General features: G+C 50.0%; 54 protein-coding genes (1 of these 54 running past the window's edge). 42 read left to right on the top strand and 12 right to left on the bottom strand.

The window, feature by feature from the left end; genetic code table 11:
* The 6 genes from INF30_RS09110 to INF30_RS09085 all read left to right on the top strand — a co-directional run.
* Nucleotides 1-323: the 3' end of an ABC transporter permease gene (locus INF30_RS09110; protein WP_076779461.1), read on the top strand. Its footprint begins 745 nt before the window's first position; the window shows 323 of its 1,068 coding nt (coding positions 746-1,068); the start codon falls outside the window, past its left edge; the stop codon is at nucleotides 321-323.
* Between the two features lie 2 nt (nucleotides 324-325).
* Nucleotides 326-1,357, top strand: coding sequence for an ABC transporter permease subunit (locus INF30_RS09105; RefSeq protein WP_226394971.1), 1,032 nt, complete (start codon nucleotides 326-328; stop codon nucleotides 1,355-1,357).
* A 188-nt stretch (nucleotides 1,358-1,545) separates the two neighbouring features.
* Entirely contained in the window at nucleotides 1,546-3,042 is a 1,497-nt protein-coding gene (gene araA, locus INF30_RS09100; protein WP_226394970.1) for an L-arabinose isomerase, read from the top strand.
* A gap of 27 nt (nucleotides 3,043-3,069) precedes the next feature.
* Nucleotides 3,070-3,774, top strand: a complete 705-nt coding sequence (locus INF30_RS09095; protein ID WP_076779457.1) for an L-ribulose-5-phosphate 4-epimerase — start codon at nucleotides 3,070-3,072, stop codon at nucleotides 3,772-3,774.
* A gap of 37 nt (nucleotides 3,775-3,811) precedes the next feature.
* Complete coding sequence (locus INF30_RS09090; RefSeq protein WP_226394969.1) at nucleotides 3,812-4,900, top strand: GntR family transcriptional regulator; 1,089 nt, start codon at nucleotides 3,812-3,814, stop codon at nucleotides 4,898-4,900.
* Nucleotides 4,901-4,938: 38 nt separating this feature from the next.
* Nucleotides 4,939-6,546 (top strand): xylulokinase, encoded by a 1,608-nt coding sequence (locus INF30_RS09085; protein WP_226394968.1) that lies wholly within the window; start codon nucleotides 4,939-4,941, stop codon nucleotides 6,544-6,546.
* 54 nt (nucleotides 6,547-6,600) lie between these two features.
* On the opposite strand, the gene INF30_RS09080 is transcribed toward INF30_RS09085, so the two are convergent.
* Nucleotides 6,601-7,386: an HAD family hydrolase gene (locus tag INF30_RS09080; RefSeq protein ID WP_226394967.1), complete on the bottom strand. Its 786-nt coding sequence runs from the start codon at nucleotides 7,384-7,386 to the stop codon at nucleotides 6,601-6,603.
* Nucleotides 7,387-7,576: 190 nt separating this feature from the next.
* Here INF30_RS09080 and rpiB point away from each other — a divergent pair, with 190 nt between their 5' ends.
* Both rpiB and INF30_RS09070 read left to right on the top strand, forming a co-directional pair.
* Nucleotides 7,577-8,023, top strand: coding sequence for a ribose 5-phosphate isomerase B (gene rpiB, locus INF30_RS09075; RefSeq protein WP_226394966.1), 447 nt, complete (start codon nucleotides 7,577-7,579; stop codon nucleotides 8,021-8,023).
* A gap of 89 nt (nucleotides 8,024-8,112) precedes the next feature.
* Complete coding sequence (locus tag INF30_RS09070; protein ID WP_076779447.1) at nucleotides 8,113-8,553, top strand: RpiB/LacA/LacB family sugar-phosphate isomerase; 441 nt, start codon at nucleotides 8,113-8,115, stop codon at nucleotides 8,551-8,553.
* A gap of 82 nt (nucleotides 8,554-8,635) precedes the next feature.
* On the opposite strand, the gene INF30_RS09065 is transcribed toward INF30_RS09070, so the two are convergent.
* Nucleotides 8,636-9,484 (bottom strand): putative manganese transporter, encoded by an 849-nt coding sequence (locus INF30_RS09065; protein ID WP_226394965.1) that lies wholly within the window; start codon nucleotides 9,482-9,484, stop codon nucleotides 8,636-8,638.
* Nucleotides 9,485-9,687: 203 nt separating this feature from the next.
* Nucleotides 9,688-9,849: a rubredoxin gene (gene rd, locus INF30_RS09060; protein WP_076779443.1), complete on the bottom strand. Its 162-nt coding sequence runs from the start codon at nucleotides 9,847-9,849 to the stop codon at nucleotides 9,688-9,690.
* Nucleotides 9,850-10,055: 206 nt separating this feature from the next.
* Between rd and INF30_RS09055 the strand changes: the two genes are divergently transcribed.
* From INF30_RS09055 to INF30_RS09040, 4 genes are all read left to right on the top strand, one after another.
* The gene (locus INF30_RS09055) at nucleotides 10,056-11,087 is read left to right on the top strand and encodes a CobW family GTP-binding protein (protein ID WP_226394964.1); all 1,032 of its coding nucleotides are present in this window, start codon (nucleotides 10,056-10,058) and stop codon (nucleotides 11,085-11,087) included.
* Nucleotides 11,088-11,108: 21 nt separating this feature from the next.
* The gene (locus tag INF30_RS09050) at nucleotides 11,109-12,068 is read left to right on the top strand and encodes a TIGR03943 family putative permease subunit (RefSeq protein ID WP_226394963.1); all 960 of its coding nucleotides are present in this window, start codon (nucleotides 11,109-11,111) and stop codon (nucleotides 12,066-12,068) included.
* Between the two features lie 19 nt (nucleotides 12,069-12,087).
* Entirely contained in the window at nucleotides 12,088-12,873 is a 786-nt protein-coding gene (locus INF30_RS09045) for a ZIP family metal transporter (RefSeq protein ID WP_226394962.1), read from the top strand.
* 145 nt (nucleotides 12,874-13,018) lie between these two features.
* Nucleotides 13,019-15,484 carry a cation-translocating P-type ATPase gene (locus INF30_RS09040; RefSeq protein WP_226394961.1) on the top strand — a complete coding sequence of 822 codons (2,466 nt, stop codon included), beginning with the start codon at nucleotides 13,019-13,021 and terminating at the stop codon, nucleotides 15,482-15,484.
* A gap of 82 nt (nucleotides 15,485-15,566) precedes the next feature.
* Here the strand turns inward: INF30_RS09040 and INF30_RS09035 are convergent, their stop codons facing one another.
* From INF30_RS09035 to INF30_RS09015, 5 genes are all read right to left on the bottom strand, one after another.
* Nucleotides 15,567-16,388 (bottom strand): Cof-type HAD-IIB family hydrolase, encoded by an 822-nt coding sequence (locus tag INF30_RS09035; protein WP_076779440.1) that lies wholly within the window; start codon nucleotides 16,386-16,388, stop codon nucleotides 15,567-15,569.
* Between the two features lie 25 nt (nucleotides 16,389-16,413).
* A complete protein-coding gene (locus tag INF30_RS09030; RefSeq protein ID WP_076779439.1) occupies nucleotides 16,414-17,784 on the bottom strand; it encodes a UDP-N-acetylmuramoyl-tripeptide--D-alanyl-D-alanine ligase in 1,371 nt (456 codons plus the stop codon).
* Between the two features lie 9 nt (nucleotides 17,785-17,793).
* Nucleotides 17,794-18,855: a D-alanine--D-alanine ligase family protein gene (locus tag INF30_RS09025; RefSeq protein ID WP_226394960.1), complete on the bottom strand. Its 1,062-nt coding sequence runs from the start codon at nucleotides 18,853-18,855 to the stop codon at nucleotides 17,794-17,796.
* A 29-nt stretch (nucleotides 18,856-18,884) separates the two neighbouring features.
* Complete coding sequence (locus tag INF30_RS09020; protein WP_226394959.1) at nucleotides 18,885-20,336, bottom strand: nicotinate phosphoribosyltransferase; 1,452 nt, start codon at nucleotides 20,334-20,336, stop codon at nucleotides 18,885-18,887.
* 95 nt (nucleotides 20,337-20,431) lie between these two features.
* A complete protein-coding gene (locus INF30_RS09015) occupies nucleotides 20,432-21,166 on the bottom strand; it encodes a lysophospholipid acyltransferase family protein (protein WP_226394958.1) in 735 nt (244 codons plus the stop codon).
* Between the two features lie 120 nt (nucleotides 21,167-21,286).
* Between INF30_RS09015 and INF30_RS09010 the strand changes: the two genes are divergently transcribed.
* From INF30_RS09010 to INF30_RS08955, 12 genes are all read left to right on the top strand, one after another.
* Nucleotides 21,287-21,697 carry a protease complex subunit PrcB family protein gene (locus tag INF30_RS09010; RefSeq protein ID WP_226394957.1) on the top strand — a complete coding sequence of 137 codons (411 nt, stop codon included), beginning with the start codon at nucleotides 21,287-21,289 and terminating at the stop codon, nucleotides 21,695-21,697.
* 12 nt (nucleotides 21,698-21,709) lie between these two features.
* Nucleotides 21,710-23,269, top strand: coding sequence for a DUF3794 and LysM peptidoglycan-binding domain-containing protein (locus tag INF30_RS09005; protein ID WP_076779430.1), 1,560 nt, complete (start codon nucleotides 21,710-21,712; stop codon nucleotides 23,267-23,269).
* A 32-nt stretch (nucleotides 23,270-23,301) separates the two neighbouring features.
* Nucleotides 23,302-24,177: a 4-(cytidine 5'-diphospho)-2-C-methyl-D-erythritol kinase gene (gene ispE / locus INF30_RS09000; protein WP_076779428.1), complete on the top strand. Its 876-nt coding sequence runs from the start codon at nucleotides 23,302-23,304 to the stop codon at nucleotides 24,175-24,177.
* On the top strand, nucleotides 24,178-24,855 hold the full coding sequence (locus tag INF30_RS08995; protein WP_226394956.1) for a GntR family transcriptional regulator: 678 nt from the start codon (nucleotides 24,178-24,180) through the stop codon (nucleotides 24,853-24,855).
* 88 nt (nucleotides 24,856-24,943) lie between these two features.
* Nucleotides 24,944-25,594, top strand: coding sequence for a stage II sporulation protein R (spoIIR, locus tag INF30_RS08990; RefSeq protein WP_226394955.1), 651 nt, complete (start codon nucleotides 24,944-24,946; stop codon nucleotides 25,592-25,594).
* A 40-nt stretch (nucleotides 25,595-25,634) separates the two neighbouring features.
* Nucleotides 25,635-26,822 (top strand): cation diffusion facilitator family transporter, encoded by a 1,188-nt coding sequence (locus INF30_RS08985; RefSeq protein ID WP_226394954.1) that lies wholly within the window; start codon nucleotides 25,635-25,637, stop codon nucleotides 26,820-26,822.
* 1 nt (nucleotide 26,823) lies between these two features.
* Nucleotides 26,824-27,540 (top strand): acyl-[acyl-carrier-protein] thioesterase, encoded by a 717-nt coding sequence (locus INF30_RS08980; protein ID WP_226394953.1) that lies wholly within the window; start codon nucleotides 26,824-26,826, stop codon nucleotides 27,538-27,540.
* A complete protein-coding gene (locus INF30_RS08975) occupies nucleotides 27,534-28,364 on the top strand; it encodes a CvfB family protein (RefSeq protein ID WP_226394952.1) in 831 nt (276 codons plus the stop codon). Before INF30_RS08980 ends, INF30_RS08975 begins: the two co-directional genes overlap by 7 nt.
* Nucleotides 28,365-28,437: 73 nt before the next feature.
* Nucleotides 28,438-28,671 (top strand): polya polymerase, encoded by a 234-nt coding sequence (locus INF30_RS08970; RefSeq protein ID WP_076779419.1) that lies wholly within the window; start codon nucleotides 28,438-28,440, stop codon nucleotides 28,669-28,671.
* 183 nt (nucleotides 28,672-28,854) lie between these two features.
* Nucleotides 28,855-32,331: a DNA polymerase III subunit alpha gene (locus tag INF30_RS08965; protein WP_226394951.1), complete on the top strand. Its 3,477-nt coding sequence runs from the start codon at nucleotides 28,855-28,857 to the stop codon at nucleotides 32,329-32,331.
* A gap of 74 nt (nucleotides 32,332-32,405) precedes the next feature.
* Nucleotides 32,406-33,386, top strand: coding sequence for a 6-phosphofructokinase (gene pfkA / locus INF30_RS08960; protein ID WP_076779416.1), 981 nt, complete (start codon nucleotides 32,406-32,408; stop codon nucleotides 33,384-33,386).
* Entirely contained in the window at nucleotides 33,387-33,863 is a 477-nt protein-coding gene (locus INF30_RS08955) for a DUF1934 domain-containing protein (protein WP_226394950.1), read from the top strand. It abuts the gene before it with no gap.
* Nucleotides 33,864-33,957: 94 nt separating this feature from the next.
* On the opposite strand, the gene INF30_RS08950 is transcribed toward INF30_RS08955, so the two are convergent.
* Nucleotides 33,958-34,401 carry a hypothetical protein gene (locus INF30_RS08950; RefSeq protein WP_076779412.1) on the bottom strand — a complete coding sequence of 148 codons (444 nt, stop codon included), beginning with the start codon at nucleotides 34,399-34,401 and terminating at the stop codon, nucleotides 33,958-33,960.
* Nucleotides 34,402-34,645: 244 nt separating this feature from the next.
* Between INF30_RS08950 and tig the strand changes: the two genes are divergently transcribed.
* The 9 genes from tig to guaA all read left to right on the top strand — a co-directional run bounded on the left by tig (nucleotide 34,646) and on the right by guaA (nucleotide 45,734).
* Complete coding sequence (gene tig, locus INF30_RS08945; protein WP_226394949.1) at nucleotides 34,646-35,701, top strand: trigger factor; 1,056 nt, start codon at nucleotides 34,646-34,648, stop codon at nucleotides 35,699-35,701.
* A 178-nt stretch (nucleotides 35,702-35,879) separates the two neighbouring features.
* Nucleotides 35,880-36,716 (top strand): hypothetical protein, encoded by an 837-nt coding sequence (locus INF30_RS08940; protein WP_226394948.1) that lies wholly within the window; start codon nucleotides 35,880-35,882, stop codon nucleotides 36,714-36,716.
* Nucleotides 36,717-36,874: 158 nt separating this feature from the next.
* Nucleotides 36,875-37,138 (top strand): sporulation transcriptional regulator SpoIIID, encoded by a 264-nt coding sequence (gene spoIIID / locus INF30_RS08935; protein WP_076781063.1) that lies wholly within the window; start codon nucleotides 36,875-36,877, stop codon nucleotides 37,136-37,138.
* 207 nt (nucleotides 37,139-37,345) lie between these two features.
* On the top strand, nucleotides 37,346-38,584 hold the full coding sequence (locus INF30_RS08930; protein ID WP_226394947.1) for an ammonium transporter: 1,239 nt from the start codon (nucleotides 37,346-37,348) through the stop codon (nucleotides 38,582-38,584).
* Nucleotides 38,585-38,624: 40 nt separating this feature from the next.
* The gene (locus tag INF30_RS08925; RefSeq protein ID WP_076779407.1) at nucleotides 38,625-38,984 is read left to right on the top strand and encodes a P-II family nitrogen regulator; all 360 of its coding nucleotides are present in this window, start codon (nucleotides 38,625-38,627) and stop codon (nucleotides 38,982-38,984) included.
* A gap of 116 nt (nucleotides 38,985-39,100) precedes the next feature.
* Nucleotides 39,101-40,258 carry an SLC13 family permease gene (locus INF30_RS08920; protein WP_226394946.1) on the top strand — a complete coding sequence of 386 codons (1,158 nt, stop codon included), beginning with the start codon at nucleotides 39,101-39,103 and terminating at the stop codon, nucleotides 40,256-40,258.
* 96 nt (nucleotides 40,259-40,354) lie between these two features.
* The gene (locus INF30_RS08915; protein ID WP_226394945.1) at nucleotides 40,355-42,730 is read left to right on the top strand and encodes a glycoside hydrolase family 2 protein; all 2,376 of its coding nucleotides are present in this window, start codon (nucleotides 40,355-40,357) and stop codon (nucleotides 42,728-42,730) included.
* A 12-nt stretch (nucleotides 42,731-42,742) separates the two neighbouring features.
* Nucleotides 42,743-44,101, top strand: coding sequence for an MATE family efflux transporter (locus INF30_RS08910; RefSeq protein WP_408639753.1), 1,359 nt, complete (start codon nucleotides 42,743-42,745; stop codon nucleotides 44,099-44,101).
* An 88-nt stretch (nucleotides 44,102-44,189) separates the two neighbouring features.
* Entirely contained in the window at nucleotides 44,190-45,734 is a 1,545-nt protein-coding gene (guaA, locus tag INF30_RS08905) for a glutamine-hydrolyzing GMP synthase (RefSeq protein ID WP_226394943.1), read from the top strand.
* Between the two features lie 92 nt (nucleotides 45,735-45,826).
* On the opposite strand, the gene INF30_RS08900 is transcribed toward guaA, so the two are convergent.
* The 3 genes from INF30_RS08900 to INF30_RS08890 all read right to left on the bottom strand — a co-directional run bounded on the left by INF30_RS08900 (nucleotide 45,827) and on the right by INF30_RS08890 (nucleotide 47,853).
* The gene (locus INF30_RS08900) at nucleotides 45,827-46,432 is read right to left on the bottom strand and encodes a DUF2971 domain-containing protein (protein ID WP_226394942.1); all 606 of its coding nucleotides are present in this window, start codon (nucleotides 46,430-46,432) and stop codon (nucleotides 45,827-45,829) included.
* Between the two features lie 82 nt (nucleotides 46,433-46,514).
* Nucleotides 46,515-47,396: a hypothetical protein gene (locus tag INF30_RS08895; RefSeq protein ID WP_226394941.1), complete on the bottom strand. Its 882-nt coding sequence runs from the start codon at nucleotides 47,394-47,396 to the stop codon at nucleotides 46,515-46,517.
* A 25-nt stretch (nucleotides 47,397-47,421) separates the two neighbouring features.
* Nucleotides 47,422-47,853, bottom strand: a complete 432-nt coding sequence (locus INF30_RS08890) for a helix-turn-helix domain-containing protein (protein WP_226394940.1) — start codon at nucleotides 47,851-47,853, stop codon at nucleotides 47,422-47,424.
* A gap of 188 nt (nucleotides 47,854-48,041) precedes the next feature.
* Here INF30_RS08890 and INF30_RS08885 point away from each other — a divergent pair, with 188 nt between their 5' ends.
* The 9 genes from INF30_RS08885 to INF30_RS08845 all read left to right on the top strand — a co-directional run bounded on the left by INF30_RS08885 (nucleotide 48,042) and on the right by INF30_RS08845 (nucleotide 56,523).
* Complete coding sequence (locus INF30_RS08885; protein WP_024720800.1) at nucleotides 48,042-48,230, top strand: hypothetical protein; 189 nt, start codon at nucleotides 48,042-48,044, stop codon at nucleotides 48,228-48,230.
* Nucleotides 48,231-48,261: 31 nt separating this feature from the next.
* On the top strand, nucleotides 48,262-49,347 hold the full coding sequence (locus INF30_RS08880) for a site-specific integrase (RefSeq protein WP_226394939.1): 1,086 nt from the start codon (nucleotides 48,262-48,264) through the stop codon (nucleotides 49,345-49,347).
* Nucleotides 49,340-49,705 carry a plasmid mobilization protein gene (locus INF30_RS08875; RefSeq protein ID WP_226394938.1) on the top strand — a complete coding sequence of 122 codons (366 nt, stop codon included), beginning with the start codon at nucleotides 49,340-49,342 and terminating at the stop codon, nucleotides 49,703-49,705. Before INF30_RS08880 ends, INF30_RS08875 begins: the two co-directional genes overlap by 8 nt.
* Before the next feature lie 393 nt (nucleotides 49,706-50,098).
* Nucleotides 50,099-51,094 (top strand): AAA family ATPase, encoded by a 996-nt coding sequence (locus INF30_RS08870; protein ID WP_264176895.1) that lies wholly within the window; start codon nucleotides 50,099-50,101, stop codon nucleotides 51,092-51,094.
* A 71-nt stretch (nucleotides 51,095-51,165) separates the two neighbouring features.
* Nucleotides 51,166-51,399 carry a complexin-2 gene (locus INF30_RS08865; RefSeq protein WP_441053375.1) on the top strand — a complete coding sequence of 78 codons (234 nt, stop codon included), beginning with the start codon at nucleotides 51,166-51,168 and terminating at the stop codon, nucleotides 51,397-51,399.
* 266 nt (nucleotides 51,400-51,665) lie between these two features.
* Entirely contained in the window at nucleotides 51,666-52,958 is a 1,293-nt protein-coding gene (locus INF30_RS08860; protein ID WP_226395021.1) for a plasmid recombination protein, read from the top strand.
* A 190-nt stretch (nucleotides 52,959-53,148) separates the two neighbouring features.
* The gene (locus INF30_RS08855) at nucleotides 53,149-53,607 is read left to right on the top strand and encodes a hypothetical protein (protein WP_226394936.1); all 459 of its coding nucleotides are present in this window, start codon (nucleotides 53,149-53,151) and stop codon (nucleotides 53,605-53,607) included.
* 494 nt (nucleotides 53,608-54,101) lie between these two features.
* The gene (locus tag INF30_RS08850; protein WP_226394935.1) at nucleotides 54,102-56,240 is read left to right on the top strand and encodes a histidinol phosphatase; all 2,139 of its coding nucleotides are present in this window, start codon (nucleotides 54,102-54,104) and stop codon (nucleotides 56,238-56,240) included.
* On the top strand, nucleotides 56,215-56,523 hold the full coding sequence (locus tag INF30_RS08845; RefSeq protein WP_226394934.1) for a hypothetical protein: 309 nt from the start codon (nucleotides 56,215-56,217) through the stop codon (nucleotides 56,521-56,523). The genes INF30_RS08850 and INF30_RS08845 overlap by 26 nt, the downstream gene beginning before the upstream one ends.
* Nucleotides 56,524-57,671 lie beyond the last annotated feature (1,148 nt).

The raw sequence follows: 57,671 nt of genomic DNA, 5'->3' as shown, positions 1-57,671 counted from the left end.
CTTCCAGCCGTATCTACTCAGCGGACGCCAACAACATCGGACTGAACCTAGAGATGGATGCCATCCTTGCGGTAGCCCTCGGCGGCAACGTGCTTGGCGGCGGTAAATTCAGCCTGATGGGATCTGTGATCGGCGCCTACACGATCCAGGCCCTGACAACCGTGCTCTACGGAATGAACGTGTCTTCCGATCAGCTCCCGGTATACAAGGCCATCGTGGTTGTCATCATCGTTGTTCTGCAGAGCCCTGTATTCCAGAAAGCGCTGGCCAGCAGAAAAGCAAAAAGTCAGGCCGCAAAGCCTGCTGCGGAAGGAGGTAACTAGGAATGGGAAATAAGAATAAGACGGCTATGCCGAAAAAGAAAATCAGTGCAACTGGCTTCCTTCTTATCATCACGATTGCTCTTTTCGTTGTGATGTATGCAGCTGGTATGGTTGTTTTCTCAGACAAGGGATTTGCGAAACCGCAGATGTTCTTTAACCTTTTCGTATCCAATGCAGGGCTTCTGGTCATCGCCCTTGGGCAGACTATCGTCATGATTACCGGTGGGATCGATATCTCCGTTGGTTCCGTGACAGCACTTGTATGTATGGTTTCTGCATTTGAGATGGAGAATATGGGCATGAGCGCTTATGTGGCAGTGGCCTCTGCACTGGCCATCGGTCTTGCATACGGCGTGATACAGGGATTTCTCGTATCCTATCTGGAGATCCAGCCATTCATCGTCACCCTGGCCGGCATGTTCTTTGGCCGCGGTATGACAGCTGTTATCAGTACAGAGATGATCTCCATCAAGAACGAGCTGTTCCTGGCCTGGGCAAACTTTAAGATCAACCTTCCTATTGGTTCCTACAGCAAGAGAGGAAAGTTTATCCCGGCTTACATCTATCCCACGGTCGTGATCGCGATCCTCATACTCATCATCATCATCCTTGTGATGAAGTACTCCAAGTTCGGACGTTCTGTGTACGCTATCGGAGGAAATTCGCAGAGTGCCCTGATGATGGGTCTGAATGTAAAAAAGACAAAATTCAAAGCCTACATCCTGGACGGATTTCTGGCAGGCCTTGGCGGTTTCCTGTTCTGTCTGAACAGCTGTGCCGGATTTGTGGAGCAGGCCAAAGGTCTTGAGATGGATGCTATCTCCTCAGCCGTAATCGGAGGCACGCTGCTCAGCGGCGGCGTGGGCGTTCCTTTCGGAACACTGTTCGGCGTGCTGATCAAAGGTACGATCCAGTCTCTGATCACAACGCAGGGTACGTTGTCCAGCTGGTGGGTGCGCATTGTGCTTTCCGCACTGCTTTGCTTCTTCATCATCCTGCAGGCGATTCTCGGAAATATTAAAAAGAAAAAATAGGCAGGATATTAAAAGAGTTTTGAGATATTGCAGCTATGGGAGATCCTGTAGCTGCAATCTTCTTTTTCGGCGATTTTCCTGGAGTTTTCTGACCTTGGAAAAGAAATGAAAAAACGAGTTGTAAATACAACTAATGTGATATATAGTATAGTTATAAGTACAAATTTGGAAAAAGGAGGGTACATTTTATGGAACAAAAACAATACAAGTTCTGGTTCTGCACAGGGTCACAGGATCTGTATGGGGATGAATGCCTGGCTCATGTGGCAGAGCATTCACAGAAGATGGTGGAGGTACTGAACGCGTCGGGAAATCTCCCCTATGAGATCGTGTGGAAGCCAACGCTGATCACAAACGAGCTGATCCGGAAGACATTTAACGAGGCGAACATGGACGACACCTGCGCGGGCGTGATCACATGGATGCACACATTCTCACCTGCGAAATCCTGGATACTGGGACTGCAGGAGTTCAGGAAACCGCTGCTCCACTTCCATACCCAGTTCAACCGGGAGATCCCCTACGACACCATTGACATGGACTTTATGAACGAGAACCAGGCAGCCCACGGAGACCGGGAGTACGGACATATTTTCAGCCGCCTGAAAAAAGTGCGCAAGGTGGTCATGGGATACTGGGAGGACGAGGATGTCCAGAAGCGGATCGGCTCCTGGATGCGCACCGCGGTGGGCGTGCTGGAGAGCAGCCATGTGCGGGTTATGCGGATCGCGGACAACATGCGCAACGTAGCTGTGACAGAGGGCGACAAGGTGGAGGCCCAGATCCGGTTCGGATGGGAAGTGGACGCCTACCCTGTTAATGAGATCGCTGAGGCTGTGGCGGCAGTGTCCCAGGCAGATATTGACACACTGGTGGAAGAGTACTACGATAAATATGAAATCCTGCTGGAAGGAAGAGACGAGAAAGAATTCCGTGAGCACGTGGCTGTGCAGGCAGGCATTGAGATCGGATTTGAGAGATTTCTCAAGGAAAAGAACTATCAGGCTATCGTGACCCACTTCGGAGACCTTGGCTCTCTGAAACAGCTTCCGGGACTTGCCATCCAGAGACTGATGGAAAAAGGATACGGATTCGGCGGAGAGGGCGACTGGAAGACAGCGGCCATGGTGCGCATTATGAAGATTATGACTCAGGGCATGAAGGACGCAAAGGGAACTTCCTTCATGGAGGACTACACCTACAATCTCGTGCCGGGTAAGGAGGGCATCCTGCAGGCCCACATGCTGGAGGTGTGCCCAAGTATCGCGGAGGGCCCCATCGGCATCAAGTGCCAGCCCCTCTCCATGGGTGACAGGGAGGATCCGGCCCGGCTTGTATTTACATCCAAGACAGGCCCGGCTGTAGCCACATCCCTGATCGACCTGGGAGACAGATTCCGCCTGATCATCAACGATGTGAACTGCAAGAAGACGGAGAAACCCATGCCCAAACTCCCGGTAGCCACCGCTTTCTGGACACCGGAGCCCAACCTGCAGACCGGAGCCGAAGCCTGGATCCTGGCGGGAGGCGCCCACCATACTGCGTTCTCCTACGACCTGACTGCAGAGCAGATGGGCGACTGGGCTGCCTATATGGGAATCGAGGCCGTCTATATCGATAAAGATACGACTATCCGCCAGTTCCAGAACGAGCTGAACTGGAACGAGCTGGTATACAGAAAGTAGATCACAGATCAGTGAGGAGGAAGAGACATGTTAGAGGAACTGAAAAAAGAAGTGTATGAGGCCAATATGCTGCTGCCGAAGTACAACCTTGTGACCTTCACATGGGGAAATGTCAGCGGCATTGACCGGGAGAAGGGGCTGTTTGTCATCAAGCCCAGCGGCGTGGACTACGACAAGCTGACGCCGGAAGACATGGTTGTGGTGGACCTGGAGGGAAACAAAGTGGAAGGAAAGTACAACCCCTCCTCTGACACAGCCACCCATGTGGTCCTGTACAACCGTTTCAAAGACATCGGCGGGATCGTGCACACCCACTCTCCCTGGGCTACAAGCTGGGCGCAGGCAGGGCGGGACATCCCCTGCTACGGCACGACCCACGCGGACTATATCTACGGCGAGGTGCCCTGCGTCCGCAACCTGACAAAGGATGAGATCGAGGAGGCCTACGAGAAGAACACAGGCGTCCTGATCGCCGATGAGTTTGAGATCCGCCAGAAAGATTACAAAGCAGTGCCGGCGGTACTCTGCAAGAATCACGGCCCCTTTACCTGGGGAAAAGACGCCCACGAGGCCGTGCACAACGCAGTCGTTCTTGAGGAGGTGGCCAAGATGGCTGCCAGGTGTGAGATGATCAATCCGGACAACAAGCCGGCGCCTCAGGAGCTACAGGACAAACATTACTACAGAAAACACGGCGCTAACGCATACTACGGCCAGAAGACAGAAGACTAGTTCCGCGAAGGCCCGCAAGAAAGGCGGTTTGACAAAAATGAGGCAGAAGTCCAAATACATGGAAATATATGACCGGCTGAAGGGAGAGATCTGCCGGGGCGTGCTGGCTTCCGGCGAGAAGATCTACTCCGAAAATGAACTGATGCAGATGTTTTTGGTGAGCCGCCAGACGGTCAGGCAGGCTGTGTCCAGGCTGGAGGCGGAAGGCCTGGTGGTGCGCAGACGGGGCAGCGGGACCTATGTCAGTGAGAAAGGCGGGCAGGACGGCCCGGCGGTGCGAAGCAGGCAGATCGCAGTGGTGACAACCTACATCGATGAGTATATCTTTCCCAAGATTATAAAATCCATCGAAGAGACAGTCAGCGAGAAGGACTACACGCTCCAGGTGGCGTTTACTCATAATTCTGTGGAGATGGAACGCCGGATCCTGCGGAAGCTGTCGGATGAAAATATTGTCAGCGGGCTGATCATCGAGTCTACCAAAAGCGCCCTTCCTAACCCCAATACAGGACTGTACAGGGAGCTGATGGCAAAAGGGATCCCGGTCCTGTTCCTCAATTCCTACTATCCGGACCTTCAGGCGCCCCATGTGTCCATGGATGACCGGCAGGCCGGGAGGGCAGCGGCACAGTTCCTGATCAGGAAGGGGCATAAAAAGATCGGAGCTGTCTTTAAAGCGGATGACGGCCAGGGACATCTGCGGTACCAGGGGTATATGGAAGCGCTCCTGGAAGCAGGCATCGAGGTCAGGGAGGAAAACATCCTGTGGATTGCCACCGGCGATGTGGAGGAGATGGAGCGCGACCAGTCCCGGTATCTCGCCAGGCTGAAAGGGGTCACGGCCTGCGTTTGCTACAACGACACAGTGGCTTCCAAACTGATGGACATCTGTCTGCAAAGCGGGATCAGGATTCCCGATGATCTGTCTGTGATGGGCATCGACGATGCGGATATCTCCAGGGACCTTTCCGTGCCGCTGACCACGGTCCACAATCCCCTGCACAGGCTGGGAAGGCTGAGCGGAGAGCTGATCCTGAAGATGATTCAGGGGGAGCCCGTGCCGGAGGTCAATGAGATGGAGGGGGCCATTGTTGAGAGGGAATCTGTAAAACCATATGGAGCATAGAATGAAGAGTAGCCGCAAGTGCGGCTAAGGAGGAGAAAATGAGTATAAATGCAGAGAATGTAAAGCGGATGATTGAAGAGGGACGTGCAGTTGTCGGCATCGAGCTTGGTTCTACAAGGATCAAGACCGTGATGATCGATGAAGAGCATATCCCGGTCGCTTCGGGAAGCTACGCCTGGGAGAACAGGCTGGACGGGCATATCTGGACCTACTCTCTGGAGGACATCTGGAAAGGGCTCCAGGGAAGCTACCAGGATATGGTGAAGAATGTAAAGGAAACCTACGGCGTGGATGTCAAAAAAATCGCGGCCGTCGGGTTCAGCGCCATGATGCACGGATACATGGCTTTTGACAAAGAAGACAAGCTCCTTGTTCCGTTCCGGACATGGAGAAACACGATCACAGGGCAGGCGGCGGAAGAGCTGACAGAGCTGTTCCAGTACAATATCCCTGAGAGATGGAGCATTGCCCACCTGTATCAGGCTATACTGAACAAGGAAGAGCACGTGAAGGATGTGGCGTACTTCACCACCCTGGCCGGCTATATCCACTGGCGCATGACAGGCAGGAAGGTGCTGGGGATCGGAGACGCGTCAGGTATGTTCCCCATTGACATCCAGACAAAAGACTTTGATGAGCGCATGATCGGACAGTTTGACCAGCTGGTGGCAGACAGAGGCTATGGCTGGAAGCTGCGCCAGATCATGCCCAAGGTGCTGCTTGCCGGTGAGGACGCAGGCACAATGACAGAGGAGGGGGCTGCCCTTCTGGACCCGTCAGGCATGCTGCAGGCGGGGGCAGTCGTGTGTCCGCCGGAAGGCGACGCAGGGACCGGCATGGCTGCCACAAACAGCGTGGCGGTGCGCACCGGCAACGTATCAGCAGGAACATCGGTATTTGCCATGATCGTCCTGGAAAAAGAACTGTCTAAAGTGCACAGGGAGATCGATATGGTGACAACCCCCACAGGAAGCCTTGTGGCTATGGCCCACGCCAACAACTGTACTTCAGATCTGAATGCCTGGGTTTCTCTTTTCAGAGAGTACGGAGAGGCCATGGGCGTGAAGGCGGATATGGATGAGATCTTCGCTACCCTGTACAACAGGGCGCTGGAGGGCGACGCGGACTGCGGCGGACTTCTGTCCTACGGATTTTATTCAGGGGAGAGCATCGTTCCTGTGGACGAGGGAAGACCTCTGTTTGTGCGCACACCGGACAGTAGATTTAATCTGGCAAACTTTATGCGGACCCACCTCTATGCGGCGCTGGGCACACTGAAGATCGGCATGGATATCCTGGTGAAAGAGGAGAAGATCCAGATTGACAAGATCCTCGGACACGGCGGACTGTTTAAGACGCCCGGAGTGGGACAGCGCATCATGGCAGCAGCCATGCAGGCTCCGGTCTCTGTCATGGAGACGGCAGGTGAAGGAGGAGCCTGGGGCATCGCACTGCTGGCTTCCTATGCCGTACACAAAGAAGAGGGCGAGACGCTGGAGGCTTATCTGAACAGCAGAGTATTCGGCGGAGATGAGGGCGTAAAGATGGAGCCGGATGCAGGCGATATGGCCGGCTTTGAGACTTTCATCGAGCGGTTTAAAGAGGGCCTTTCTGTAGAGCAGGAGGCTGTCAGAAAACTGGTATAAGACAAAAAAATGGCATTGGAGCACACATCTCCAATGCCATTTTCATTTTTTCTCCTAGATCACTGTGGAAGAGATCAGCTCGCTCAGCACATCTGACACGGAATCGGTTGTGTAGTCTGCGTAGAAAGAGATGCCGGGAGCGGCGCCGGACATGGCGTAGCTGGTTCCGGCAAGCTGCAGCATCTCCACGTCGTTGTACTGGTCCCCGAAGGCCATACATTCTTCCGGCAGAATGTGCAGGTGATCCAGCAGGGTCTGCAGGGCCGTGCCCTTGTTTGCGTCCGGAGCAATGAAGTCCACCCATATATTACCTGAGGTGACCACCTTGATCTCACTGGAAAACAGTTTCTGGAAGTAGGTCAGACAGTCCTTGGTGCCGTTAAAATTGCAGACAGCGATTTTCAGAAAGGGCTCCCGGACCTCGTCCATGCTGTCCACAAATTGCATGTTGTTCTTCATCACATGGAGCATGTGATCCCGGAACACCTCATTTACAGAGTCACTGTAGCAGACCTGCTCTCCTGAGACGATGCATTCACATCCGCTGCAGCTGTGTATGGCATCGATGATCCGGTTGCCCAGTTCCCGGGGGATCAGGCCTTTGGACAGTGTCTTTCCATCGTGAATGCAGAGCGAACCGTTCTCCGCTATATAGGAGATTTCGTCTTGCACCGGCGCAAAAAGTCTCTGCAGATTGGGGTATTGGCGCCCGCTGGCGGCCACAAAATGGATGCCCATTTCTTTTAATGCCCGGATCTGGTCGAATATAAGGGGATCCAGCTCCTGCGCTCCGTTCTGCAGCAGAGTTCCGTCCAGGTCGCTGGCAATCAGTTTTATCATATTTTGTCCTCCATATAAGTAAAATAGTAAGCTGTAGTCAAAAAGGATCTTTCCCATTATAGTACGAAACAGGAAAATGTGCAAAATAAAATGGTCAGGTATGAATGTGGAGAATAGACATTGCCTTTCAAAGGGGAAGAGCTTATAATATAGCCAAAGCGAATTTTGAGCAGAGAAGGAGACCAGACATATGAGAATAGGAATAGGAAATGACCATTCGGCGGTGGAGATGAAACGGGAAGTCATGAAATTCCTGCAGGACCTTGGCTATGAAGTGATCAATTACGGGACAGATTCCACGGAGAGCTGTGACTATCCGGTCTACGGCGAGAAAGTGGGACAGGCTGTTGCGTCAAAAGAAGTGGATCTTGGCATATTGATCTGCGGCACAGGCGTGGGCATCTCCCTGGCAGCCAACAAAGTAAAGGGGATCCGGGCCGTAGTGTGCAGTGAACCGTACTCAGCCCGCCTGTCCAGACAGCACAACAATACCAACATCCTTGCGCTGGGAGCCAGGGTAGTGGGGATTGAGCTGGCAAAAATGATTATTGAGGAGTGGCTGAACGCAGAATTTGAGGGAGGCAGACATCAGAGACGGGTCGATATGATCATGGATATCGAAAATAAAGAAAGATAGAAACGTAAGAAAACGAAAGTGGACAAAAGAATATCGAAATGATAAAATAAAGAAAAATGAAACAAAACAGGGATAAGGAGGAAGAAGAAATGAAAATTGCAATTGGATGTGATCCCAACGCCCAGGAAGCCAAGGAAGAGATCATCAAGTACATTGAGGCAAAGGGGTACGGGGAAGTGACGGACTTTGGAAGCGATGACCCCATCTACGCCAATGTTGCCATCAAAGTCGGCGAGGCTGTGGCTTCCAAGGAGTACGACAGAGGGATCCTGATCTGCGGTACAGGTATCGGGGTGTCTATCGCGGCCAACAAAGTAAAAGGAGCCTACGCGGCCCTTGTGTCAGACGTATATTCCGCTCAGAGGGCAAGACTCAGCAACGATGCCAATATCGCCTGCATGGGCGCGTTCACGACAGGAAACAAGGTGCGAGAGCTTATGGTGGACGCCTTCCTTGGAAACGAGTTCGTTCCGGGCTGCTCTTCTCAGCCAAAAGTGGACGCTTTTGTGAAATACGACCAGGAAAGATAAGACAAAAAAGCTGTAAAAAAAGCGATGCGGATCTGTTCGGCATCGCTTTTTTGTATACAAATCTATGCGCCGGTTTTTTGCATTAAAACCCGGCCAGATGCAGCAGCACGCCGGCGATGACTGCGCAGGCGTACAGAAGGCCGGTGAATTTGACACATTCCTTTTTGTCCGGGTTGACTTTGAAAAGGACAATGAGCCCCACACCCGCATTGGTGCACAGGCCGGCAATGACAGAGGCAAAGGAGAGCGCGCCGCCAAGGTAGAGCTCTGTCAGTAGCACGGAGGCTGCGCAGTTGGGAATAAATCCCAGGAGAGCTGCCAGGAAAGGCTGCAGGATGCTTCCATTTAAAAGGAAGGTGGACACAGAATCAAGTCCCACAGCTTCGATGACACCGTTCAGGATAAGGGTGCAGAGGAAAATGTAGGCAAACAGCCGGACCGTGTGGTTCAGCGCCGGGCGCAGGATCCCGTGATGGTTGTGGCAGCCGCAGTGGTGGCAGAGATCCTCGATCTCCTTCTTGGTGGAGATCAGCCTGGCAAAGAACAGGTCAGCCAGGTATCCGGCCGCGATGGCGATGATGAGCTTCGCAGCCAGGAGGGAGAAGATGGCGGTCCCGTTACCCGGGTGGCCGACGAGGATCAGCACAGCCTCGTCGGAGGTGGCCAGGAAGACGGCCAGCAGTGTGCCTACGGAGATCACCCCGCCAGAGTACAGGTTGGCGGCCATGACAGAAAACCCGCACTGGGGGATACAGCCAAAGACAGCCCCCACAACAGGGCCGGCTTTTTCAATTTTTGTCAGAGTCCGGCGGATCCACGCGCTGGAGTAGTGCTCCAGCCCTTCCAGGAGAAGGAAGGCCGCAAACAGGAAGGGGAGCATGCGCAGGCTGTCCTCCACTGTGTGTAAGAAAATATGTTCCAGTAGTTCCATGTTCAGATCTTCTTTCTTTATACAAAATGAAAACGATTATCAGGTTATCTTGAAAATAGTACCAAGTTCCAGGCAGAATGTCAAATAAAATGTGTATGAAAATAAAAGAATAAAGAGAAATATGCATAAGCAGGAGCCCTGCGCGGCAGAGCTCCTGCTTGGAAATATCTCGATCATATTTCAGACAAGACGGTGTGAGGGAATTAGCCTTCCACAACAAACATATCTTTGCCTACTCCGCAGATGGGGCATACCCAGTCTTCCGGGAGATCTTCAAATGCTGTGCCCGGTGCGATGCCGCTGTCAGGATCGCCGATTTCCGGATCGTAAACATAACCGCAAGGTTCACATACATATTTCTGCATAGTTTTTTCCTCCTGTTAGCATTCATTGTAATGTCTGATACCATTACAAGGCTATTATAAAATGTACAGACAGTTTCTGCAAGGCATTGATGAAAGAATCTTGCGGATGCCTCCTTGAAATTTGTTCCAAGCTGTGACAAAATAGGTTCTGGACACTGCAACAGATGTCCTGAAGACTAAATATAAACAGAACAGGAGTGGATAAAATGACAAAGATAGATATTATCTCAGGCTTTCTGGGAGCCGGCAAGACGACGCTCATCCAGAAGCTGTTGAAAGAGGCTTTTAAGGGAGAGCAGGTCGTGCTCATTGAGAACGAGTTCGGTGAGATCGGCATCGACGGAGGCTTCCTCAAGGAGGCCGGAGTAGAGATCCGGGAAATGAATTCCGGATGTATCTGCTGCTCCCTTGTGGGGGACTTTGGCGCTTCTTTGAAAGAGGTCATTGACACCTACCATCCGGACAGGATCCTCATTGAGCCATCCGGAGTCGGAAAGCTCTCCGACGTCAAGAAAGCGGTTGAGGGCGTGAAGACAGATGCGGATGTGGTGCTGAACAGCGCCACCACAGTGGTGGATGTAAAGAAATGCAAAATGTACCTGAAGAACTTTGGCGAGTTCTATAGAAACCAGGTGGAGTCGGCTGGAGCTATCATCCTGAGCCGTACAGACATTGCGGACGATGCCAAGGTGGAGCAGGCTGTGGAACAGATCCGGGCTCTCAACGCGGAGGCGCCCATCATCACGACGCCGGAAGACCAGATCGACGGCGCCAAGCTCCTGGAGATCATGGAGCAGCACGCCCCGTCTCTGGAGGAGGAGCTTATGGAGGAGACCAGGTGTGAGGTGTGCGGCGGCCACCATGCGCCAGGCGAGGAGCACCATCACCACCATGATCACGAACACGAGCATGGCCACCACCATGACCATGGTCATCATCATCACCACCATGCGGATGAAGTGTTCGGCAGCTGGGGTATGGAGACTGTGAAAAAATACAATGCCCAGGATCTGAAGGTGCGCCTTGATGCTCTTGGAGATGCGGACACCTACGGCATGGTACTCCGTGCCAAGGGAATGGTGGAAGGCGACAAGGGAACCTGGATCTACTTTGACATGGTGCCCGGCGAGGTGGAACTTCGGGAAGGACAGCCGGATTACACAGGACGCATCTGCGTGATCGGCTCCAAGCTGAAAGAAGAGGCGCTGAAAGATCTGTTTGCAGGTGCGGCAGAATAGAAAGGGCAGGTGACAGAACATATGCAGATGGTAGACAATGCCAGAGTAGTGGTGTACCTTATGGCAGGTTTCCTGGAGAGCGGAAAGACCAGCTTTCTCCGGTATACGCTGGGGCAGGAGTATTTTGAGATCGACGGGAACACCCTGCTGATCCTCTGCGAGGAGGGTGAGGAGGAGTACGGCGAGGAACTGCTGAAGCGGACAAACACCACCCTCCTTACCGTGGATGACCCGGAGGAGATGACGCTGGAGTGGCTGCAGGAGGCGGACAGGAAGTACCGCCCGGAGAGGGTCATCATCGAGTGCAACGGCATGTGTCCGGTGAGTAAGATCGAGGATATGGACGTGCCGGCAGGATGGGGACTGGTCCAGAAACTGGTGACAGTGGACGCTTCTACATTCGGAACGTACATTGCGAACATGAAGCCTCTTTTTATGGAGATGGTGAGAAATGCGGAGCTTGTCATGTTCAACCGCTGTACCAGGGACATGCCCCTTGCGTCCTACCGGAGAAATGTGAAGGTAGTCAACCAGAGCGCCCAGATCATCTTCGAGGGTGAGGACGGGGAGATCGACAATATCTTTGAAGACGCCATGCCCTACGATCTGGATGCCCCCGTGGTGCAGATCGACGATATGGACTACGGGATCTGGTATGTGGATATGATGGACCACCCGGAGAGATATTTAAAGAAAACAGTGGAGTACAAAGCGAAAGTGCTCAAACCGAGAGGATTTGCGGCAAAGGAATTCGTGGCGGGCAGGATGGCCATGACGTGCTGCGCGGATGACACCACATTCCTGGGATATATATGCCGCAGCCCCTACGCGCCCAAACTTACGCCCGGCCAGTGGGTAAAAGTCCGTGGGACCGTAGGCTATGAATACACCCGCGCCTACGGAAGAAAAGGCCCGGTGATCAAGGCGGAGTATGTGGAGGAGGCTCAGGCGCCCCAGGACGAGATGGTCTATTTCAACTAGACAATGTAAGGAGAAGAATATGAGTAATATATTGATCGGTATCCTGATACCGTTTTTTGGCACCACACTTGGGGCTGCCTGCGTCTTTCTGCTGCGGGGAGAGAAGATGCCGCCCCACATCCAGAAAGGGCTCCTGGGGTTTGCCTCCGGCGTTATGGTGGCCGCCTCGGTGTGGTCCCTCCTCATCCCGGCCATGGATATGTCCGCAGACATGGGGAAGCTGGCATTTGCCCCTGCGGCGGCAGGGGTGGCTGTGGGGATGCTTTTTTTGCTCCTTCTGGATAAGAGGGTGCCTCACCAGCACATGGACCACAAAGAGCCGGAGGGGCCTAAGAGCAGCTGGCAGCGCTCTACCATGCTGGTGATGGCAGTGACCCTCCACAATATCCCGGAGGGAATGGCTGTGGGTGTGGTGTTTGCCGGTCTTCTGGCGGACAATGCCCAGATCTCTCTCATGGGAGCCTTTGCCCTCTCCATCGGGATCGCCATCCAGAATTTTCCGGAGGGAGCCATTATCTCCCTGCCGCTGAAGAGCGAGGGCGGAGTCAGCAGAGGCAGGGCGTTCCTGTACGGCACGCTGTCCGGTATCGTGGAGCCGGCTGCCGCTCTTGTCACCATCCTTCTGTCGGGGCTTCTCACCCCGGTGCTGCCCTTCCTTTTGTCCTTTGCGGCGGGGGCCATGCTGTATGTGGTGGTGGAAGAGCTCATTCCGGAGGCCAACGAAGGAGAGCACAGCAATATCGGAACACTGGGGTTTGCGGCGGGATTTATCCTTATGATGATCCTGGACGTGGCTCTGGGCTGATCTGCAGAAAGAAAACAGAACGCGGGGCGGGGCATCTGGAGACGGAGCCCCGCCCTGCGTTTTTAAGATTTTTTTAGAGAACCTTTATAGAAATCTTAAGGTGACGGGTATATAATAGGGGGATATAAAGGAGACGTAAATGTACATGACGAGAAAAAAAAGAAAAACAAAAGCAAAGGTACAGGAGCAGAGTGAGCGGAGGAGCCGACGCATACAGACGACCCGCTATGATCCGGATCCGCAGGAGGGGCTTACCTCTCAGCAGGTACAGGAGCACCGGATGCACGGGTGGACCAATATCTCGGTAGATCCTCCGGCAAAGACGACAAAAGAGATCATACACGAGAATGTGTTTACCTACTTCAACCTGATTTTTATCGTGCTGGGCATCCTGCTCTGCCTGGTGGGATCCTTTCGGAATCTGACCTTTCTGCCGGTAGTCATCATCAACACCCTTATCGGTATCGTGCAGGAAGTGCGTTCCAAGAATGTCCTGGAAAAGATGAGCATGCTGAATGCGCCTCACGCCAGGGTGGTGCGGGACGGCAAAATAAAAAAGGTCAATTCGGAGGAGCTGGTGCTGGATGACATTGTCATTTTCGGCGCAGGAAACCAGATCTGTGCGGATGCTGTCGTCTCTTCCGGGGAGGTGCAGGTCAATGAGTCCCTGCTGACAGGAGAGTCTGATGAGATCACCAAGCGAAGGGGGGACAAGCTCATGTCCGGCAGTTTCGTGGTGTCCGGGGAATGCCGGGCCCGGCTGGACAAGGTGGGGGAGGATTCCTACATCTCCCGGCTGACCATAGAGGCCAAGGCCATGGACGACCAGGAACAGTCGGAGATGATCCGGTCTTTGGACAAGCTGGTCAAATGGGTGGGTATCATCATCATTCCCATCGGACTGATCCTGTTTTCCCAGAGCTTCTTTTTCAACCATGAAGGATTTGCCCAGAGCGTCACCTCCATGGTGGCAGCAGTCATCGGCATGATCCCTGAGGGGCTGTACCTGCTTGCCAGTGTTGCTCTGGCAGTGAGCGCCATGCGGCTTGCCAGCCAGAAGGTGCTGCTCCACGATATGAAGAGCATCGAGACGCTGGCCAGGGTCAATGTGCTCTGTGTGGATAAGACGGGAACGATCACGGAAAATACCATGACAGTGAACCGGGTGGAGCCCACCTTGGATTACCGGGAGAAAGAGGAGGAGTATCCCCCTCTTGAGAAAATGCTGGGAGACTTTGCGGCGGCCATGAGCGAGGACAATATCACAATGGCTGCCCTGAAAGAGTATTTCCAGGAGAACACCGGGAAAAAGCCGGTGAGCCTCACCTCTTTTTCGTCGGCGGTAAAATACAGCAGCGTCACCTACAAAGACGGGGCCTATGTGCTGGGTGCGCCTGAGATGGTGCTGCGGGATGACTACGTGCTCTACGAGGCGGAGATCGAGCAGTTTACCAGGAAGGGATACCGAGTTCTCGTCTTTGGAAAATATGCGGGGGAGATCGACGGCAAACCCCTCACAGAGAAGGTTACGCCGCTGGGCTACGTGATGCTGTCCAACCCCATCCGGCAGAATGCGCCGGAGACTTTTGCCTACTTCGCAGAGCAGGGCGTGGACATCAAGGTGATCTCCGGGGACAACCCGGTCACTGTGTCGGAAGTGGCTTCCCAGGCCGGCATAGCGGGGGCAGAGAACTATGTGGACGCCGGCACGCTGAAGACGGACCAGGATGTGGCGGCAGCCATGAAAAAGTACACGGTCTTCGGGCGGGTGACGCCCAATCAGAAGCGGCAGTTTGTGAATGTGCTGAAAAGCCAGGGCAACACGGTAGCCATGACAGGGGACGGTGTCAACGACATTCTGGCCCTGAAGGATGCGGACTGCAGCATCGCCATGGCGTCGGGAAGCGAGGCCGCCTCCCAGGCAGCCCAGGTCGTGCTGCTGGAGTCAGATTTCTCCTGCATGCCCTCGGTGGTGCTGGAAGGGCGCAGGGTGGTCAACAACATTCAGCGGTCAGCCAGCCTGTTCCTTGTGAAAAATATATTTTCTCTCCTTCTGTCCGTGTTCTCGGCGGTGTTTATGATCACTTACCCGCTGGAGCCCTCCCAGATCTCGCTGATCAGTATGTTCACCATCGGTGTGCCGGCCTTCTTCCTGGCGCTGGAGCCCAATAAGAACCGGATACAGGGACATTTCCTGCCCAATGTATTTCTGAAGGCCCTGCCCGGCGGACTGACAGATGTGCTGATCGTGGGAGCATTGGTGATCTTCGGACAGACCTTTGAGGTGGGACAGAAGGACATTGCCACGGCGGCTACCATCCTGCTTGCCATTGTGGGATTTATGGTGCTGTGGAAGATCAGCCAGCCTATGAACCCCATCCGGATCGCTGTTCTGGTGGGCTGCGGCATTGCGCTTGTGTTCTCCAGCATCTACCTGGGAGATTTGTTTGCCATCACAGCCATGTCCACTAAGTGCATCATGCTCTTCATCGTCTTTTCCATAGCGGCGGAGCCCGTGTTCCGCTACCTGAGCTTTCTTGTGGAGGCCATCGGAAAATTCGGGAAGCGGCTGTTCCAGTGGCATGAGAAAAATAAAGGAAAGACAGCTTAGACATAAAAAAAGAGTTCCACAGTGGAACTCTTTTTGCTTTGTGAAAAGTCCTGCATGCAGGACGCGCAGGCGGGAATGAACCTCAGCTGCGCCGCATAAATGTATTGATCACATGCAGAACGCCGTCCTCATCGTTGGACTTTGTGATGTAGTCCGCGCTGTCCAGCACAGGAGGCTGGGCGTTGGCCATGGCGACTCCCAGGCCGGCGGTCTCGATCATGGTGATGTCATTGTAACCGTCCCCGCAGCAGATCATCTGCTCTGTGGACAGGCCGATGCTGCCAAGAAGCTTCACCAGCGCGTGGGCTTTGTCCACACCTCTTGGCATGATCTCCAGGAAGAAGGGGTCGGAACAGTAGATGCTCAGATAGGACCGGAAATGCTGTGCCATGGCATCTTTCATCCGGCTGATCACCTCCGGCTCCCCGGTGGCCAGAAGTTTGTTGGCCTGCGGGGGAATGGCAGACAGGAAATCCGAACGCTCCAGGACAGGCATGTGGTTGATCCTGGATTCTAACTGTGTATAGCGGTTGGGATGTATCCCGGAGATGATGTGGTCTTCCGTGTAGGTCAGGATGTCCGCGCCGTCCCGGGCAAAGGCGGAGGCCAGGCGGAAGACATCCGGAAGCGCATCCTTTGGCAGACAGCGGTTGTACATCACCTCCCCGCTGCGGCAGTCTGTGATGCGGGCTCCGTTGAAGGAGAGGATGTAGCTGCCGTAGTCAGAAAGATGCAGCTGTCGGGCCAGGGGAACTACGCCTCTTGTGGGGCGCCCGCTTGCCAGGACTACTTTTTTCCCCATCTTCTGTATGTCGATCAGCGCCTCCAGCGTGGCCGGCGTGATCTCCTTTTTTGAGTTGGTCAGTGTGCCGTCCAGATCAAGGACGAGAACCTGATAATCCATGGTCTGTTCTCCTTTGTGGAATCTCCTACAGCTCCTGCAGCGCCTGTACGATCCCGCTGAAGCCAAGGCTGTTGGAGGCTTTTACAAGGACATTGTCCCCCTCCTTTATCAGTTCCCCGAGATGAGGGATGAGATCGTCCTTTGTGGCGAACCAGTGCGTCTCTATCCGGGAACCGGCATCCTCTATGCCCCGGATGATCTCTTTTGCCAGTTCGTCCACGGCGATCACCATGTCTGTCCCGGATGCGGCCAGGTAAGTGCCTACCTCATAGTGGAGCTCTTTCTCGTTATGACCCAGCTCGCCCATTTTTCCAAGGACAGCCACTCTGCGGCCGATCCCAAGACCCAGCACGTCGATGGCAGCCTTCATGGAAACCGGGTTGGCGTTGTAGCAGTCGTCCAGGATAATGACTTTGTCTGTCTGGATGATGTTGTTCCTGCCCGGCAGGAAGGGAAGGTGCTCAATGCCGTATTTGATCTGTTCGCTGCTAAGACCCAGCACGTATCCCACTGCCGCCCCTGCAAGAGCGTTGGATACCATGTGGGATCCGGGGGTGGGGACCAGACAGGAAAACTGTCCGCCGGGTGTGTGGATAATGCAGGAAGAGCCCTTCAGGCCCTGGGACTGTATGTCTGTGGCATACACATCGCAGTCCGGCGATGTGCCGTAGAAGAGGGGGGTTACGCCCTTCACAGGTCCGACGGTGGACAGGAGAGGGTCATCTCCGTTGAGGACGATGGAGCCGCCCGGCTTCATGTCCTGGAACATCTGTGTCTTTTCCTGCATGATGCCCTCCTGGGTCTTGAGGAATTCCAGGTGGGCCACACCGATGTTGGTGATCACGCACACATCAGGCTGGGCCACGGTGGAGAGTTTGCGCATCTCACCGAAATGGTTGATGCCCATCTCCAGGACAGACACCTCATTTTCCTCCTTCAGGTCAAAGACAGTCAGGGGAAGGCCGGACTCGCTGTTCAGGTTCCCCTGGGTCTTGTGTACATTGAACTTCTGCGCCAGGACGGATGCGATCATCTCCTTTGTGCTGGTCTTTCCCACACTGCCGGAGATGCCCACTACTTTGAGGTCAAAAGAGTCCCGGTACAGCTTTGCAATGTCCAGAAGGGCCTGGGCGGTGGACTCTACCCGGATATAGGGGAAGGGGACTTCGCCCAGATCCTGCTCAGACACGGCGCACAGAGCGCCTGCGTCCATGACAGAGGGGATGAAAGAATGTCCGTCCACCCGCTCTCCTTTGATGGCTACAAACACATCCTCCGGGCCGGCTTTCCGGCTGTCGATGACCACGTGGGCGGCCTCCCGGGAGAGGAGGCTGTCGCTGCCGTGGTATGTGCCGCGGCAGGCCCTGGTTATATTTTCTATTGTGAGATTTTTCATGTTTCTCTCCTATCTGTATCTGGCGTCCATAGATTTTTCAATGATCTGCTCACAGAACTCGCCGTATTCGTATCCGGCTGCCTTTGCCGCTTTGGGCAGGAGGCTGGCGTTTGTCATGCCGGGCAGTGAATTGACTTCCAGGCAGTAGAAACGGCCTGTGTGATTGTCCACGATGAAATCTGCTCTGCAGTATACGTTCAGGCGGAGAGCCTCTGCGGCCAGCACGCCGGTCTTCTGTATGGCCTCTGTGGTCTCTTTGTCCACGGAGGTAGCGGGGCAGATCTCGGAAGCACCGCCGCTCTGGTACTTGTGCACATAGTCAAACACGCCTCCGTCGGGAATGATCTCCACAAGGGGAAGTGCCTTGCCGTCAAAAATGCCGCAGGCATATTCCCGGCCATCGATGAAGGGCTCAATGACTACTTCGTCCTCCTTTTCAAAAGACAGACGCATGGCCTCCCGGAATTCCTCCTCCGTGTGGGCAAAGTGCACGCCGATGCTGGATCCCCCGGAGCAGGGTTTGACTACCAGGGGAAGGGGGATCTGGAGCGCTTCCAGGGAAATGTCCTTATCCCTGCGGGAAATGTGTGTGCCGTAGGGAGTGGGGACGCCGGCAGAGTGGAAGAGATCTTTCGTGACGCCCTTATCCATGGAGAGCGCGCATCCCAGTGAGTCGGGACCTGTGTAGCGGATCCCCAGAGTGTCAAAAGCAGCCTGCAGCTTGCCGTTCTCACCCAGTCCTCCGTGAAGGGCCAGGAAGGTGATGTCGGCCAGACTGCACAGTTCCAGCACGTGGGGGCCCAGGTAGCTGGGGGAGTCCCCGGGCCGGGATGCCCAGAGGGCGTCGAGGTCCGGCTCGGACACCTGGATGCCAGTGGCGATCTCAAGGCCGCCTCCCGGCAGGGTGAACACATCCTCCAGGTTCTCGGGCGCATCCTCAAGTCCGAGGAAGGCATCCAGAAGGTAGGCGTTATGTCCTCGCTCCAGGAGCGCACGGCAGATACTTCCGCCTGAGCTCAGGGAGACGTCCCGCTCGTTGCTGTAGCCGCCTGCCAGTACAATAATATTCATAACAATAAGTCCTCCTTAACTATATCCGATTAATCCATATCCATCTGATCAAGCAGAGATTTTTTCACCTCATAGAGGCTCTCAGACAGATCCACGTAGACCTGGTGGGGGTAGAAGAGACGCTTTGTCTCCTCCCACAGAGTCTTCTTCTCCTGCTTGCAGTACTCCGCGATCTCCATGACAGAGGGTGACTGGTAGACACACTCTCCGTTCCGGAACACAGGCACAAGGATCTCACGCATGGTGTAGGTGCCGCCCGGAAGCCGGGTCTTTTTCCATGTCTCAATGGGATCAAAGAGAAGCAGATCCTGGTCTGTGTCATAGGTCTCATCCACAAAGCAGATCAGGTCGGCTCTTACTTTTCCTGTGGTCTTGTCGTAGATCCGGTAAATGGTCTTGTTGCCCGGGTTGGTGATCTTCTCTGTGTTCTCGGAGATCTTGATCTTGGGCACAAACTGACCGGACTCATCCTGGATGGCCGCCAGTTTGTAAACGCCGCCAAAAGAAGGGCAGTCTTTTGAGGTGATCAGGTTGGTGCCCACACCCCAGGAAGTGATGGCTGCCTGCTGTATTTTCAGGTCGTGGAGCAGATATTCGTCCAGGTCGTTTGACGCGGAGATCACTGCGTCCGTAAATCCTGCCTCGTCCAGCATGGCCCGTGCCTGTTTTGACAGGTATGCCAGGTCGCCGCTGTCCAGGCGGATGCCGTACTTTTTCATGGAGATGCCTGCAGCGCGCATTTCCTCAAACACGCGGATGGCGTTTGGAACGCCGGACTTCAGTGTGTCGTAGGTGTCTACCAGAAGGATGCAGTTGTCCGGATAGAGCTGGGCGTAGGTCTTGAAGGCCGTGTACTCATCCGGGAAGCTCATGATCCAGCTGTGGGCGTGGGTGCCCAGCACAGGCACGTTAAAGCGCTGACCTGCCAGTACGTTGGAAGTGCCGATGCAGCCTCCGATGATGGCGGCTCTGGCGCCGTAAAGCCCTGCGTCAGGACCCTGAGCCCGGCGCAGGCCGAACTCCATAATGCCGTCTCCGCCCGCCGCAAATACGACCCTGGAGGCCTTTGTGGCGATGAGACACTGATGATTGATGATGTTGAGGATGGCGGTCTCCACAAGCTGGGCCTCCATGATAGGCGCAATGACCTTTATGACGGGCTCTTTGGGGAAGATGACCGTCCCCTCGGGGATGGCGTAGATATCTCCGGTAAAGTGGAACCCGCTCAGGTAGTGGAGGAAATCTTCGCTGAACATACCCAGGCTGCGCAGGTAGTCCACGTCCTCGTATGTGAAATTCAGATTTTTTACGTACTCAATGACCTGCTCCAGGCCCGCACAGATGGAGTAGCCTCCATTGCTGGGGTTCTGGCGGAAGAATACATCGAAGATGACGGTCTCGTTCTGCCCTTTTTCATAGTATCCCTGCATCATGGTAAGCTCGTAGAAGTCCGTCAGCAGGGTCAAATCATGTCTGCTCATTGTTCTCTTTTTTAAACTCCTTTGTATTTGTTGTAGCTGAAAAAGTTATCCCAATTATAGCACCATAAGAGGGAAAAGTAAAAACAAAGTAAAAATTATACAAGGGACTGATTCCTGATGATGGTCTCCTGGATGATATTGTGGCAGTAGTCTCCCAGGTGCCGCCGGGTCTGCTTGTCAAGCTGGTCGGGATAAATGGGTTTTCCGTACTCCAGCACCACGTGGGTCTTGCGCACAAAGGGGAGATGTCCCTCAAAGATGGCCTGGGTGTTGTTCATGGACATGGGGATGATGGCGCAGCCGGTCTTCTCGGCGATCTTCAGAGCCCCGTCCTTAAAGGGGAGCATGGAAAGCTCCTCCCCTGTGTTTCTCGTACCCTCGGGGAAAATGCAGATGGAGATACCGCTTTTTACATATTCTATGGCCTGCAGGATGGTCTTAAGCCCCTCTTTTGGAGTGCTTCGGTCCAGGAACAGGCAGTACAGATTTTTCATCCAGTCCCGCAGCAGAGGATAGCGGAGCATCTCCTTTTTCGCCACATACCCGGTCAGCCGCCGACATCTGGAATAGGTCAGAAGGATATCAAAATAACTCCTGTGATTTCCTATATAAAGGACCGGCTCATCGGGCACATTCTCCTCCCCGATGACGGTTACTTTCACACCCGCAATCTTTAGCATCAGGCGGAACGTCCACTGCACCATCCGAAGGCAGGAGTAATCTTTGGCTCTCCGGTTCACAAGCCCCACAAAGTATTCCACGATGAGAACCGGTATGCCGACTATGAGATAAAAAAAAAGTACGATCGCAATAGCAATAAATCTTATCATGATTTCGAAAACCTTTCTTCTGTTTCTTTTGTGTACATCATAAGCATCTTACCATAAAACTGTCATTTTTCAAAGGGGTGGCGTGTATGATAATAGAGAGAATATCCATAGGGTGAAGCCATGAAAAGACGCAGGATACTGTGTGTGTTTTCTGTGCTGGTCCTGCTCCTGTCCGGGTGCAGCGTCCGCCGCATAGACGGGGAGAAAAAGCAGGATCTGGATTATAAGACGCTGGATCGCCTGGGGATTCCGGAGAAACTCTGGAAGGAAGTGGAGGAGAAAAAAGAGGAGCCCTTTCTCCTGGCATACGGGGACGGCGAGCAGCTGTACATAGCTATGGGTTATGGGGAGCAGGAGAGCGGCGGGTACAGTATCCAGATAGAAGAGGTCTGTGAGACGGAAGACGCAGTCTGCATCCGCACCTGCCTGACAGGGCCGGATGAGGGGGAGAAGGTGTCGCAGGAGCCGGATTGTCCATATGCGACCGTGGCGACAGAGTATACGGAAAAAAGAATTCTGTGGGAGAGGTAAGGAGGAGTAAAAATGGAGCAGATCAAAAAGACGGTCCGGGCAGGCCGGATCGGACCTGGTGTGACAGATCAGTTTTATGTAGATGAAGACATCAATATTCCGGAGGCGAAGTACGATGCCGCCAGAGTTGTGTACGGCAGTGGAAGAATCCATGTGGAGGATATACGTCCGGCTGAACACTATGCCAGAGTGACAGGGAGGCTATCCTATCAGATCCTCTATGAGACGGAGGATGGCGGGGAACAGCTGTCCTCACTTGCCGGCAGGCTGCCTTTTGAGGAGATGGTATACATGGAGGAGGAGCCAAAGGATCAGCTGTTTGTCCGGGGGGCCACGGCAGAGGTCAGCGTAACCCTGATCAATTCCCGGAAGATGAATCTGAAGGCTTCTGTGGATCTGACCATCGGGTCTGAGGGGGCGGAGGAAGAACAGATCACGGCGGACATGGAGGAAGAGTCCACCATCTACAAGAAATTTTCCGAGAGGGAGATCCTGGAACTGTGCACGGTACAGAAAGATGTGTACCGCATCAAGGAGGAGATCCATCTGCCGGCAGCCAGGGAAAATATCGGCACCCTCCTTCTGGGGGAGAGCGCCCTTCGGAAACTGGATACCAGGCTGGAAGATGGGGGACTGGTGCTGCGGGGCGAGCTGCAGGTCTTCTGTCTCTATGAGTCCCAGAATATGAAGACAGAGTGGGTGGAGCAGAGCGTGCCCTTTGAGGGCCGCCTGTCCTGCGAGGGAGCAGGAGAGGAGATGTACCACTGTGTGTACGCTTCCCTGGGAGATGACAGCATAGAGGCCCGGCTGGACGAAGACGGGGAGGTGCGCATCTTTGGCGTGGAGGCGTCCCTGGAAGTGCGCTGCACGGTCTACAGAGAGGAGAAGATCCGCATCCTGGAAGATCTGTATGCGCCCGGGAGAAAGCTGACACCTGAGAGGGAGGAAGTGATCCTGGAAAGCCTTGTCATGCAGAACCACTCGAAGTGCAGGCTGACAGAGCAGCTGAGCCTGCCGGAGATCCGGGAGGGAACTTTACAGATCTGCCACAGCAGCGGCTTCCTGCAGATGGAGCCGGCCCAGATCCAGGACGGGGAGATCCGGGCGGAAGGCGTCCTGAATGTAATGTTCCTGTATGTGAGGGCGGACGATGAACAGCCCTTCGGCATCTGGCAGGGAATGGTACCTTTCTCCCACTCCATTGAGTGCAGCGGCGCCTCTGAGGAGATGCGCTGTGATATCGAGTGTAGCCTGGAGCAGCTCTCTGTCAGCCTCCTGGGAAACGGGGAGGCTGAGGTAAAGGCGGCTCTCTCCTTCCAGGTATTTTTGAGGAAGCCGGAGAGGGTGGATAACATCCTGGATGTAAGCGAGCAGCCGGTGGACGCAAAAGAACTGGAAAATGCACCCGGCATTGTGGGCTACATTGTAAAAGAGGGAGATACGCTGTGGGATCTGGCCCGGCGGTACAATACCACGGAGGAGGGGATCAGAGAAGTCAACGATATAAAAGAAGGAACATTGAGGCCGGGAGACAGGTTATTGATTTTTAAAGAAAACATGGGTATACTGTAAGTACACTGTATACAAGATACAAGGAGAGTACAATGGATAAACTGGAGTTGAAAGCACTGGGTAAGATCAATCTGGGACTTGATATCCTGGGCCGGAGGGAAAACGGCTACCACGATGTCAGGATGGTCATGCAGACGGTCTATCTCTACGACCGCGTGACCCTGGAAAAGACGCGGGAGCCGGGCATCGAAATATCCACAAATCTGTCCTATCTTCCGGTCAATGAAAACAATATTGCCTACAAAGCGGCAGATCTTCTGCAGCGGGAGTTTGGGATCAGAGAGGGCATTCGGATCACGCTGGAGAAGCACATCCCGGTGGCAGCCGGGATGGCGGGGGGAAGTTCCAACGCGGCAGCTGTGCTCTTCGGCATGAATCGAATGTTTGATCTGGGACTGTCTGAGCAGGGACTGAAGGACAGAGGCGTGACGCTGGGCGCGGATGTGCCCTACTGCATCATGCGGGGGACGGTCCTGGCAGAGGGGATCGGCGAGATCCTGACGCCTCTTCCTCCGCTGCCAAAGTGCTATGTGCTGATCGCAAAGCCGCCCCTTTCTGCGTCCACAAAGACCGTGTATGAGAAGATCGACAAGGAGGGCGTGGGGAGCCATCCGGACATCGACGGCATCCTTGCGGGACTTCAGAAGGGAGATCTGCAGCAGGTGGCAGACAGCATGGGAAACGTGCTGGAGCAGGTTATGCTGGAGGAGTATCCGGTGCTTCGAAAGATCAAGGACGTGATGATAGGAGCCGGCGCCCTGAATGCCATGATGAGCGGAAGCGGCCCGACTGTGTTCGGGATCTTTACATCCCGGGGTAAGGCCAAGGCGGCGGCAGCCAGGCTGAAGAGACAGACGCCTGTGAAGCAGGCCTATGTCACGAATGTACACAATGTCAGGAGGAAATAAATGAAGGAACCGAATTTTGAAGTCAGTATGAATGAGTACCTGCCTCTGCGGGATGTGGTATTCAACACACTGCGGCAGGCCATTTTGAGGGGGGAACTCAAACCTGGAGAGCGGCTCATGGAGATCCAGCTGGCCAACAAGCTGGGGGTCAGCCGGACGCCTATCCGGGAGGCCATCCGGAAGCTGGAACTGGAGGGACTTGTGCTGATGATCCCCCGCAAGGGCGCTGAGGTGGCGGAGATCACGGAGAAGAGCCTGCGGGATGTGCTGGAGGTGCGCCGGGCGCTGGAAGAGCTGGCGGTGGAGCTGGTGTGTGAGAAGATCGCAGATGAGCAGATCCAGGATCTGAAGGGCGCTGCTGAGGACTTTAAAGCCTCCCTGAAAGAGGGAGATATCACCCGCATTGCGGAGGCGGATGTAAAGTTCCACGATGTCATCTACATGGCCACAGATAACCAGAAGCTGATCCAGCTGCTCAACAATCTGAGAGAGCAGATGTACCGTTACAGGGTGGAATATCTGAAGCGGTCAGATTTTCACCAGCAGCTCATTGATGAGCACGAGGAGATCATAGAGACTATTGAGAGCGGACAGAAGGACCGGGCCGTGCAGGTCGTGTGCCAGCATGTGGACAATCAGGTGGAGGCCGTGATGGATACGATCCGGATGAAAAAGTAAAAACTGCGGCAGCTTTGCATAAAGACCTGAAAAACTGTGAAGACTCCTGATAGATCCCCCGGGAGGGGACGGTCAGGAGGTACATAGTATGAGAAGAAATATCGGTAAGAGAAAGAAGGAAGCCATCTGTCTTGGCATTGCCCTCCTGTGCGGGGCGCTGCTGACGGGGCTCCTTCTTGTGCAGAGAGGGATGCTGGTGGAGGCCCGGGCCAGGAGGGCCGGCCAGGAGCTGAGCCGGGAGGTGCTCCGCTTCCATGTGCTGGCTGACAGTGACAGCCGGCAGGACCAGCAGAGGAAGATGGAGGTAAAGGAGGCGGTCCTCGCTTACATGGGCGAGGCTATGCCGCAGGATGCGGACCTGGAGGAGACCTGCTCCTGGGTGCAGGAGCATCTGGAGGCTTTGGAGCAGACCGCGGGGGAGACGCTCCGGGAAGCGGGCTGCAGTGACCCGGTCAGGGCAGAGCTCGTGCGGGACTATTTTCCGGAGAAGACCTACGGGGATGTCACATTTCCGGAGGGAGAGTACACGGCCCTCCGCATCTGTATCGGAGAAGGGCAGGGACATAACTGGTGGTGCTGTCTCTACCCATCCCTTTGCTTTACAGACGCGGTGACCGCCCGCGTGCCCGAGGAGGAGAAGGAGCAGCTGGGCCGGGTCCTGGGGGAGGACGAATACGAGATGATCACAGCGTACTCGGATTTTAAGCTCAGATGGTTCTTCTTCGGGGGCAGGGATTAGCGCGGCAGTGGAGAGAGAGCATACTTGAGAGGAAAAGGATATGACAGAATTTTTGATCAGACATTTCGTGAAGGACTATGAGCAGACAGAGAAGGTGTCCGTCCGCACCCAGTATGGAACGCTGGCGTCGGTGGTGGGCATCTTCTGCAATGTGCTGCTCTTTGCGGCCAAGGCGGTGATCGGACTTCTGATGCACAGCATCTCCGTCACAGCGGACGCGTTCAACAACCTGTCCGACGCCGCATCCTCCGTCATCGGGCTGATCGGGGTGAAGATGGCGGGAAAACCGGCGGACAGTGAGCACCCCTTCGGACACGGAAGGATGGAGTACATAACAGCCCTGGTGGTCTCCTTCCTTGTGATCGAGGTGGGATTTACTTTCTTCAAGGACGCCATCGGCAGGATCAGAGAACCCCAGCCCATGGAATTTGGCATGGTCTCTGTGCTGATCCTCCTGCTGTCCATCTGCGTCAAGCTGTGGATGAGTATTTTCAACAGGAAGCTGGGAAAAAGGATCGACTCCAAAGTCCTGCTGGCCACAGCGGCGGACGCCATCGGGGATGTCATCACCACGGCAGCCACGGTGTTCTCCCTTCTGTTTTTCGGCTTCACGGGCCGGAACATTGACGGCTTCATCGGACTGTGCGTGTCCCTGGTTGTCATGTGGGCGGGTATCGGCATTGCCCGGGATACATTGAAGCCGCTTTTGGGAGAGGCCATCGATCCGGCAGATTACAAAAAGATATCCGGTTTCGTGGAGAGCTATGAGGGGATCGTGGGGAGCCACGACCTGATCGTACATAACTACGGACCCGGCCGGAATATGGCGTCCATCCACGCCGAGGTGCCCAACGATGTGGACATAGAGACATCCCATGAGATCATCGACCGGATCGAGAGGGACGCGGTGAGGCAGCTGGGCGTCTTCCTCGTCATCCACATGGATCCGGTGGAGACAAAGGACGAAAAGATCCTGGCCGTCATGAGCCAGGTGCAGGAGACGGTGAGCGGGATCGACCCGGATGTTTCCATCCATGACCTGCGGGTGGTGGAGGGAAAGGAGCGGATCAATGTGATCTTTGACATGGTCATCCCCTACCGCTACACGGAGGAAGAAGAGAGAGAACTGACAAAAAAAGTGAGAAAACAGCTCCAGCAGATCGATCACAGATACCAGTGTGTGATCACGACTGAGAAGAGCTACATAGCACAGGGAGAGGAAGAGTAACATGTATGCATTTGACAGCAGGGTAAGGTTCAGCGAGGCAGACCACCACGAGACCATCACCCTTCCGGGGATCATCAACTATTTCCAGGACTGCAGCATTTTTCACTCGGAGGATATCGGCCTTGGGATCGATTATCTGAAAGAAAAGAAGCGGGCGTGGGTGCTGACTTCCTGGCAGATCATCGTGGACAGGTATCCCAGGATCGGGGAGAAGATCAAAGTGGGCACCTGGGCCACCGAGTTCAACGGCCTTTACGGCCACAGAAATTTCTGTATGTGGGATGAAAAAGGAGAGCGGGCGGCCTGTGCCAATTCTATCTGGGCTTTTATGGACCTGGAGAGAGGACGCCCGGCAAAGCCCCTGCCGGAGGACATCGAAAAGTACGGTACGGAGGCGCCCCTTGAGATGGAGTACGCATCCAGAAAGATCAGGCTTCCGGAGGAGCTGGAGGAAGGCACCGCCTTTCCGGTGCGCAAATATCATATTGACACCAACGAGCATGTGAACAATTGCCAGTATGTGCAGATGGCCCTGGAGACACTCAGAGAAGAGATGCTTGTGAGAAAGGTAAGGGTAGAGTACAAAAGATCCGCTGTGCTGGGAGACATGATCTGTCCCAGAACGGCAAGAGAAGAAGAAAGGACAGTTGTGGAGCTGTGCAATGCGGAGGGAAAACCGTACGCAGTTGTGGAACTGACAGGAGAAAAGAGATGTTAGAAGAAGGATTAGGGAAAAAACAGACGCTGGCCGTTGTGAAAAAGACGGAGTTCGGCGTGTATCTGGGGACAGAGGAAGAGAGGGTGCTGCTTCCGAGAAAGCAGGTGCCGGAGGGCACGCAGGTGGGAGATGAGATAGAAGTTTTCCTGTACCGGGATTCAAAAGACCGTCTGATCGCCACCACCAATGAGCCCAAAATACAGCTTGGGGAAGTGAAGCTTCTCCGGGTGAAGGACACAGGAGCTATCGGTGCATTTCTGGACTGGGGGCTGGAGAAGGATCTCTTCCTCCCCTTCAAGCAGCAGACGGCGAAAGTGAAAAAGGGAGACCAGTGTCTTGTCAGCCTCTACGTGGACAAGAGCGGGAGACTGTGCGCCACCATGAAGGTGTACGACAAGCTGGAGAAAAAGTCCCCCTACAAAAAAGATGACAGAGTCACAGGCATTATTTACGAGAAGAGCCTGAATTTCGGCCTTTTTGTGGCAGTGGACGACCGGTACTGCGCGCTGATCCCCAAGAGGGAGGCCTCGGGCAGATACAAGGTGGGTGACCGGATAGAAGCGCGGGTGACGGACGTGAAGCCGGATGGAAAGCTGGACTTAAGCCTGCGGGAGAAAGCTTTCATCCAGATGGACAGAGATGCGGAGGCTGTGATGGAAAAGATTATAGCGAACGGCGGGGAGCTGCCCTTCACGGACAAGGCTGACCCGGAGCTGATCCGCGCGGAGTTCGGTTTTGGAAAGAACGCTTTTAAGCGTGCGGTGGGGCGTCTTCTCAAAGAGGGCAAGATCGAGATCCGGGAAAAAAGCATTGCAATTCGGTAAAATATGGTTATAATGATGGGTAGATGGGGAAAACCTCATCGCTGAGCAAATTTGCAGAAAGGAATGTAGAACTATGAAAGTACAGAACATTACAGATATCGACAAGTTTTTCAAGGTTATTGATGACTGCAAGGGAAAAGTGGAGCTGGTGACCGGCGAGGGAGACAGACTGAACCTGAAGTCCAAGCTGTCCCAGTATGTGTCCATGGCCAACATCTTCTCAGGCGGCGAGATCCCGGAGCTGGAGATCATCGCATACGAGAAAGAGGATATTGACAGACTGGTCAATTTTATGATCAACGGCTAGAAATGATTTTGCGGACGGTTCTCCCGGAAGAGAGGACCGTCTTTTTTGTACTCATTTATCGCATCTGTCCGAAGGATGACTGCCTTAAATGAGCTTCTTGCGCCTCCCTTTTATTCGTAGTACAATGTTTCCAGGTTCACCACCTGCCGGGTGGGATGAATGGAAAGGATATATGGTGAAAATATGAGTTTTGCACATCTGCACGTCCACACAGAGTACAGTCTGCTGGACGGATCCAATAAAATAAAGGAATGTATTTCCCGGGTGAAGGAGCTGGGCATGGACAGCGTGGCCATCACCGACCACGGCGTCATGTACGGCGTCATCGACTTCTACAAGGCGGCAAAGGCAGCGGGGATCAAGCCGGTCCTTGGCTGTGAAGTCTACGTAGCCCCGGGCTCCCGGTTTGACAAGGAGGCCAGGGGAAACAGCGAGAGCAGATACTATCATCTTGTGCTGCTGGCAGAGAACGACACAGGATATCACAATCTGATGAAGCTTGTCTCCCGGGGATTTACGGAGGGCTACTACTACAAGCCCAGGGTGGACATGGAACTTCTGGAGGAATTCCACGAGGGGATCATTGCTCTGAGCGCCTGCCTGGCGGGGGAAGTGGCAAGAGATATAGGCCAGGGCCTCTACGAGGAGGCAAAGGAGGCGGCCCTGCGCTATGAGAAGATCTTCGGGAAAGGGAACTTCTTCCTGGAGCTGCAGGACCACGGCATGTCCCAGCAGCAGATGGTGAATCAGGCGCTGCTGCGGATGAGTAGGGAGACGGGGATCCAGCTTGTGGCTACCAACGACGTTCACTACACCTATGAGGACGACGTGAAACCCCACGACATCCTGCTCTGTCTGCAGACTGGAAAGAAGCTGGCGGACGAGGACCGGATGCGCTACGAGGGAGGGCAGTACTACATCAAATCAGAAGAGGAGATGCGGGAGCTCTTCCCCTACGCCCTGGAAGCGCTGGAAAATACCCAGAAGATCGCGGACCGGTGCAATGTGGAGATCGAGTTCGGCGTGACCAAGCTGCCCAAATACGATGTGCCGGAAGGACACACGTCCTGGGAGTACCTGAATGAGCTCTGCTACAGTGGGCTGGAGCAGAGATACAGCCCTGTCACGGAGGAGCTGAAAGAACGGCTGAAGTACGAGCTGTCTGTCATTCACGATATGGGGTATGTGGACTACTTCCTGATCGTGTGGGATTTTATCAAATACGCCAGGGACAACAACATCATGGTGGGCCCCGGCCGTGGATCCGCCGCCGGAAGCATTGTGGCCTACTGCCTGGGCATTACCAGCATCGACCCCATCCGGTACCAGCTCCTCTTTGAGAGGTTCCTCAACCCGGAGCGTGTGTCCATGCCGGATATTGACGTGGATTTCTGTTTTGAGAGAAGGCAGGAAGTCATAGACTATGTGGTGCGCAAGTACGGCTCTGACCGGGTGGTGCAGATCGTCACCTTCGGTACCCTGGCAGCAAGGGGCGTCCTCAGGGATGTGGGCAGGGTCATGGATCTGCCCTACGCCTTTGTGGACACCATCGCGAAAATGGTTCCCACGGAGCTGAACATTACCCTGGACAAGGCCCTGGCCATGAACCCGGAACTGAAAAAGCTGTACCAGGAAGACGACCAGGTGCGGGAGCTCATCGACATGTCCAAGAGGCTGGAGGGACTGCCCAGGCACACCTCCATGCACGCCGCCGGCGTGGTGATCAGCCAGAAGGCGGTGGACGAGTATGTGCCGCTCTCTCTTGGCTCGGATGGCTCCGTGACTACCCAGTTCACTATGACCACGCTGGAGGAACTGGGGCTTCTGAAGATGGATTTCCTGGGCCTTCGGACCCTGACCGTGATCCAGAACGCGGTGGAGCTGGCCCGCAGGAGCACGGGAAAAGACATTGACATACACAGCATTGATTACAATGACAAAGCGGTGCTGGATTCCATCGGAACCGGAAAGACGGACGGCGTCTTCCAGCTTGAGAGTTCCGGGATGAAGAGCTTTATGAAAGAGCTGAAGCCTCAGAGCCTGGAGGACATCATTGCCGGGATCTCCCTGTACCGCCCGGGCCCCATGGACTTTATCCCCCAGTACATCAAGGGGAAAAACAACCCGGAGCTCATCACCTACGACTGCCCTCAGCTGGAGCCCATCCTGGCTCCCACATACGGGTGCATCGTCTACCAGGAGCAGGTCATGCAGATCGTCCGGGATCTGGCCGGCTACACCCTGGGCCGCAGCGACCTTCTGCGCCGCGCCATGTCCAAGAAAAAGGGCGATGTGATGCAGAGGGAGCGGCAGAATTTTGTCTACGGCAACCCGGAGGAGGGCGTGCCGGGCTGCGTGAACAACGGCATAGACGAAAAGACGGCCAACAAGATCTACGACGAGATGATCGATTTTGCAAAATATGCTTTTAATAAATCCCACGCAGCGGCCTACGCGGTGGTGTCCTACCAGACAGCTTATCTGAAATACTACTATCCGGTGGAATTTATGGCAGCCCTTATGACATCCGTGATTGAAAATCCGTCAAAAGTGGCGGAATACATTTACAGCTGCCGCCAGATGGGGATCGATATCCTGCCCCCGGACATCAACAAAGGAGAGGGGAATTTCTCCGTGGACGGAGGCAGCATCCGGTACGGTCTTGCGGCTATTAAGAGCATCGGCAGGCCGGTGATCCAGTCCATCATCACGGAGAGGGAGACAAGCGGCCTGTTCCGCAGCCTGAAAGATTTCATTGAGAGAATGTCCGGAAAGGATGTGAACCGGCGCACCATCGAGAACTTTATCAAGGCGGGAGCCTTTGATGGCCTGGGCGGCACGAGAAGGCAGTTCATGGCCATCTATGTGCAGATCCTGGACCAGGTGAACCAGGAGAAAAAGTACTCCATGACCGGACAGATGTCCCTGTTTGACCTGGTGGATGAGGAGCAGAAGAAGGAGTTTGATATTCCCTTGCCGGATGTGGGAGAGTACGACAAGGAGACGAAGCTGGCCTTTGAAAAAGAGGTCATCGGCGTGTACCTGACAGGCCATCCCCTGGAAGACTACGAGGAGAAGTGGAAGAAAAATATCACAAGGACCACCCTTGACTTCCAGATCGACGATGAGACCGGGCGCTCCAAGGTGCGTGACGGCGTCAAGGAGACGGTGGGAGGCATGATCACGGCCAAGACCATCAAGCACACGAAAAACAACAAGATGATGGCGTTCCTGACGTTGGAAGATCTGGCCGGCACGGTGGAGATCGTGGTGTTCCCCAGGGATTACGAGAAATACCAGCGGATGCTGGGGCAGGATGACAAGGTGTTTATCCGGGGCAGGGTCTCAGAGGAGGACGACGCTCCCAGCAAGTTGATCTGCGAGAATGTGGTGCCCTTTGAGCAGACGAAGAAGGAGCTCTGGATCCAGTACAAGGACAAAGCGGCATACATGGAAGACGAGGAGCATCTCTTTGATATGCTCCGGGCTTCCGACGGCGACGATTCCGTGGTTATCTACTGCCGGGCAGAGAAAGCAGTGAAAAGACTCCCGCCAGGGAAGAATATTTATATCGAACCAGGAATACTGAGCAGATTGACGAATTATTTCGGGGAAAGTTGTGTAAAAGTTGTAGAAAAACCCATTGAAAGCCTAAAGTAGATAATGTAGAATGGTAAAGAATAAGAGAAAGAAAAATCCGAAACTATGAATACACGACAAATGGAGGAAAAGTCATGGCAGAGAATAAGGTAATTCGTACGATTGGAGTTTTAACTAGCGGCGGAGATGCGCCGGGAATGAATGCTGCCATTCGTGCGGTAGTAAGAACGGCATTAGGGAAAGGCGTCAAGGTGAGAGGTATCCGCAGAGGTTACCAGGGACTCCTTGATGAAGAGATCATAGATCTGACAGCAAGAGATGTATCTGATACGATCCAGAGAGGCGGTACGATCCTGCAGACAGCCCGCTGTGAGGAGATGCGTACAGAAGAAGGACAGCAGAAAGCAGCAGCGATCTGCAAGAAATACGGCATCGACGGCCTGGTAGTCATCGGTGGAGACGGATCCTTCGCAGGTGCACAGAAGCTGGCTAACCTGGGCGTAAATACAGTGGGTATTCCGGGAACCATCGACCTGGATATCGCCTGCACAGAGTACACCATCGGATTTGACACTGCTGTAAACACAGCTATGGAAGCGATCGACAAAGTAAGAGACACATCTACTTCCCACGAGAGATGTTCCATCATCGAGGTTATGGGAAGAGACGCCGGATGGCTGGCCCTTTGGTGCGGTATTGCCAACGGCGCAGAGAGAATTCTTCTTCCCGAGGAACACGATTTTGATGAGGAAGCGATCATCGAGGATATTAAAGAGTGCCGGAAGCGCGGCAAGAAGAACTATATCATCATCAATGCGGAAGGTATCGGCGGATCCATCGAGCTGGCCAAGAGGATCGAGGCAGCTACAGGCATGGAGGCAAGAGCGACCATCCTGGGACACATGCAGAGAGGCGGAAGCCCCACATGTAAGGACCGCGTGTATGCTTCCATTATGGGCGCAAAGGCAGTGGATCTTCTTCTGGAAGGCAAAAGCAACCGCGTAGTCGGATACCGGGGAGGCGAGTATGTGGACTTCGATATCAACGAAGCCCTGAACATGCAGAAAGGTATCCCGGCTTATCAGTATGAAATTGCAAGAGAGCTGGCACTGTAAATGACAAAGGATGTATTGATCAGTATTTCCGGACTCCACTTCGGCACAGAGGAGGAGAACGGAGAGGGTGAACCGGTGGAGATCATCACGCCGGCAGTCTATTACCTGAAAAATGACAGGCACTACGTGCTCTACGACGAGGTTGTGGAGGGCGTGCCCGGTACGGTCAAAAATACGATCAAGATCAACGGGGACAGTCTGTTTGAGCTTTGCAAGAGCGGGCTGGCCAATGCCCGCATGGTGTTTGAGAAGGGAAGGATGAATATGACTTCCTACCAGACGCCCTTTGGCGAAATGATGGTGGGGATCCACACGAGGGACATCACCACAGAAGTCGCCGAGGACAGAATCGATGTGCATATCAGTTACGCTCTGGATATCAACAGCGAGCCCCTGTCTGACTGTGAGATTGATGTGCATATCAGACCGGTGCACAGCGCTGAGGCGCCGGAGATGTCCGGGATCTTGAAAAGCTGAAACGAACAGCAGAAGCAGAAAAATGAAAAAGAAAAACTCCAGGTTCCAAAACCTGGAGTTTTTTGTGTCCTTCCTATGTGATGTGTGACGCAGTCTATATTTTGTCCCGAAGTCTGGCGATCAGGCCTTTCTTCTTCGGCGGTGCTTCCAGAGGACCGCGCAGGCCTCTGACTGCTGTGATATAGATGCCGCTCACGGTAGCCTTGACTTCCTTTTTTACAGGAATAAGGGGATACACCTTGGAGTCGCACATCAGTGTCATGATCTTCGGCCCTACCTTTGCCTTTACAACCGGAACCTTGGAGCGGCGGAGATACTTGGGTGTGTTTTCCAGTACAATAGACGGAAAGCCGGCATCTCTCAGGCGCATTGTGCGCTTGTCAATGATAAGCATGGTAAGTGTCTGCGCTGCAGCCTCCAGCTGTTCCTGCTGCTCAGCCTGTCTTTTTTCAGCCTTTTTGCCGAGGAAGTACAGCACAATACACGCAATGATCAAAACGATCAGAATGACTAATAAAACAATCGTAAATGTAGACACGGGAAACCTCCTCACTATGTAATAATGCACAGTATATTTTAACATTGTTTAGGGGGATGCGCAATGTTTTTCTTGCGTGGATTTTGTGTTTTCTGGCTTCCTGCACTCCTGTTTTTCGGAGAGAAGGAAATGAAAAAAGTATAAAGCCACTTTTATTCAAAAGCGGGATGTGCTATACTGATACGAGTATCCGGCTAAGGATGAAGGATACAGAAGAAAGAATCAAGGATTAAGAGGTGTAGACATGAAAAGGAAAGCAGCGCTTTTACTGGCTGGCATACTGACATGCTCCGCGGCACTGGCAGGATGCTCCGGCGGCAACCAGGCGTCCAATGAGTATGTGACGGTCGGCGGGTACAAAGGGATAGAAGTAGATAAGGTGGCCGATAAAGAGGAAGTGACAGATGAAGATATAGACAGCTATATTGCCTCTGTACAGCAGCAGAATGCCCAGCAGGTGACGGATCGTCCCGTACAGAAAGGTGATATTGCCAACATCGATTTCGTGGGAAAAATGGACGGCCAGGAGTTTGACGGAGGTTCCGGCCAGGGATATGACCTGACCATTGGCTCCGGTCAGTTTATCGATGGATTTGAGGACAGCATTATCGGGCACAATGCAGGGGAGACTTTTGACTGGAATGGCCAGTTCCCGGACCCCTACACAGGAAACCCGGAATTCTCCGGCAAACCGGTGACCTTTACCATCACAGTCAACTCCATCAGCACTCTCCCGGAAGTGAACGATGACTTTGTAAAGACGGTGTCTGAAGAGTCCAGCACTGTGGACGAGTACCGGGAGGAAGTAAAGAAGACGCTGGAGGAGTCCGCAGAGGAAAATTACAATTATAGTCTGGAGTCAGAGGCCTGGAATGCTGTGCTTGAGAAGGCAGAGGTGGAGAAGTATCCCGAGGATGAAGTGAATGAGATCAAGGATCAGCTGGTCCAGCAGTACAAGGATGCAGCAGAGACCTATGGCATGAGCTATGAGGACTTTATCTCAAGCCAGATGAACATGGATGTGTCCGGCTTTGAGAGCCAGGCTGAGGAAGCTGCGCAGCAGTCCGTCAAGCAGAAGTATGTTGCCAGGGCTATTGCGGATGAAGAGAACCTGACACCGACAGATGAGGAGTATGAAGAGCATTTCAAAGACCTGGCCGAGACCTATGGCTTTGAGGATGTGGATGCGCTGAAGGAGGCGGCCACTGAGGAGGAGCTGAAGGATATGGTGATTCAGCAGATCGTGCAGGAGTGGCTGGCTGACAACTGCATACAGGTAGTCAGTGACTCGGCAGAGTAGGACAGGGACCGGGATCTACTTCCAACTAAAGAGAGCTTCAGGCAGGGCGTGCGCCCTGCCTTTTTATGCAGTGAGAACATGTGAAAAGTCGAAAAACAGACTGGTTGAGGAGCATTCTTCTAGATGAAATATTGGATAAGTAAATCCAACGAGCAGGTTTTGCGAAGGAGTAAAGAAAATGATGAAGATAATACAAAAGATAGGTGCAAAAAGAATAGCGGTGGTATTGGTGCTTTTTGTAGTGGCGTTTCTGTCAATAAATGTATTTTCAAAGGCGGCAAGCAATCCGGAAAATCATACGAAAACAATAGAGTCTTTAGATGAAAAGAAAGCAGATGTTTTGAAACTGACAGCGGCCTCAGCGGCGGCATCTGCTGCAATTGCGGCAATCCCTGGAGATGCTACAACACCTGTAGCAAATAAACTGGCAGACCTGACCTCATATTTTATGATCATTCTAATGGTTGTTTTCCTGGAAAAATATCTAGTTACACTTACTGGGTATGCGGCGTTTACTATATTGATTCCAGCAGCCTGTATCCTTTTGGGAATAGGAATATGTCTGAATAGAACATTTTTTAAAATGCTGGCAATAAAAATGGCAGCTTTTGCGCTGGTTATATTTATGATTATCCCGATAAGTATGAAGGCTTCGGCAATAATAGAGCAAACGTACGATGCATCTGTGGAAATGGTCATGGAAGAGGCTGATGAGATAACAAATGAAATAGACGAAAACACAGATTCGGAAGGTAATATAATCGATAAAGCATTGTCAAAGATCAAAGATGGGGCAGCGGGTTTATTGGAAAAAGGTGAAAAGGTTTTAAATCATTTTATTGAAATGATTGCTGTAATGTTGGTCACATCCTGTTTAATTCCCATTGTTGTATTATTATTTATGGTTTGGTTTGTTCGAATATTATTTGGAATACAGATCAATTTGCCCCAAAACATGCCAAAACGGGTTGCGTCCAATCTTCCCGGCCATAAAAATGTGTCTGAAAAGCAGTAGATGAAGCAAACTGCCACATAATATCGAGGTGGGAAGACAAGGCTAATATTTCCTGATTAGGAGAATAGACAGGAATTGTAATGAGCTGGTTTTGAAAGAAAAGCATGACTCTTTATTCCCCTGCATACATTGTAAAAAGAATGTATGCAGGGGTTTTTATGAAAGAGTATATTGAGGAGAGGGCAGTAGAGATCGCATGTTATATCATTGAACATAAGGCTACAGTGAGGCAGACGGCTAAGCAGTTTGGGGTCAGTAAGTCGACCATACATAAAGACGTAACCGACCGCCTTCTCCAGATCAATCCGTCCCTGGCGGCGGAGGCCAGGAAGATCCTGGATGTAAACAAGTCTGAGCGGCACATACGGGGAGGACTTGCTACCCGGGAAAAGTACAAAGGCACGCACCACATGGCTTTGTAGATTTGGCTGAAAATAGAAGAAAATTTCGAAAAAATTATTTAATTTTCAACAAAATTGCTATTTTTGAAACGATTTTTCTTGATTTCAGACCCTTCATCTGCTAGACTTAGCCACAAGACAAAGACGCCTGACGGTGAGACGGAAAAACGCCTCCACCGGTCAGGCGTTTTTTCGTTTTAATCTAAAGGAAACACGGGAGGTATTTTTATGGACACAGGAAACACTGGATTTATGATGATCTGTGCGGCGCTTGTATTTATTATGACGCCGGGGCTGGCTTTTTTCTACGGAGGTCTGGTCAGGAGGAAAAATGTGGTAAACACCATGATGGCCTGCGTGGCGATCATGGGACTGTCCGTATTTATGTGGGTGCTCTTTGGCTATTCCCTTGCATTCGGCAGTGACCATGGCGGGGTGATCGGAGATTTCGGCTGGCTGGCGTTTAACGGCGTGGGATGGGACGCAGGACCTTATTCGGACACCATTCCCCATCTTGTGTATGCGGGATTCCAGATGATGTTTGCCATGATCACGCCGGCTCTCATTACCGGGGCTGTGGTGGGCAGGATGAAATTCAAGGCGCTGTTTGCCTTTATCGCTCTCTGGTCTGTCATCGTCTACTATCCCATGGCTCATATGGTATGGGGGCAGGGAGGATTTCTCGCAGCCCTCGGCTCTGTGGATTTTGCGGGAGGAAATGTAGTCCACATCAGCTCAGGAGTGAGCGCGCTGGTGCTCGCTGTTTACCTTGGGAGGCGCAAAGGTTATGAGAAGACATCCTACCGCATCCACAATATTCCTTTTGTTGTTCTGGGAGCATCCCTTCTGTGGTTTGGGTGGTATGGCTTTAATGCGGGGAGTGCCCTGGCAGCCGACGGCCTTGCGGCCCACGCCTTTATGACTACATCCGTGTCCGCGGCGACAGCTCTTCTTTCCTGGATGCTCATTGACACGGCAAAAGAGGGAAAGCCCACACTGGTGGGCGCCTGCACCGGTCTTGTGGTGGGCCTTGTGGCGATCACGCCGGGAGCCGGATTTGTACCTGTCTGGTCTGCGTTTATCATCGGTGCCCTCGTGAGCCCCATCTGCTACTTTATGATCAATCTGATCAAACACAGACTGAAGATAGACGACTCCCTGGACGCTTTCGGGTGCCATGGGATCGGCGGTATCTGGGGCGGCATAGCCACCGGGCTTTTCGGACAGAGCTCCATCAACTCTGTGGCACAGTGGGACGGACTGGTGTTCGGAGAGACAGGGCTGTTTGTCGCTCAGGTCATCAGTATTATTGTTACCATAGCGGTCGCAGTGGTCGGCTCGCTCATCTGCATAGGCGTGATCCGCATCTTTACCAGACTCCGGGTAGATGAGAAGGACGAGATGATCGGACTTGATGTGACCCAGCATGGGGAGAACGCTTACCCGTCCTTCAATGGTTTTGACTAAACGGAAATATTTTGATAAGAGCATGAGGAGGAAGAAATATATGCTGATCAAGGTGGAAGCAATCGTCAGAGAAGAAAAGTTTGAGGAAGTGAAAGACGCCCTCAATCAGATAGAAGTCAACGGCATTACCGTGTCCCAGGTTATGGGATGCGGCGCTCAGAGAGGATACAAGGAAGTGGTCCGTGGATCGGAGATCGATATTTTCCTTCAGCCCAAGATTAAATTTGAAATCGTGGTATCCTCGGAGGAGTGGGAGAAAAAGGTCATCGACACTATTCAGAAAGCGGCCTTTACCGGGGATGTGGGAGATGGGAAAATCTTCAGCTATGAAATCAGGAGTGTCATGAAGATCCGGACAAAAGAGACCGGATATGATGCGGTCCAGTCGGAGTTTGAGTAGACGGATCAGGTGTTGCATGAACAGATGACAGGATATATAATAGGAAAGCGGCCCGCCGGGGAGACGGCGGGCTTTTGTGTGCCCTGTAAAATTCTTCAGGGCAGGGAGAAAGAAAAATGGCGAAAAAGATCTTAAAAAATATCCTGAAAAATGAAACGGTATTCTGTGTGTCCCTCCTTCTGGCGGTTTTGTCCGCCTTTTTTGTGAGACCGGACGGGACCTATCTGAGTTATCCGGACTGGCGGACCATTGCTCTGCTTTTCTGTCTCATGATCCTTGTGGCGGGACTCAGGTCCAAAGGTGTGTTCACCCTGTTGGGGCATGTGCTCCTAAGGAAGGCGGGGAGCCTGCGGGCACTGTCTGCTGTCATGGTGCTGCTCTGCTTCTTCTCCAGCATGATCATTACCAATGATGTGACGCTGCTCACCTTTGTCCCTTTTACGATGCTGGTATTCCGCATGACCGGTAATGAGGAGCGGATCGTGAAGCTGGTGGTGCTGGAGACGATAGGGGCCAACCTGGGGAGCATGGCAACCCCTATCGGAAACCCTCAAAATCTGTATCTGTATTCGGTCTCAAAGCTTACGGCAGGCCAGTTTGCGGGAGCTGTCCTTCCCTATGCGGGACTTTCACTCCTGCTTCTTCTGGCGGCAGCGTTTGCAGGCCGGGATGAGCCGCTGATGGAAGTAGAGTTGGGAAAGAGGACAGAGAAGGAGGCGGAGAAGGAGAGCGGGAGGGCCGGAAAAAGACTGGCCGGGGATATCCTTCCCTTTCTGCTCCTCCTTGTACTCTGCCTGCTGGTGGTGTTTCGGATGCTGCCCTATCTTCCAGTGCTCTTCTGCGTGGCAGTGGCCGTGATGCTTCTGGACCTGAGGCTGTACCTGGAGGTAGACTATTTCCTCCTCTTCACTTTTCTCTTTTTCTTTATTTTTGTGGGAAATATGAAGAGGATCCCGCTGGTCAGTGAGGCGCTTGTCTCCGCGGTGGAAGGGCGGGAGCTGCTGACAGGCGTCCTGGCCAGCCAGGTCATGAGCAACGTGCCGGCAGCAATCCTTCTGTCCGGATTTACTGACCGGATACAGCCTCTTCTGACAGGAGTGAATCTGGGGGGCCTGGGGACGCTGATCGCTTCCCTGGCCAGCCTCATCTCTTACAAGATCGTGACAAGAGAGTATCCCCAGAGCAGGGGGAGCTTTATGAAGGTGTTTACATTCTGGAATGTGCTGTTTCTTGCACTGCTGCTTTTAGAGGCGCTGCTTCTGGGCGGAGTGTAGGGAACATTTAGCCGGGTTCCCGCTTGTAATATACTCCTCCCTGCGCTATCATATTCTACAGAGAAATCGAAAGGCAGACTTACAAAGGAGGGCAACATGCGCTATCAGATCAATCACAACTGGTACTTTACACAGCACTACACTGGAAGCCTGAACAGCATGCCGTCTGAGAAGCTGGAGGAGCTGGAGCTGGTCCAGATTCCCCACACAGTACAAATGCTTCCTCTGCGTTACTGCAGTGAGAAGGATTACCAGATGGTGAGTGCCTATATTAAAGAGATAGATATCCCAAAAGACTGGGAGGGAAAATGCGTCACACTGACCCTGGAGGGAGCGGCCCACCAGGCGGAGGTGTACTGTAACGGGAAGTCCGCCGGCGTCCACGGGTGCGGCTACACAGCCTTTGCGGCGGACCTGTCGCGGCTTCTGCGGTACGGCCAGACAAACCGGATCGTGGTCAAGGTGGACAGCCGGGAGAGCCTGGATATTCCGCCCTTTGGCTATGTGATCGACTATATGACATACGGAGGCATCTACCGCCCGGCCTATCTGGAAGTGCGGGAAAACATGCATTTCCGGGACGTCTTTGTCATACCTGATGACAGGAGACATCTGGAAGCAAAGATAGAGGCAGAGGGAGCACGGGACTGCCAGATCCGGGCCCGGGTGCTGGGAGAGGACGGAGAGGTCTATGCCCGGCTGGAAGAGCAGAATTTTCAGGATCATTTCCATATGCATGTTCCCAGGGCAAAGCTGTGGGATACGGAGGATCCCTGTCTCTATACGCTCCAGCTGGAACTTGTGAAGTTCGGAAATGTCATGGACACAGCTCAGGTGCGCTTTGGCTTCCGAAGGATCGAGATGAAGCAGGACGGATGTTATCTGAACGGAAAAAAGGTGAAGATCAGAGGGCTGAATCGCCATCAGAGCTGGCCCTATATGGGCTATGCGGCTCCGGCCAGAGCCCAGAGGCTGGACGCGGAAATCCTGAAGTATGAGCTGGGATGCAATGCAGTGCGGACCAGCCACTATCCGCAGAGCCATGCGTTTCTGGATCGCTGTGATGAGCTGGGGCTTTTAGTGTTTACAGAGATCCCAGGATGGCAGCACATTGGCGGAGAAAAATGGAAAGACCAGGCAGTGAAAAATACAGAGGATATGGTGCGGCAGTACCGGAACCATCCCAGTATTTTCATGTGGGGTGTCCGGATCAATGAAAGCAGGGATGACGATGACCTGTACAGGAGGACCGTGGAAGCAGCTCACAGACTGGATCCTTCCAGGCCTACAGGCGGGGTGCGGTGCCTGAAAAACAGCAGCCTTCTGGAAGATGTCTATACGTACAATGACTTCAGCCATACAGGAGACAATCCGGGCTGCGATCCGAAAGAGGCAGTGACGCCGGACATGGAGAAGGCGTACTTTATCACAGAGTATGGCGGTCATATGTATCCCACAAAGGCCTTTGACGATGAGGAGCACAGGAAAGAGCATGCCATGCGGCACGTCCGGGTTCTGGACAGCGCCGCTGCGCATGAGGATATCGGCGGGACTTTTGGCTGGTGCATGTTCGACTACAATACCCACAAGGATTTCGGCAGCGGGGACAGGATCTGTTATCACGGAGTGATGGATATGTTCCGCAATCCCAAACTGGCGGCCAGTGTCTACGCCTCCTGCCAGGAAAGATGGCCGGTACTGGCGGTCAGCAGTACCATGAGTATCGGAGATCATCCGGCAGGGCAGATCGGGGAAGTGGCGGTATTTACCAATGGAGAAAAGGTGCGTCTCTACAAAAATGACACGCTGGCCGGGGAGTATTTTCCCACAAAGAAGTATCCTCATCTTGCGCATCCCCCGGTGTTGATCGGGAATGACCCGTCTGCGGCGGCGCCGGTTTCCGGACAGGCGGAGACGGATAAAGCAGATGCAAACCAGGCAGGAGGGGGACGGAGCACAGGCCTGGCAGGCTGGCTGCGCAGACTGTATCTGTCCGTTTTTGGAGAGGGAGACAAACCGCAGGTGGAGAAAGAAGAGGCTGCCCTCCAGGAAGAAGAAAAATATATGGGAAGCTGGGGAGAAGAGACGGCTGTCTGGAAGTTTGAGGCCCTGCAGGGGGATCAAATCACCCGCACGGTGACGGTCTCCCCTGTGGAGCAAATCCACCTGGAAGGCATCTGTGATACGGACGTACTTGTAGACGGAGATACCTGGGATATGGCGACTGTCCGCCTGCGCGCTGTGGATCAGAACGGGAATCTGGTTCCCTACGCTCACGATGTGCTGCGGTTTGAGACGGAAGGGTGCATTGCGATCTGCGGCCCTGCCGCCATCGCTCTTGAAGGAGGCATGACCGGCTGCTATATTCGCACCACAGGCGAAGAAGGAGAGGGGCGCCTGTGTGTTTACAGGGGAGAAGAAAAAGAGCTGATCTGTACATTTTCCGTAAAAGCGTACAGGGATCGGCTGTAGAAAGCTGGGAGAATTTTGAAAAACAGAACGGAAACGAAACAATATTTATTTGACAACCGGGCGCTGACAGCCCTCATCATTCCGCTGATCATCGAGCAGATGCTGGCTGTTCTTGTAGGAATGGCGGACAGCATTATGGTGGCCAGCGTGGGGGAGGCGGCCGTGTCCGGGGTGTCCCTGGTGGACAATATCATGGTGCTGCTCATCAATGTGTTTGCCGCATTGGGGACCGGCGGCGCCGTGGTGGCGGGCCAGTATCTGGGACAGCAGAGGAAGGAGAAGGCCTGCCAGGCGGCAGAGCAGCTTGTGTGGTTTATCACCATCTGTGCGGTGGTGATCACCCTCGTCATCTACGCCTGCAAATACTGGATCCTCCACGGCGTTTTCGGCCAGATCGAGGCGGACGTTATGGGGCATGCAGACACGTACCTGATGATCGTGACGGCTTCTATCCCATTTATTGCTCTCTATAATGGAGGAGCTGCCATTTTCCGGACTATGGGAAACTCGGAGATTTCCATGCGGGTTTCTATTGTCATGAATATCATCAATGTGGCGGGAAATGCCATCTTGATCTACGGATTTCACAGAGGGACAGAAGGTGTGGCGATCCCCACGCTTGTATCCAGAATGACGGCGGCAGTCCTGATCATGGCCCTGCTGGCAGATCAGAGGCGGCCCATCTATGTGAGGCTGTCCCGCAGATACAGACCCGACTGGAGCATGATCCGCAAGATCCTGGGTATCGGCATTCCAAACGGGCTGGAAAATAGCATGTTCCAGCTTGGAAAGATCATCGTGCTGAGCCTTGTCTCCACTTTCGGTACCTATGCCATTGCGGCCAACGCAGTGTCCAATGTCATCGCCTCTTTCCAGGTGCTGCCCGGCATGGCCATTGCTCTGGCGGTGACCACGGTGATCGCAAGGTGCGTGGGTGCAGGAGACTATGAGCAGGTAAAATATTACACGAAAAAGCTGCTTGGCATTACCTACGCCTGCATGGTAGTTACCAATGTGATTATTGTCCTGGTGCTGCCTCTGATCCTGAAAGCCTACAATCTGTCCAGCCAGACGGCGGAAGTGACTACAGGCATCGTCATTTTCTACGCCGTATGCTGTGTGCTGATCTGGCCTCTGGCATTTACCATACCGGCCACATTCCGGGCTTCCGGGGATGCAAAAATGTGCATGTTCATCTCCGTTTTGTCCATGTGGATCTTCCGCATCATTTTCAGCTACATACTTGGACAATACATGGGTATGGGTGTGTTCGGCGTGTGGGTGGCCATGATCATCGACTGGATCGTGCGGAGCATCTGCTTCATCGCCCGGTATTTCAGCGGGAAGTGGAAACATCAGGCGGTAGCCTGAAAATGTCGGGTTTTTGTTGCCAACAGAGCCCTGCTACTTTATAATAGAACTATTCCATTGAGGAAAAAAATACAAGGAGGAACAAGCGGTGAAAAGAGAATTAGTCATTGTACTGGATTTCGGCGGTCAGTACAACCAGCTCGTGGCGCGCCGCGTCCGTGAGAGCAATGTGTACTGTGAAATCTATTCTTACAGGACCGATATCGAGACCATCAAAAGTAAAAACCCAAAAGGGATCATTTTGACCGGCGGTCCCAACAGCTGCTATCTGGAAGACTCACCTACCTATTCCAGAGAGCTTTTTGAACTGGGCATCCCGGTGCTCGGACTTTGCTACGGCGCACAGCTTATGATGCATGTGCTGGGCGGAAAGGTAGAGCGCGCCTCGGTGCGTGAATACGGAAAGACGGAAGTGATGGTGGACCGCAGCTCCAAGTTGTTTGAAAATGTATCTGAGAAAACGGTGTGCTGGATGAGCCATTTCGACTACATTTCCCAGGTGGCGCCCGGTTTCAGGATCACAGCTCACACAGCCGACTGCCCTGTTGCGGCAGCGGAAAATGAGGAGCAGAAGCTGTATGCCATCCAGTTCCACCCGGAGGTGCTCCACACCCAGGAGGGAACAAAGATGCTCTACAATTTCGTGCGTGGCGTCTGCGGATGCTGCGGCGACTGGAGAATGGATTCCTTTGTGGAGAGCTCCATTGAGTCCATCCGTGAGAAGGTGGGAGACGGCAAAGTGCTGCTGGCTCTGTCCGGCGGCGTTGACTCCTCTGTGGCAGCAGGCCTTCTTTCAAGAGCTATCGGAAAACAGCTCACATGCGTCTTTGTAGACCATGGCCTTCTCCGCAAAAATGAGGGAGACGAGGTAGAGGCCGTCTTCGGACCGGAAGGCGACTTTGACCTTAACTTTATCCGCGTCAACGCCCAGGAGCGTTACTACAATAAGCTGGCAGGCGTGACAGAACCGGAGCAGAAGCGTAAGATCATCGGCGAGGAATTTATCCGTGTGTTTGAGGAGGAAGCCAAGAAGATCGGAGCAGTGGATTTCCTGGCACAGGGCACGATCTACCCGGACGTGGTGGAGAGCGGCCTTGGCGGTGAGTCTGCCGTGATCAAATCACACCACAACGTGGGCGGCCTTCCGGATTTCGTTGATTTCAAGGAGATCATCGAGCCTCTCCGCGACCTGTTCAAGGACGAGGTCCGCAAAGCCGGACTGGAACTTGGCATCCCGGAGGATCTGGTGTTCCGTCAGCCATTCCCGGGCCCGGGACTTGGCATCCGCATCATCGGCGAAGTGACAGCTGAGAAGGTGCGCATCGTGCAGGATGCAGACGCGATCTACCGTGAGGAGATCGCAAAGGCCGGACTGGACAAAGAGATCAACCAGTATTTTGCGGCCCTGACAAACATGCGCTCTGTCGGCGTTATGGGAGACGAGAGAACCTACGATTACGCTGTGGCGCTGAGAGCCGTGAAGACAATTGACTTCATGACAGCCGAGGCGGCAGAGATCCCGTTTGAAGTTCTGCAGAAAGTGATGAGCAGGATCATCAATGAGGTTAAGGGGGTCAACAGAGTATTCTACGATCTGACCAGTAAACCGCCAGGGACGATAGAACTAGAATAAGAGAGTAAAGCCCACAATCCCAGCATTTATGCGGGGTTGCGGGCTTTTTCTATGTTTCGTGACAATCAAATGACAATAATTAAAAGAATTATTTAATTAAGTACACTTTGTAAGGGGATTATTCCGTGTATTTCTGTAAGGGCAGAAGGATTATTGTCTTGGAAATATTTTACCATATTTTGATAATCATCATCACTATAAACTATGATTTCTATATCTTTATATTCAAATTCCAATGAACCTTTAATTCTCCATTCACGTTCATGTGTCCAATCGATAAGATGATTAACGTCTGCTAGATTATGATTAACAATTCGCCAGTATTCGGTTTCTGGTAATATTTCTTTTAGATATTCTGTTTCCCCATAAATGACAGGTCGTGCACCTTTTTGATATAGATGGCATTTGTTAAAACGTAAGCCATAAGCTTCATATCGTATTTTTCCTGTACAATGCTCTTTTTCATATTCAATATTTTCTGCAAGAGACAAAAGGGGGACGTCTTGAAAGCAAACCGCAGATTCCGTACCCACTATAAACCCAGACTTTTGAGTACTACCATATAATTTTTTTTCTGATAAGATTTTAATTAAATTTTGAAAAGCACTTAAGCCATTATTAGATTTGGTTAAGTGAGTTATTCTGGTTGCAAAATCTGTTCGGCGCTGTATATGAGAGCGCCATTCTTGATGTTTCATATTAGTTCACCTCTTCTTTGTTCTGTCTATAATAAAAAAGAAATTTGAAACTAACATTGCGTATTAGCGTTACAAGTATCAATTATTGTAGGGAAAAAGTTATAATGGCTTTTTCCATGTTTTTTTCTTCTTCTGTAGCATGATAATTTGGATTACTTAACAGTGTGTCTTGAAGGGTAGAACGCAATTTGTCACAACAGGGTTTAAAAGACAGATATGTAATTCCACCGCCGATAACTCCGCCAACTACAGGAATGGCCTTTTTGAAAAAACCAGCAAAAACTTGTTTTGTCATATTAACACCGAACCATTTAGAAACACTTTTTACAATTGGGTAGATTGTGCCTTTAGTAAGGGCGGTTTTTAACAATTTTTTTTCAACACCTTTTCCTAAGGCCGTTGCCATTGCTTTTAGAGCGGTATTAGCTCCTTGAACACCATACATGACTCCTAAGCAAATGATTAAGGTGTTCATGGTTTCGGAATCAAACTTTTGATTTCTCTCTTCAGTGTCAATTTGAGGGAAACCATATAAGTACATAAGTTTTTGTGCTGCACGCAACATATATCCGTAGTATTGTGCAATATCAGCCGGAACTGTTGCTGCCATAGCAAAACCACCAGGCACACCTAATGCCGCGGAAATACCCGAAACACAGTTCCTTTCGTATTTAATAACTTCGTCTGCTATTCTATCTATCTCATTGGAAGGAATTTTTGCATGTGCTGGGTTATAGGCTATTGCGTCATCGATGGTATCTTGAGGATAATTTTTGAAAAGTTCTTTTTTTAGAAAATCATTTCTATCCACTTTTATGCCTGGAGTTTTTAATCCAATAATAATAAAATCTTCTATATCAATTTCACCATTGCCATTAGCATCAATTACATTTACTATGGAATCTTTTGATTTTGTAATAGCGGTTTGTGCTTTTTTAATGATGCTGTCATTTGTTTTCTCCATATCAGCATAATCTCCTTAGTGTCGTTTACTTATTTGGGTACTTACTTCTCCAGGCTAAGTATTCCTCTTCCGTAATTTCTTCGTTTCTGTATTTCTGGTACATATCTGCCCATTCACCAACTTGATCCAGCATATTTAATGAATCGTGCCCTTTATCCTTGAACATCAGTTGAGGCACCCCGGATTCATCTCTATAGGCATGGAGTCCATACTGGTCTTCCAGTGCGAATAGGGAATGCATAACACTTATATAGGTATCAAAGTTTGGATCAGCCAGTGCGAATGGGCTGATTTTTAATACATTGGCAATTTTTTCTAATTGATCTTGGGAAGCGGTGCGGTTTCCCAGTTCATAATTTCTTACAGCTGACTCACTCAGTCCTGCCTTTATGGCCAATTCTTTTTGGGTATATCCTTGTTCTAACCGATATTTCCTGATTTTATCTCCAACAGTCATATTTGATTGCTCCTTCACAGTTCTTGTCTCTTATTATAGCATGAACAGTTCAAAAATGAAATATAAAAACAAACCGTTCAATATTGAAATTATTCTGTTGACATTTCGAAAATGAAATGTTATGATACAAGCGTACCGTTCAGAAATGAACTGATGAAGTTTATAAAAAGGGAAAGGAGGAAGAAAATATGGCGAGCAAATTATTTATCTCAGCGAAAGAAGTTGCCCGGGAATTAGAAGTATCTGATTCCTTTGCATATCGTCTGGTACGCAAGCTGAACGATGAACTGGAAAAACAGGGATTTGTGGTTGTTAAGGGCAAAATTAGCCGTAAATATTTTGAAGAACGTGTTTATGGTATGAGCGAAACAAAATAATGTGGGAGTTCAAGAAAGAAGGTGAAAATGAATGGCAGTTATTAAAAACAAAAAGACTAATACTTATGAAGTTCGCACCTATTATAAGGATTGGACAGGTGTCAGAAAGCAAAAGACAAAGAGAGGATTTAAGCGTAAATGTGATGCGCAAGACTGGGAGAGGGCTTTCAAATTAAAGGAAAATAGAAGTCTGGATATGACATTTGGAGATTTTGTGGATATTTATCTGAACGATATTAAACCCAGGATTAAATATAATACCTGGCTGACTAAAAAACACATTGTCGATAAGAAAATTCTCCCGTATTTTGCGGACAGAAAACTGCAGGAGATCAAGACGGCAGATATCCGTCAGTGGCAGAACATGATCATGAATCATAGAGACGCTAACGGAAAAGGATATTCGCAGGTGTATCTTAAGACAATCCACAATCAAATGAGTGCGATTTTAAATCATGCGGTTAACTTTTATGATTTGAAAAGTAATGTTGCACGTAAGGCGGGATCCATGGGAAAAGAAAAATCAAAGGAAATGCTTTTCTGGACAAAAGAAGAGTATACACAGTTCATTGAGGCGGTTGCAGATAAACCCATATCCTTTTACGCATTTGAGATTTTCTATTGGTGTGGATTGAGAATGGGGGAGCTTTTGGCTTTAACACCTGCAGATCTGGATTTTCGATCCCATACTATACGCATCAATAAATCTTATCAGCGCTTAGAGGGAAAAGATGTCATAACAGATCCTAAAACACCGAAAAGTAATCGAATTATAGTGATGCCGGAATTTTTGAGTGAAGAGCTAGAAAGTTACTTAAGTATGCTGTATGGACTGAAGGAAACAGATCGAATCTTTCAGATTTCTAAAAGTTATCTCCATCATGAAATGGATCGGGGAGTAAAGCTGTCAGGTGTCAAACGAATCCGTATCCATGATCTCCGGCATTCTCACGTATCGCTGCTAATTAATATGGGATATTCTGCTGTGGCAATTGCAGAGAGAGTAGGGCATGAAAGTGTTGAGATTACATATCGATACGCACATTTATTTCCTACGATACAGAAAGATATGGCAGACAGGTTAAATGAGGAAAGAGAGGATTCATGGAATGAGTGAAAAAAATATGGATAAAAAGAATCGTTGGCGTAATGTAACAATTGCTTTTCGAATGTCTCCTGAAGAAAATGAAGAACTGGATAAGAGAGTGAAACTTTGTGGATATCAAACCAGACAAGAGTACATTATTGAAAGCGTTTTATATCAAAAGATCACAGCTGTTGGTAATCCATTGATGCTGGTGCAGTTTCGAAAGCAGCTCCGGGATATTGAGACAGAATTAAAACGTCTGAACACATTGAATGATGCAGGAGAAGAATTATTTACTCCGATCAGAACCATGTTGGAAATTTTGAATGGATTTGCGGAAGGGAGAAATACAGATGAAAACCAAAAAGATGGTCAACAAAGTTTATGAAATCTTGAATCGTTCTAAAAAATTAGAAATTGCCTCTATCCTTGTGGATTTTGAGTCAGATCATGTGGTGTTGATTGAATTGATGGATGGAAGCAGATTTGAGATTATAGTGATTCCGACAAGACGGTTTGTTTGAGAGGTGGAGAAATGGGCGCTGGAAAAAAGAAAAAGCCCAGACAAAATATCTGAGCAAGTTCTCTGATAATCAGATTTACTGATATACCATCTTCGCAGATTAAGTATATCACGGATTGTAAGATACGACAATTCCCAATTATCTGTTCATCAGAGACTTGCCCGGAAGGGCAGGAGGTGAAGTAGATAGAATTGAAGACGATAGAAAATAAGAAGGCAGAATGGAAAAGATCAGAGCCGGAGCTGAAATTGATCAACATGGAATCGGTGAAAGTGGAACAGATAGAATGGCTGTTGTATCCGTTTATTCCTTTTGGGAAAGTTACGATCATACAAGGGGATCCAGGAGAGGGAAAAACAACGATGGTTCTTCAGATCATTGCTAAACTGACCAGAGGAGAACCAATCTTGTTGAACAAGAAATCCCAAAAAGAAGCACAGCAAGATAGCGAAGAGAATCTGAAACAGGAAGTGTTATCGCAAGATAACCCTATACAGCCTGTCAATGTTATTTATCAGACGGCAGAGGATGGATTGGGGGATACGATAAAACCTCGTCTGCTTGCGGCTGGGGCAGATTGTTCCAGAGTGCTGGTCATCGATGATCGAGAACAGCCATTAACTATGGTGGATGTCCGGCTTGAGGAAGCAATCATGCAAACGAAAGCAAGAATGGTGGTGCTGGATCCTATACAGGGATTTCTAGGAACAGATGTGGATATGCATCGAGCCAATGAAATTCGTCCGTTGATGAAGCGGATGGCAGTCCTTGCAGAGAAATATCATTGTGCGATTATTTTGATCGGTCATATGAATAAAAACAGCAATGGGAAATCTTCTTATCGTGGCCTTGGATCCATTGATTTTCAAGCTGCGGCAAGAAGTGTCCTGATCGTGGGGAGGTTGAAGGACGAACCGGAGACAAGGGTAATGTGCCATGTGAAAAGTTCCCTTGCACCGGAAGGAAAATCCGTCGCATTCCGATTAGACAAAGAAACAGGATTTCAGTGGATTGGAGAGTATGATATCAGTGCAGATGACCTTTTGAGTGGAGATGCAAGAGGACAAAAAAGTCGGATAGCGAAGGAATTTCTGTTGGATATTTTGGCTGATGGCGGTATGGCACAGAAAAAGATCGAGGAAGAAGCGAGCAAACAGGGAATCAAGAAGAAAACTCTGCGGAATGCAAAACAGGAACTGGAGATCGATTCGGTCAAACGGGGAAACCAATGGTTTTGGATATTATCAGAATAAAGGAAGATGGCAAGGTGACCATATCTTAAGAACAGGGCATCTTGCCACCTTGAAAGGAGAAGTGTATGGAAATAAAAAATGTACAGATTCCATTTACATTATTTCGTCAGCTTGTCTCGTATCATTTACTGGATGATTACAGTTGTTCAGATGAGATATGTAAGGGACTTGAAGAAAAGATGGATCATTTGGTCAATAGACAATTGTATACGCAGTCGAAAACAGCAGCGACGGAAGAAGAGCGGGAAAAAGCCAGAAAGGAGTATCTGGATAAGAAAGGAATACCGGAGAACTTTCGTTGGTAGGGATTCTTCTTGTTTGAGTTATAACAGGAGCGTGGCACGCACCTGTAAATCACGGACAAAGAGAAGAATCAGATGATGCAGACGGAAGGATATCGCTGAACGGAAATAGCCCCGCAGGGCGCAAGGGTACTTTTGATGGACGAAGGCCGTCGAAAGTGCTTTTGCGTTACTTTCGACGAAAGTAACAAAGCTTATGCGCCGTATCCGGCGCTGAATACTACCCTAAGAGGGAGAAAGGAGAGTTATTGAAGAGAACGATTAGTTTTATGACAGGTAAAGGTTCTGTCAACCATAACAGTAGAAAATTTCATGCAAAGAATACAGATCCGAAACGGAGTTACTGGAATGTGGAATACTGCAATCAGGATATCCGGGAAGTGTACCATGAATTATTTGATGAGGCACTTGATCGATATAATTCTAAACAGACTAGAAAAGACCGAAAGATTGAAGATTATTATGAGAAGATCCGTTCTGGAAAGCAGGAAAAGCCATTCCACGAGATTATCCTGCAGATTGGGGATAAAGACAATATGGGAGCGACAACAAAAGAGGGACAGATGGCAGCGAGGATACTAGACGAATATATGAAGGATTTTCAGCGGAGAAATCCTACCTTAAGAGTGTTTTCTGCTCATCTTCATATGGATGAGGCCACACCTCATTTGCATATAGATTTTGTACCATATACAACAGGAAGTAAGCGTGGTCTGGATACAAGGGTATCATTGAAACAGGCATTGTCAGCGCTTGGTTTCAAAGGCGGTACGAGAATGGAGACAGAATTAAATCAGTGGGTGGCGGCTGAAAAGCAGCAGCTTGCCTCAATTATGCTGGATCACGGGATTGAATGGGAACAGAAAGGCACACATGAAAAGCATTTGTCCTTGTTGGATTTTGAAAAGCAGGAACGTGCAAAGGAAGTGGCGGCACTTGAAGAGCAGAAAGCGGACTTAGAAGAGCATAATGCTACTATGCAAGAAGTAAATGAAAAATGGCTGGATCATTTGAAAAATATTGAGCAGGACATATCTTCGGCTCGGGAAAGTTGGAAAGAAGCCGATAAGAAGGCAGAACAGGCAAAGAAGAATGTGGCACAATATGAGAAAAAGCTAACGGAGATTGCGCCTATGGTAAAAGAAATGGAACGATTTGCCGAGAAATATTCTGCCGATCCAGAGGAAGTATTGCCGGAAGCGGGAACTCTGGAAACAGGAAAATCCTATCGGGAGAAAAAAGCAAAACCGTTGATTAAGAAGATTGTGACGGTACTGCGGTCAGTCTACCGGGCTTATTTCGACCTTTCCAGAAGATTTAACGATATACAAAGGTCGTACGAGAGGGCAGGGAACAAGGTTAATTCTCTTACTACTCGTGTAGAGGAACTTTGGAATGAGAACAGGATGTTGAGAGAAAATTTAGAGGATTTTGAACGTGTAAAGGAAGCATTGGGGCATGATACTGTTAAGACAATAGTTCAGGCGGAGAGACAGAGGGAACAGGCGCTTAAGGAGCAGAAACGGGCACAGAGACGAAAGATGGACAGAGGAGCAAGGTAAGCAGAAATAAATGGAACAGTCAAGAATGGGGAGAAAATCTTTCTTATTCTTAGCTGTATGACAAAGAAGATTTTAGTTTACAGTGTTTGAGGTGAGGGATATAATTTAAGGTAGATGAATCAACAATTGTAATATACGATTAAAAAAATAGAAATGTTACGTTCATGTTATTTGCTGAGGAGTTCAAGCGATGAAAAATAGAAAAGTATTGATACTAACCATTCTTTTAGTAATATCACTCATTGGAAACGTAGTATTATTAGTAAAACTTAATGGTATAAACAATAAAAGTAATCCAGATGTAATAGAATCTTTCGATAATGTACCAAATGAATTAGTTGGAACTTGGGAAGCTAAAGCAGGAAGAAAAGTAGAGATTTTTGAAGATGGGAAAGTGTATTGGACATATAATGCATCTGGTTCCATTTACACAGGATATATAGGTACAGTTAATGACTATTCCATTGTATTATCCAAAAAGTATGAAGGAAATGGAAAAGGAAACTATCAATCCATGTTGGAAATATCAGAAGCAGAATTGCAAGATACTTATATTATTTACGACATTACAATGCATGGTGATGCGGCGTTTTCGGCACAAAACGTGGATTCTAGAGAATATGCGTGGTCATTTATAAAAAGTGAATAACTGAAATAAGAGAGTAAAAGATATTAATATAAAAGCGTATACAGCGCAAATGGGAAAATCACATTTAGTTATTGGTATAGGAATTATACAATAATATCTAAGTTTGCATTGGTGGTATGTTAATGGATTTACAGGAGTTGTAAACTCAAAAATAACCTTTAGCGGGACTGTAATTTGTATTGTTGGATTTTTTATAGCGATAGTTGCGATTATCTTTTTAGAGAAAGAAAAAGGAAATACAGATAAAATTGATTTTATAATGTGATAACAGATTGATAACACTTGGAGATATCCGAGTGTAAGAGAAAATGTAACTTACATGAGAAAATTAAATGTTTCTGATAGTGGTAGAGGATATATGCGATTATGGGAGTTGAGTACCTTGCCTGAAGAAAAACAAAAAAATATATGCAAGTTAAAAAATGATAGATTTTGGAATGAATGGGGTATGGTGATAGGTTAAAATATATTTATATCTGAGATGGGAGGAAACTATGAAAATAGATTTGCATTGTCATACGAAAAAAGTGAAGACGGGAGATGCTTATACAAGAAACGTTACAGAGGATAAATTTTTTCAAAAAATTATTGAAGCAGAGGTTAAAATTGTTGCAATAACAAATCATAATCAATTTGATTATGATCAATATAAAGAGTTTAAAAAAATTACAGAAGGATATTGTGATATATGGCCTGGAGTAGAACTGGACATTATAGGGAAAACAGATCAAACTGGAAATGGAAAAAGAGGCCATTTGATAGTGATTGCTAATCCTAAAAATGTAGAATTATTTAATGATCAAGTGCAAGAACTGATTAATGATGAAGATGTAGATAAATTCCAGATTAGTGTGAAAAAAGTATATGAAACATTAGGAATATGTGATTGTATTTATATACCACATTTTCATAAGGAACCAAAACTTTCAGATGAAGATATTCAGGAATTAGGGGAACTATTACCAGATCCTAGTCGATTATTTAAGGAAACGTCAGATTATCGAAGTTTAGGAGTTTTTTCAAATTTTGATTACAGTGTTATTATAGGAAGTGATGTACAGGATTGGGATAAATATGAAACTAGCAAGTTTGCAGATATAAGACTTCCAGTTCAAACATTTGAACAGTTTTGTTTGTTGGCAAAGAAGGACACACAAATCATAGATACATTGCTTAACCAAAAAAAGAAAAAGGAAATCACTGTGTCGCCATATAAAAGAGTAAATTTTAAGTTACCATTTTATGAAGATATTAATATTATTTTTGGACAGAAAGGAACGGGAAAAACGGAGATCCTTGAATCTTTAAAGAAATACTATATTGAAAATGGAATTGCAATGGAAAGTTATAAAGGAAATGAAAAAGATGCTGATTTTTCAAAAATGTTAAAGGTCAATGATGTAATAGCTACACCTGAGAAGCTTCAATTGGATAGTATGCGACAACAGTTTATAGATCTTTATAATTGGAAAGAGGAGTTGCCAACATCTTTTGAAAAATATGTAAGTTGGATGGAAACTAAGGACAATAATAAAAATAAAGGTAGAATGAAAATAACAGAAAGTGTACATATTGAGGAGGGGGCGCGTAATCGGAAACTTGATCTTGATTATAAATACTTAAAAGAATTCACAGAATCAACATTTAAAAAGATCGATATGGAAAAATATTTGAATGAACAGGATTGCATAACCTTAATGCAGTTGTTGGAAAAATTATGTGATAATATTAATGATTCAAAAATAAAAAAATGGAATAGTGACAAAAGTATTAAACTGACGAATTGGAGTATTGATAAGATAAAAGCGATAGCGGATAAATGTTCTGATACAATATCTAAACCTAGTAGTGTAGGATTTTACGATTTTGCAATGGAAAGATTCAAATTGTTTGAAAATGTGGATGAGATATGCAGTGCATTTTCTGCAACTGATAAGATAGAGAGAGAATACTTAGGAAATCTTGAAGAAAAAGGTGATATTTATATTCAAACACGTTATCGAATGTTAACAAAAAATTCGCGTACAGATGAATTTAAACAGGGGATAACTATTCTAAAAAATTGTAAAACTGTAATTGACGAGATAAAGAAAGCATGTTTAGGGGAGAATATATCAGAAGAAATATCAAAATTCCAGGAGTTTTTTGATAATGGAATTAAAGACATAGGAGCGTTTATTGGAATATCTAAAGAAACTGCATTGGAAAATGGAGAAATTTATAAGCCATCTAATGGGGAAAGAGGAATTTTACTGATGCAGAAATTATTGGATTCAGAAAGTGATGTGTATATTTTAGATGAACCAGAGTTAGGAATGGGGAATTCATATATAACATCTAATATACTTCCCAGGTTAACAGATCTAGCAAAACGAAGAAAAACGGTAATTATAGCAACACATAATGCTAACATTGCAGTGGGTACGCTTCCATATATTAGTATATTGAGAACTCACGAAAATGGAGTATATAAAACATATATTGGCAATCCATTTTATGATGAACTCAGAAACATAGAGGATGAAACAGATACTAAAAATTGGACTCAAGAAAGTATGCATACTCTTGAAGGCGGAAAAACTGCATTTTATGATAGAAAGGATATTTATGAATCAGGAAAACAAAGTAATTAATGTACATCTAGAAAAAAGAGAAAAAAAAGATTATTTAGTATTTGAATTTGAGGAAGTTTCGGAAGTGTGTCTTAATGATGATGAGAGCCAAAATAATTTAAAAAGTATATTTGTAAAATTACTTGCAGAGATTACAAAGTATTCGGTCGAACTAAGATTTATAGACAATTCAGAATATAAAACGGGATTATATATAGATGTGTGTAAAGAATACATAAAAGATTTAAATAAAGAAATTACGAATGTAAGAAAGAGCATACCAGAGAAACTTAAATTAAAGTGATAACAAAATTCTTAAAAATCACACGTACACAAAGATAAATCTGTATTTTTTGGCATAAAAAGTATGAAAAAACACCATTTACACCCCGTAACACACCATTCTGATACCGTGAGGGTGGATGTACAGTAGGTTTAGATAGAGTTGGTAAAATTATCGAGTAATTTGTTGATTTTTGATTCAAGTTAATTGAATTTATACCTCATGAGACGTAAAATACTGTGCTTTTTTGACTGCAATGTGTGGAAATCAAAATATAATGGGAAAAATAAGAATAAAAAAGTGATTGCTGGGAGATGTATTTTGAAAGGTTCAGTAAAAAGTGCTGACAATAAAATGACAATACAATTGGATGAAGACATAGCGAACACATACAAAACAGTTCAAAAATGAACGGTTTTAAAACTGAAACAATGAAGAAACACTATAAAGCAAATAGAACTTTGCGAGTTCGAATGATTATATAAATAGTTTGAGGATTTTGACATATAATTTTAGAGGGGAGTTCTATTGACTTTCCGGTTTGTGCTTGCTAGAATATAAACACAAAGAAAGTTTACCACTGACCGATAGGTGGTATATAAATGGTCGGGTTGAAAGTTTACCGCTGACCGATATGCGGTATATAAATGGTTGGGTCGAAAGTATAGTCCTTCGCCGCAAGGCGAGGGACTTTTTCCATAATGAGGACAATTAAATGAAGAAAACAGGATTTTATATTATCAAAGATAAATTTTTTGAAGATATGCAAGATCCGTATCTTAAAGGAAATAAGGCGGGAAATAGACCGCATTATTACTGCCTTGAAGATACAAGTACCAGGATATATTGGATGATACCATTGTCTAGCCGTATTGACAAATACAAACGGATTATGTGAATATTCTTGTGCGGGAGTACCGCTGTTCCGGAGGAACGGATACCGCCAATCCGGCGGCAGGAAACCGCTGTTCCGGAACAGGGATACCGCACTTACTTAATTGTTTGTTACCTGCGAGTTTACTCGCTTAAGGCAGGATCTAATCCATATACCTCCCGCATGGATCTGTAATTCGCCGGATCCGTCGGGACGATGTTGATCTTGTATGCATCATGCTTGATGCGGTCCAGGATGGCTTCCGACAGAGGGCTGTCATCGCCACCAAGCTGGT

This window comes from Claveliimonas monacensis, from assembly GCF_014982975.1.
GTDB classification, from domain to species: Bacteria; Bacillota; Clostridia; order Lachnospirales; family Lachnospiraceae; genus Claveliimonas; species Claveliimonas monacensis.
This window is presented reverse-complemented; position numbering and strand designations above follow the sequence as displayed.

What these genes read in the sequence shown, in the direction of transcription:
- INF30_RS09105 (WP_226394971.1), top strand. Translation starts at nt 326, where the DNA reads ATGGGAAATAAGAATAAGACGGCTATGCCGAAAAAGAAAATCAGTGCA.
- araA (WP_226394970.1), top strand. Translation starts at nt 1,546, where the DNA reads ATGGAACAAAAACAATACAAGTTCTGGTTCTGCACAGGGTCACAGGAT.
- INF30_RS09095 (WP_076779457.1), top strand. Translation starts at nt 3,070, where the DNA reads ATGTTAGAGGAACTGAAAAAAGAAGTGTATGAGGCCAATATGCTGCTG.
- INF30_RS09090 (WP_226394969.1), top strand. Translation starts at nt 3,812, where the DNA reads ATGAGGCAGAAGTCCAAATACATGGAAATATATGACCGGCTGAAGGGA.
- INF30_RS09085 (WP_226394968.1), top strand. Translation starts at nt 4,939, where the DNA reads ATGAGTATAAATGCAGAGAATGTAAAGCGGATGATTGAAGAGGGACGT.
- INF30_RS09080 (WP_226394967.1), bottom strand. Translation starts at nt 7,386, where the DNA reads ATGATAAAACTGATTGCCAGCGACCTGGACGGAACTCTGCTGCAGAAC.
- rpiB (WP_226394966.1), top strand. Translation starts at nt 7,577, where the DNA reads ATGAGAATAGGAATAGGAAATGACCATTCGGCGGTGGAGATGAAACGG.
- INF30_RS09070 (WP_076779447.1), top strand. Translation starts at nt 8,113, where the DNA reads ATGAAAATTGCAATTGGATGTGATCCCAACGCCCAGGAAGCCAAGGAA.
- INF30_RS09065 (WP_226394965.1), bottom strand. Translation starts at nt 9,484, where the DNA reads ATGGAACTACTGGAACATATTTTCTTACACACAGTGGAGGACAGCCTG.
- rd (WP_076779443.1), bottom strand. Translation starts at nt 9,849, where the DNA reads ATGCAGAAATATGTATGTGAACCTTGCGGTTATGTTTACGATCCGGAA.
- INF30_RS09055 (WP_226394964.1), top strand. Translation starts at nt 10,056, where the DNA reads ATGACAAAGATAGATATTATCTCAGGCTTTCTGGGAGCCGGCAAGACG.
- INF30_RS09050 (WP_226394963.1), top strand. Translation starts at nt 11,109, where the DNA reads ATGCAGATGGTAGACAATGCCAGAGTAGTGGTGTACCTTATGGCAGGT.
- INF30_RS09045 (WP_226394962.1), top strand. Translation starts at nt 12,088, where the DNA reads ATGAGTAATATATTGATCGGTATCCTGATACCGTTTTTTGGCACCACA.
- INF30_RS09040 (WP_226394961.1), top strand. Translation starts at nt 13,019, where the DNA reads ATGACGAGAAAAAAAAGAAAAACAAAAGCAAAGGTACAGGAGCAGAGT.
- INF30_RS09035 (WP_076779440.1), bottom strand. Translation starts at nt 16,388, where the DNA reads ATGGATTATCAGGTTCTCGTCCTTGATCTGGACGGCACACTGACCAAC.
- INF30_RS09030 (WP_076779439.1), bottom strand. Translation starts at nt 17,784, where the DNA reads ATGAAAAATCTCACAATAGAAAATATAACCAGGGCCTGCCGCGGCACA.
- INF30_RS09025 (WP_226394960.1), bottom strand. Translation starts at nt 18,855, where the DNA reads ATGAATATTATTGTACTGGCAGGCGGCTACAGCAACGAGCGGGACGTC.
- INF30_RS09020 (WP_226394959.1), bottom strand. Translation starts at nt 20,336, where the DNA reads ATGAGCAGACATGATTTGACCCTGCTGACGGACTTCTACGAGCTTACC.
- INF30_RS09015 (WP_226394958.1), bottom strand. Translation starts at nt 21,166, where the DNA reads ATGATAAGATTTATTGCTATTGCGATCGTACTTTTTTTTTATCTCATA.
- INF30_RS09010 (WP_226394957.1), top strand. Translation starts at nt 21,287, where the DNA reads ATGAAAAGACGCAGGATACTGTGTGTGTTTTCTGTGCTGGTCCTGCTC.
- INF30_RS09005 (WP_076779430.1), top strand. Translation starts at nt 21,710, where the DNA reads ATGGAGCAGATCAAAAAGACGGTCCGGGCAGGCCGGATCGGACCTGGT.
- ispE (WP_076779428.1), top strand. Translation starts at nt 23,302, where the DNA reads ATGGATAAACTGGAGTTGAAAGCACTGGGTAAGATCAATCTGGGACTT.
- INF30_RS08995 (WP_226394956.1), top strand. Translation starts at nt 24,178, where the DNA reads ATGAAGGAACCGAATTTTGAAGTCAGTATGAATGAGTACCTGCCTCTG.
- spoIIR (WP_226394955.1), top strand. Translation starts at nt 24,944, where the DNA reads ATGAGAAGAAATATCGGTAAGAGAAAGAAGGAAGCCATCTGTCTTGGC.
- INF30_RS08985 (WP_226394954.1), top strand. Translation starts at nt 25,635, where the DNA reads ATGACAGAATTTTTGATCAGACATTTCGTGAAGGACTATGAGCAGACA.
- INF30_RS08980 (WP_226394953.1), top strand. Translation starts at nt 26,824, where the DNA reads ATGTATGCATTTGACAGCAGGGTAAGGTTCAGCGAGGCAGACCACCAC.
- INF30_RS08975 (WP_226394952.1), top strand. Translation starts at nt 27,534, where the DNA reads ATGTTAGAAGAAGGATTAGGGAAAAAACAGACGCTGGCCGTTGTGAAA.
- INF30_RS08970 (WP_076779419.1), top strand. Translation starts at nt 28,438, where the DNA reads ATGAAAGTACAGAACATTACAGATATCGACAAGTTTTTCAAGGTTATT.
- INF30_RS08965 (WP_226394951.1), top strand. Translation starts at nt 28,855, where the DNA reads ATGAGTTTTGCACATCTGCACGTCCACACAGAGTACAGTCTGCTGGAC.
- pfkA (WP_076779416.1), top strand. Translation starts at nt 32,406, where the DNA reads ATGGCAGAGAATAAGGTAATTCGTACGATTGGAGTTTTAACTAGCGGC.
- INF30_RS08955 (WP_226394950.1), top strand. Translation starts at nt 33,387, where the DNA reads ATGACAAAGGATGTATTGATCAGTATTTCCGGACTCCACTTCGGCACA.
- tig (WP_226394949.1), top strand. Translation starts at nt 34,646, where the DNA reads ATGAAAAGGAAAGCAGCGCTTTTACTGGCTGGCATACTGACATGCTCC.
- INF30_RS08940 (WP_226394948.1), top strand. Translation starts at nt 35,880, where the DNA reads ATGATGAAGATAATACAAAAGATAGGTGCAAAAAGAATAGCGGTGGTA.
- spoIIID (WP_076781063.1), top strand. Translation starts at nt 36,875, where the DNA reads ATGAAAGAGTATATTGAGGAGAGGGCAGTAGAGATCGCATGTTATATC.
- INF30_RS08930 (WP_226394947.1), top strand. Translation starts at nt 37,346, where the DNA reads ATGGACACAGGAAACACTGGATTTATGATGATCTGTGCGGCGCTTGTA.
- INF30_RS08925 (WP_076779407.1), top strand. Translation starts at nt 38,625, where the DNA reads ATGCTGATCAAGGTGGAAGCAATCGTCAGAGAAGAAAAGTTTGAGGAA.
- INF30_RS08920 (WP_226394946.1), top strand. Translation starts at nt 39,101, where the DNA reads ATGGCGAAAAAGATCTTAAAAAATATCCTGAAAAATGAAACGGTATTC.
- INF30_RS08915 (WP_226394945.1), top strand. Translation starts at nt 40,355, where the DNA reads ATGCGCTATCAGATCAATCACAACTGGTACTTTACACAGCACTACACT.
- INF30_RS08900 (WP_226394942.1), bottom strand. Translation starts at nt 46,432, where the DNA reads ATGAAACATCAAGAATGGCGCTCTCATATACAGCGCCGAACAGATTTT.
- INF30_RS08895 (WP_226394941.1), bottom strand. Translation starts at nt 47,396, where the DNA reads ATGGAGAAAACAAATGACAGCATCATTAAAAAAGCACAAACCGCTATT.
- INF30_RS08890 (WP_226394940.1), bottom strand. Translation starts at nt 47,853, where the DNA reads ATGACTGTTGGAGATAAAATCAGGAAATATCGGTTAGAACAAGGATAT.
- INF30_RS08885 (WP_024720800.1), top strand. Translation starts at nt 48,042, where the DNA reads ATGGCGAGCAAATTATTTATCTCAGCGAAAGAAGTTGCCCGGGAATTA.
- INF30_RS08880 (WP_226394939.1), top strand. Translation starts at nt 48,262, where the DNA reads ATGGCAGTTATTAAAAACAAAAAGACTAATACTTATGAAGTTCGCACC.
- INF30_RS08875 (WP_226394938.1), top strand. Translation starts at nt 49,340, where the DNA reads ATGAGTGAAAAAAATATGGATAAAAAGAATCGTTGGCGTAATGTAACA.
- INF30_RS08870 (WP_264176895.1), top strand. Translation starts at nt 50,099, where the DNA reads ATGGAATCGGTGAAAGTGGAACAGATAGAATGGCTGTTGTATCCGTTT.
- INF30_RS08860 (WP_226395021.1), top strand. Translation starts at nt 51,666, where the DNA reads ATGACAGGTAAAGGTTCTGTCAACCATAACAGTAGAAAATTTCATGCA.
- INF30_RS08855 (WP_226394936.1), top strand. Translation starts at nt 53,149, where the DNA reads ATGAAAAATAGAAAAGTATTGATACTAACCATTCTTTTAGTAATATCA.
- INF30_RS08850 (WP_226394935.1), top strand. Translation starts at nt 54,102, where the DNA reads ATGAAAATAGATTTGCATTGTCATACGAAAAAAGTGAAGACGGGAGAT.
- INF30_RS08845 (WP_226394934.1), top strand. Translation starts at nt 56,215, where the DNA reads ATGAATCAGGAAAACAAAGTAATTAATGTACATCTAGAAAAAAGAGAA.